This is a genomic window from Micromonospora sp. CP22, from assembly GCF_009712475.1.
Taxonomy (GTDB): Bacteria; Actinomycetota; Actinomycetes; order Mycobacteriales; family Micromonosporaceae; genus Micromonospora.
Genome location: NZ_VCJO01000009.1, coordinates 171832 through 218501, shown reverse-complemented (window position 1 = coordinate 218501; position 46670 = coordinate 171832). Strand labels below are relative to the sequence as shown.

General features: G+C 71.7%; 41 protein-coding genes (1 of these 41 running past the window's edge). 15 read left to right on the top strand and 26 right to left on the bottom strand.

What is annotated here, in order from left to right; translation table 11 throughout:
• Positions 1-47: 47 nt before the first annotated feature.
• The 6 genes from FF096_RS17290 to lpdA form a co-directional block, all read right to left on the bottom strand.
• Positions 48-1559, bottom strand: a complete 1512-nt coding sequence (locus FF096_RS17290; protein ID WP_309223465.1) for a class I SAM-dependent DNA methyltransferase — start codon at positions 1557-1559, stop codon at positions 48-50.
• 163 nt (positions 1560-1722) lie between these two features.
• The gene (locus tag FF096_RS17285; RefSeq protein ID WP_155219368.1) at positions 1723-2499 is read right to left on the bottom strand and encodes a M23 family metallopeptidase; all 777 of its coding nucleotides are present in this window, start codon (positions 2497-2499) and stop codon (positions 1723-1725) included.
• Positions 2500-2593: 94 nt separating this feature from the next.
• A complete protein-coding gene (locus FF096_RS27110) occupies positions 2594-2719 on the bottom strand; it encodes a hypothetical protein (RefSeq protein ID WP_255456660.1) in 126 nt (41 codons plus the stop codon).
• Between the two features lie 25 nt (positions 2720-2744).
• Positions 2745-4070 (bottom strand): low temperature requirement protein A, encoded by a 1326-nt coding sequence (locus tag FF096_RS17280; RefSeq protein WP_309223464.1) that lies wholly within the window; start codon positions 4068-4070, stop codon positions 2745-2747.
• Between the two features lie 109 nt (positions 4071-4179).
• Positions 4180-6000, bottom strand: a complete 1821-nt coding sequence (gene sucB / locus FF096_RS17275) for a 2-oxoglutarate dehydrogenase, E2 component, dihydrolipoamide succinyltransferase (RefSeq protein ID WP_155219365.1) — start codon at positions 5998-6000, stop codon at positions 4180-4182.
• Between the two features lie 72 nt (positions 6001-6072).
• Positions 6073-7464 (bottom strand): dihydrolipoyl dehydrogenase, encoded by a 1392-nt coding sequence (gene lpdA / locus FF096_RS17270; RefSeq protein ID WP_309223463.1) that lies wholly within the window; start codon positions 7462-7464, stop codon positions 6073-6075.
• Positions 7465-7643: 179 nt separating this feature from the next.
• Between lpdA and FF096_RS17265 the strand changes: the two genes are divergently transcribed.
• On the top strand, positions 7644-7973 hold the full coding sequence (locus FF096_RS17265) for a hypothetical protein (protein WP_309223462.1): 330 nt from the start codon (positions 7644-7646) through the stop codon (positions 7971-7973).
• 117 nt (positions 7974-8090) lie between these two features.
• On the opposite strand, the gene FF096_RS17260 is transcribed toward FF096_RS17265, so the two are convergent.
• Entirely contained in the window at positions 8091-9662 is a 1572-nt protein-coding gene (locus FF096_RS17260; RefSeq protein WP_309223461.1) for a leucyl aminopeptidase, read from the bottom strand.
• Between the two features lie 161 nt (positions 9663-9823).
• Here FF096_RS17260 and gcvT point away from each other — a divergent pair, with 161 nt between their 5' ends.
• Positions 9824-10951, top strand: a complete 1128-nt coding sequence (gcvT, locus tag FF096_RS17255) for a glycine cleavage system aminomethyltransferase GcvT (protein WP_155219358.1) — start codon at positions 9824-9826, stop codon at positions 10949-10951.
• A gap of 49 nt (positions 10952-11000) precedes the next feature.
• On the opposite strand, the gene FF096_RS17250 is transcribed toward gcvT, so the two are convergent.
• From FF096_RS17250 to FF096_RS17235, 4 genes are all read right to left on the bottom strand, one after another.
• Complete coding sequence (locus tag FF096_RS17250) at positions 11001-12290, bottom strand: DUF2314 domain-containing protein (protein ID WP_155219356.1); 1290 nt, start codon at positions 12288-12290, stop codon at positions 11001-11003.
• A gap of 67 nt (positions 12291-12357) precedes the next feature.
• On the bottom strand, positions 12358-13131 hold the full coding sequence (locus FF096_RS17245) for an adenosylcobinamide-GDP ribazoletransferase (protein ID WP_309223460.1): 774 nt from the start codon (positions 13129-13131) through the stop codon (positions 12358-12360).
• Positions 13121-14938, bottom strand: a complete 1818-nt coding sequence (gene cobU, locus FF096_RS17240) for a bifunctional adenosylcobinamide kinase/adenosylcobinamide-phosphate guanylyltransferase (RefSeq protein ID WP_155219350.1) — start codon at positions 14936-14938, stop codon at positions 13121-13123. The genes FF096_RS17245 and cobU overlap by 11 nt, the downstream gene beginning before the upstream one ends.
• Positions 14939-15014: 76 nt before the next feature.
• The gene (locus FF096_RS17235) at positions 15015-15221 is read right to left on the bottom strand and encodes a hypothetical protein (RefSeq protein ID WP_155219347.1); all 207 of its coding nucleotides are present in this window, start codon (positions 15219-15221) and stop codon (positions 15015-15017) included.
• Between the two features lie 184 nt (positions 15222-15405).
• On the opposite strand from FF096_RS17235, the gene FF096_RS17230 reads away from it, so the two are divergent.
• Both FF096_RS17230 and FF096_RS17225 read left to right on the top strand, forming a co-directional pair.
• Positions 15406-15606: a hypothetical protein gene (locus tag FF096_RS17230; protein WP_155219344.1), complete on the top strand. Its 201-nt coding sequence runs from the start codon at positions 15406-15408 to the stop codon at positions 15604-15606.
• The gene (locus FF096_RS17225) at positions 15606-16397 is read left to right on the top strand and encodes a site-2 protease family protein (RefSeq protein ID WP_155219341.1); all 792 of its coding nucleotides are present in this window, start codon (positions 15606-15608) and stop codon (positions 16395-16397) included. The genes FF096_RS17230 and FF096_RS17225 overlap by 1 nt, the downstream gene beginning before the upstream one ends.
• A gap of 48 nt (positions 16398-16445) precedes the next feature.
• On the opposite strand, the gene FF096_RS17220 is transcribed toward FF096_RS17225, so the two are convergent.
• The 5 genes from FF096_RS17220 to nadA all read right to left on the bottom strand — a co-directional run bounded on the left by FF096_RS17220 (position 16446) and on the right by nadA (position 25626).
• Positions 16446-17444 (bottom strand): aldo/keto reductase family protein, encoded by a 999-nt coding sequence (locus tag FF096_RS17220; RefSeq protein ID WP_155219339.1) that lies wholly within the window; start codon positions 17442-17444, stop codon positions 16446-16448.
• 39 nt (positions 17445-17483) lie between these two features.
• Positions 17484-21671, bottom strand: coding sequence for a WG repeat-containing protein (locus FF096_RS26710; protein WP_230462683.1), 4188 nt, complete (start codon positions 21669-21671; stop codon positions 17484-17486).
• Between the two features lie 509 nt (positions 21672-22180).
• On the bottom strand, positions 22181-22786 hold the full coding sequence (locus FF096_RS17210; protein ID WP_309223459.1) for a DUF3043 domain-containing protein: 606 nt from the start codon (positions 22784-22786) through the stop codon (positions 22181-22183).
• 78 nt (positions 22787-22864) lie between these two features.
• Positions 22865-24220, bottom strand: a complete 1356-nt coding sequence (murA, locus tag FF096_RS17205) for a UDP-N-acetylglucosamine 1-carboxyvinyltransferase (protein WP_155219525.1) — start codon at positions 24218-24220, stop codon at positions 22865-22867.
• Between the two features lie 224 nt (positions 24221-24444).
• The gene (gene nadA / locus FF096_RS17200; RefSeq protein WP_155219335.1) at positions 24445-25626 is read right to left on the bottom strand and encodes a quinolinate synthase NadA; all 1182 of its coding nucleotides are present in this window, start codon (positions 25624-25626) and stop codon (positions 24445-24447) included.
• 59 nt (positions 25627-25685) lie between these two features.
• Here nadA and FF096_RS17195 point away from each other — a divergent pair, with 59 nt between their 5' ends.
• From FF096_RS17195 to FF096_RS17185, 3 genes are all read left to right on the top strand, one after another.
• The gene (locus FF096_RS17195; protein ID WP_155219332.1) at positions 25686-26825 is read left to right on the top strand and encodes a glycerate kinase; all 1140 of its coding nucleotides are present in this window, start codon (positions 25686-25688) and stop codon (positions 26823-26825) included.
• A 150-nt stretch (positions 26826-26975) separates the two neighbouring features.
• Positions 26976-27344: an iron-sulfur cluster insertion protein ErpA gene (gene erpA, locus FF096_RS17190; protein ID WP_093401225.1), complete on the top strand. Its 369-nt coding sequence runs from the start codon at positions 26976-26978 to the stop codon at positions 27342-27344.
• Between the two features lie 164 nt (positions 27345-27508).
• Positions 27509-28486: a carbohydrate kinase family protein gene (locus FF096_RS17185; RefSeq protein WP_155219330.1), complete on the top strand. Its 978-nt coding sequence runs from the start codon at positions 27509-27511 to the stop codon at positions 28484-28486.
• Between the two features lie 31 nt (positions 28487-28517).
• Here FF096_RS17185 and FF096_RS17180 read toward each other — a convergent pair whose 3' ends face one another.
• Together FF096_RS17180 and FF096_RS17175 are read right to left on the bottom strand one after the other, a co-directional pair.
• Complete coding sequence (locus FF096_RS17180; RefSeq protein WP_309223475.1) at positions 28518-28769, bottom strand: sulfurtransferase TusA family protein; 252 nt, start codon at positions 28767-28769, stop codon at positions 28518-28520.
• 23 nt (positions 28770-28792) lie between these two features.
• A complete protein-coding gene (locus FF096_RS17175) occupies positions 28793-29944 on the bottom strand; it encodes an aminotransferase class V-fold PLP-dependent enzyme (protein WP_309223458.1) in 1152 nt (383 codons plus the stop codon).
• A gap of 191 nt (positions 29945-30135) precedes the next feature.
• On the opposite strand from FF096_RS17175, the gene coxB reads away from it, so the two are divergent.
• Positions 30136-31107 carry a cytochrome c oxidase subunit II gene (gene coxB / locus FF096_RS17170; RefSeq protein ID WP_309223457.1) on the top strand — a complete coding sequence of 324 codons (972 nt, stop codon included), beginning with the start codon at positions 30136-30138 and terminating at the stop codon, positions 31105-31107.
• Between the two features lie 10 nt (positions 31108-31117).
• Complete coding sequence (locus tag FF096_RS17165; protein WP_155219324.1) at positions 31118-31546, top strand: cytochrome c oxidase subunit 4; 429 nt, start codon at positions 31118-31120, stop codon at positions 31544-31546.
• Between the two features lie 87 nt (positions 31547-31633).
• On the opposite strand, the gene trpD is transcribed toward FF096_RS17165, so the two are convergent.
• The 3 genes from trpD to FF096_RS17150 all read right to left on the bottom strand — a co-directional run bounded on the left by trpD (position 31634) and on the right by FF096_RS17150 (position 34257).
• Positions 31634-32680, bottom strand: a complete 1047-nt coding sequence (trpD, locus tag FF096_RS17160; protein ID WP_155219321.1) for an anthranilate phosphoribosyltransferase — start codon at positions 32678-32680, stop codon at positions 31634-31636.
• An 84-nt stretch (positions 32681-32764) separates the two neighbouring features.
• Complete coding sequence (locus FF096_RS17155; protein WP_155219318.1) at positions 32765-33160, bottom strand: hypothetical protein; 396 nt, start codon at positions 33158-33160, stop codon at positions 32765-32767.
• Between the two features lie 95 nt (positions 33161-33255).
• Entirely contained in the window at positions 33256-34257 is a 1002-nt protein-coding gene (locus tag FF096_RS17150; protein WP_309223456.1) for a cytochrome c oxidase assembly protein, read from the bottom strand.
• 108 nt (positions 34258-34365) lie between these two features.
• Between FF096_RS17150 and FF096_RS17145 the strand changes: the two genes are divergently transcribed.
• The 5 genes from FF096_RS17145 (at position 34366) to FF096_RS17125 (ending at position 39455) form a co-directional block, all read left to right on the top strand.
• Entirely contained in the window at positions 34366-34965 is a 600-nt protein-coding gene (locus FF096_RS17145; RefSeq protein WP_309223455.1) for a heme-copper oxidase subunit III, read from the top strand.
• Positions 34966-35041: 76 nt separating this feature from the next.
• The gene (locus FF096_RS17140) at positions 35042-35881 is read left to right on the top strand and encodes a cytochrome c (RefSeq protein ID WP_155219315.1); all 840 of its coding nucleotides are present in this window, start codon (positions 35042-35044) and stop codon (positions 35879-35881) included.
• 11 nt (positions 35882-35892) lie between these two features.
• Positions 35893-36978 carry a ubiquinol-cytochrome c reductase iron-sulfur subunit gene (locus tag FF096_RS17135; RefSeq protein ID WP_155219313.1) on the top strand — a complete coding sequence of 362 codons (1086 nt, stop codon included), beginning with the start codon at positions 35893-35895 and terminating at the stop codon, positions 36976-36978.
• Positions 36975-38591, top strand: coding sequence for a cytochrome b N-terminal domain-containing protein (locus tag FF096_RS17130; protein WP_309223454.1), 1617 nt, complete (start codon positions 36975-36977; stop codon positions 38589-38591). The genes FF096_RS17135 and FF096_RS17130 overlap by 4 nt, the downstream gene beginning before the upstream one ends.
• Before the next feature lie 165 nt (positions 38592-38756).
• Positions 38757-39455 (top strand): DUF4142 domain-containing protein, encoded by a 699-nt coding sequence (locus FF096_RS17125; protein WP_155219310.1) that lies wholly within the window; start codon positions 38757-38759, stop codon positions 39453-39455.
• 53 nt (positions 39456-39508) lie between these two features.
• Here the strand turns inward: FF096_RS17125 and FF096_RS17120 are convergent, their stop codons facing one another.
• From FF096_RS17120 to FF096_RS17100, 5 genes are all read right to left on the bottom strand, one after another.
• Positions 39509-39796 (bottom strand): Lrp/AsnC ligand binding domain-containing protein, encoded by a 288-nt coding sequence (locus FF096_RS17120; RefSeq protein WP_309223453.1) that lies wholly within the window; start codon positions 39794-39796, stop codon positions 39509-39511.
• A gap of 580 nt (positions 39797-40376) precedes the next feature.
• Positions 40377-41225 carry a sugar phosphate nucleotidyltransferase gene (locus tag FF096_RS17115; RefSeq protein WP_309223474.1) on the bottom strand — a complete coding sequence of 283 codons (849 nt, stop codon included), beginning with the start codon at positions 41223-41225 and terminating at the stop codon, positions 40377-40379.
• Between the two features lie 59 nt (positions 41226-41284).
• The gene (locus FF096_RS17110; RefSeq protein WP_155219302.1) at positions 41285-41827 is read right to left on the bottom strand and encodes an NUDIX hydrolase; all 543 of its coding nucleotides are present in this window, start codon (positions 41825-41827) and stop codon (positions 41285-41287) included.
• Positions 41828-41900: 73 nt separating this feature from the next.
• A complete protein-coding gene (locus FF096_RS17105; protein ID WP_309223473.1) occupies positions 41901-43688 on the bottom strand; it encodes a RelA/SpoT family protein in 1788 nt (595 codons plus the stop codon).
• A 132-nt stretch (positions 43689-43820) separates the two neighbouring features.
• Positions 43821-45575 (bottom strand): DEDD exonuclease domain-containing protein, encoded by a 1755-nt coding sequence (locus tag FF096_RS17100; RefSeq protein WP_155219296.1) that lies wholly within the window; start codon positions 45573-45575, stop codon positions 43821-43823.
• A gap of 126 nt (positions 45576-45701) precedes the next feature.
• Between FF096_RS17100 and FF096_RS17095 the strand changes: the two genes are divergently transcribed.
• On the top strand, positions 45702-46670 hold the 5' portion of the coding sequence (locus tag FF096_RS17095; RefSeq protein ID WP_155219293.1) for an NYN domain-containing protein. Its footprint extends 462 nt past the window's final position; only the first 969 of its 1431 coding nucleotides appear in the window; it begins with the start codon at positions 45702-45704; its stop codon lies off the right edge, out of view.

Here is a 46670-nt window from a genome sequence, read left to right as displayed (position 1 = left end):
CCGCTGGTTCCACCAACGCGCACGGCTAAGCAGGGACTACACCCTGGTCAGCTAGCAATTGGCGGCTGCCGTACTAGGCGTTCGAGGTCGGCGAGGATTTCCAGGGGTGGGCGGTGTTCGACTTCTTCGTGGACGACTTCTTTGTAGCGGTTGAGGCTGAGGTCGTACCCCTGCTCGGCGATCTCGGCCTTGGGGACGCAGAAGCTCTGCTCGGTGCGTGCCCGTTGCACCTCGTCGCTGTCGCGGCGGAGCCAGCGGGCCAGGGCGTCCGGCAGGTTGTTCTTGGTGTGTTCGTCTTCGGTGAGGGTGACCTCGGGGGCCGGGCCGAGCTTGTCATCGGGCAGTAGGGGAGTGCGCTTGTCGTCCAGGCTCCAGCCGTCGGCCGTCACCTCGTAGAACCAGACGTTGTCGGTGCCGCCGCTGTCGGTCTTGGTGAACAGCAGGATCGCCGTCGACACCCCGGAGTACGGCTTGAAGGTGCCGCTGGGGAGCTTGACCACGCCGTCGAGCTTCTGCTCCTCGACCAGGATGCGGCGTAGCTCCTTGTGCGCCTTGGAGGAGCCGAAGAGCACCCCGTCCGGCACGATGACCGCCGCCCGGCCGCCCGGTTTGAGCAGCCGCAGGAACAGCGCGAGGAAGAGCAGTTCGGTTTTCTTGGTCTTGACGACCCGTTGCAGGTCCTTCGACGTGCTCTCGTAGTCGAGGCTGCCAGCGAACGGCGGGTTGGCGAGGATCAGGGAGTACTTCTCCGACTCGTCGCTGACGCTCTCGGCGAGGGAGTCGCGGTAGCGGATGTCGGGGTTCTCGACGCCGTGCAGCAGCATGTTCATGCTGCCGATGCGCAGCATGGTGCCGTCGAAGTCGAAGCCGTGGAACATCTCTTCGTGGAAGTGCTTGCGCAGTTTCGCGTCGTGCAGGGCGTCCGGGTGGTGCTTGCGGACGTACTCTCCGGCTTCGACCAGGAAGCCCGCGGTGCCGCAGGCCGGGTCGCAGATCTCGTCGGTCGGCGTCGGCCGGGTCATCTCCACCATGAGCTGGATGATGTGCCGTGAGGTGCGGAACTGTCCGTTGTGGCCAGCAGTAGCGATCTTTCCGAGCATGTACTCGTACAGGTCGCCCTTGGTGTCCCGGTCCTCCATCGGAATGGTGTCGAGCATGTCGACCACCCGGGACAGCAGCGCCGGGTTGGGGATGGTGAACCGGGCGTCGCGCATGTGCTGCGAGTACGTCGAGCCGTCGCCGCCGAGCGTACGCAGGAACGGGAACACCCGGTCGCGTACCGTCTCGAACATCTCGGTCGGCGCGGCGCTCTTGAAGCGCGACCAGCGTAGGTCGTCGTACTTACGCCACTGGTCGTCGCAGCCCTCCGGGAAGATCCGCCGCTCCCACCGGCCGGTGCGGTTGGCCTTGTTCTCCTCAAGGGTGTGCAGGTCGTCCAGGCGCTTGATGAAGAGCAGGTAGGTGATCTGCTCGATCACTTCCAGCGGGTTGGAGATGCCGCCCGACCAGAAGGCGTCCCAGATGCGATCGATCCTGCTCTTCAGCTCACCGGTTATCACGTAGCTCGGTCCCCATAGTTTCGGCCGTGTTCAGTTGACCATCGCAGGGTAGTCCGGTGGGCGGGACATCCGGTACAGGGCGATGGGTCGAGTCGCCCTGTACCGGATGCGGAACTGAGCGAGCAAGCGGTGACAGCCCGTCAGTGATCCGCGAACAGTCGGGTCAGCAGCGTGGGACGTTCGGGATGAAGCCGGAGTAGCCGGTGTAGGTGTAGGCGTCGGCGATGAAGCGGCCGGAGCCGATCCGGTTCCAGATCGAGCTGGTGCCGTACGTGCCGGTGACCGTGGTGCCGTTGGTCTGGCAGTGGATGGTGACGTTGGTGCCGGTGGCGAGCGTACCGACGGAGCTGTAGTTCGTGCCGGGGCCGGAGCGGACCGTCAGCGGGGTGCCGCTGGTGCGGACGGTGCCGGTCGCGGTGCTACTGCCGCAGCCGTTGCCGCTGGTGTAGGTCTTCGTGCCCCAGTACAACGCCTGCGTCCCGTTGAATTTGATCTTGATGGCGCTGCCGTTGAGCCGCTGTTCGTAGTGCAGGTGCGGGCCGGTCGAGCCGCCGGTGCTGCCGACCCAGCCGATCACCTTGCCGTAGCCCACCTGCTGGCCGACGGAGACGTTGAAGCCGTTGAGGTGGGCGTAGTAGGTGGTGTAGCCGCCGCCGTGGTTGATCCGGATGTACTTGCCGTAGCTGGTGTTGCCCAGATTGGTCACCACGTCGACGGTGCCCGGTGCGCTGGCCACCACCGGGTCGCCGAGGTCGTCTGTGCGGTTGAAGTCGATGGCGTTCTGCGGGCTGTGGTTGGTGCGGGTCTGCCCGGACCAGGACTGGCCACACGGGAACGGAACCCGGAATGTCGGCGCTGCCATCGCGGGGGTTGCCGGAGCCACCAACACCCCGGCCGCGAGCAGCGAGGCCGCCGCCAAACTCCACCATCGCCTACGCATTCCGGCCTCCCGATGAGGTGCACTACCCCTGAACTGGGTGGCCATATCGTTGCATGAGAATCGATCGATGGAAAGGTGGTGCTGATCCGGGCGATCAGGGCCGCTGGACGGGTTGGACCCGGACCAGATCCTCCAGGCCGGTGAAGTCGTTCGGGTCGGTCGTGTAGAGCGGCAGGCCGTTGGCGTGCGCGACCGAGGCGATCACCATCTCGTCGGGCAACTCGTCGGGGTCCGGCAGGCGGCGGTCAGGTGGTGCCGGGGGGTTGGCCGTGCCAGCGGGCGCGGTAGGCGGCCTCGTGGGCCTCGTGGGCGGTGCGCTCCTCGAAGACCGCCGTACGCAGCGCCTGCCGAGCTTCGGACATCAGGACGACCTCGGCGAAAACCAGGCCGACGCAGATCGCGGTGACCAGCCCGAGGGCGGCGAGCGCGGGCATCTGTCGGGCGACCGGGATGCCGACGGCGAGCGCGATCAGGGTGCCGACCCGCAGCCAGGTCAGGGTGCCGAGGGTACGGAGCTGGAAGAGCATGCTCCCGAGCAGGTACAGCAACACCCCGCCGAACATCATCGGCACGTCCGGGCCGTGGGCCGGCTCGCCGAGCGGTACGCCGGGCTCGGCGACGTCGTGGACGATGCCCTCGGCGCCGAGGGCGAAGGTGATGATCCCGGTGATCATCAGCAGGTAGAGGTAGGCGTAGGCGTCGCGGGCCATCAGCATCCGGGCGCGACCGAGGGTGGCGTGCAGCGCGATGCGGGCGGCCGGGCCGATCATGTCGTAGTGCACCCACCAGAGGGCGGCGGTCAAGACGATGCCGAGCACGCCGGCGGTCACCCCGGGCCAGGTTGCGGGCTGGTTGAGCAGGTCGCTGCCGAGGCCGACGGAGATCACCGACTCGCCGAGCGCGATGATCAGGATGAGGTCGTAGCGTTCGGTCCAGTGCTCCGCCGAGGTCACCCCCCAACCCCAGGTGCGGGCGAACAGCCCGGTGCCGTACTGGAGCAGCACCACGGTCATCCAGAGCGCGTCACGGACCAGATGGGCGGTGCCCATATCGTGCAGGTGGGCGGGGAGCAGCGCGGCGACCAGCAGCAGCACCGTGCTCAGGGTGAGTTCGGGAGCGTACCGGCGCAACTGCCGACGCTCGGTCGGGTTGTCCCGGACGATATGCAGGAACAACGCCAGGTGCACGGCCCGGATGACGACATAGCTCACCGCCACCACGATCGGGCCGGTCTCGTTCTCGCGTGAGTTGACGAACGCCTGCGGCATCGCGACGGCGAAGCTGAACAGCGCGGCCATTCCGGCGACCATCAGCACCGGCACGAAACCCTCACCGATGCGGATCCGGGTCGCCACCACGGTGTGTACCACCCAGCACCACCAGAGCACCGCCAGCACGAGCAGGGCGTGCAACATGCCCGCGCCGTTCAGGTTGGCGGCGGTGCTGCGGGCGATGTTGAAGAACGAGAAGACGAAGACCAGATCGAAGAAGATCTCGAACTTGTCGACCCGGGCACCTGGGGCGATGCCGATTGACGGACCCAGCCGTCCGCGCCAACCTCCGTCCCCCACGGCCTGAGTCTGGCAGCGCTGAGGCGGACAGATGCCTGTTTCGTCATCAGTTTGCCGGAAACGCCGAGGGCGCCCCGGTCAGGGTGACCGGGGCGCCCTTCGCGGAAGGCTAGAGGCCCAGTTCGGCTTCGAAGTTGCCGGCCTCCAGGCGCTGCTTGACCGCGGTCAGGAAGCGGGCCGCGTCGGCGCCGTCGATCAGCCGGTGGTCGTAGGACAGGGCCAGGTAGACCATCTGGCGTACCGCGATGACCTCGCCCAGCTCCGGGTCGTTCACCACGACCGGACGCTTGACCACGGCACCCGTACCCAGCATCGCCGACTGGGGCGACGGGACGATCGGGGTGTCGAAGAGCGCGCCCCGGCTGCCGGTGTTGGTCAGGGTGAAGGTCGCACCGGCGATCTCGTCCGGGCTGATCTTGTTGGTCCGGGTCCGCTCGGCCAGGTCGGCGACCCGCTTGGCGATGCCGCCCAGGTTGAGGTCACCGGCGTTGTGGATGACCGGAACCAGCAGGCCCCGCTCGGTGTCCACCGCGATGCCGAGGTTCTCGGCCTCCGGGTAGGTGATCGTCCCGGCGTCGAGGTCCATGCTGGCGTTGACGATCGGGTACGCCTGAAGCGCCTCGATGGCCGCCAGCGCGAAGAACGGCAGGAACGACAGCTTGACGCCGTGCCGCTGCTGGAACGACTCCTTGGCCTGCGCCCGCAGCTTGGCGACCTTGGTGACGTCCACCTCGACCACGGTGGTCAGCTGCGCCATCTCGTGCAGCGACGACAGCATCCGCTTGGCGATGGCCGCACGGATGCGCGGCAGCTTCTCGGTGGTGCCCCGCTTGGCGCTGGGCTGCGGCTTCTCGGCCGGGCGGGTCGCGGCGGCGGCGGTCGGCTGGGCCGTCGTCGCCGGGGCGGCCTTGGCGGCACGAGCCTTCTCCGCCGCGTCCAGCACGTCCTGCTTGCGGACCCGGCCGCCGACCCCGGTGCCGTTGATCGAGCCGAGATCCACGTTGTGCTCGCTGGCCAGCTTGCGGACCAGCGGGGTCACGTAACCGGCCTGCCCGCCACCGTTGGACGGCGCTGCCTGGCGCGGGGGAGTCGCGGTGGCCGGCTGTGCCGCCTGCTCGGCCTTGACCGGCTCCTGCGCCGTCTCGGCCTCGGCCGCCGGCTCGTTGTACGACGTGCCGGGCGTCGGCTCGGAGACCTTCGGCTCCGGCTTCGGTTCGGGCTTCGCCTCGGGCTCGGGCTCCGGCTCCGGCTTCGGTTCGGGCTCGGGCTTCGGCTTCGGCTCCGCCTCGGCCGGTGCGCCACCGGCGGCACCCACCACGGCCAGGGTCGCGCCGACCTCGGCGGTCTCGTCCTCGGGGACCTTGATCTCCAGGACGGTACCGGCGACGGGCGAGGGGATCTCCGTGTCGACCTTGTCGGTGGAGACCTCCAGCAGCGGCTCGTCGACCTCGACGGTCTCACCGACCTGCTTGAGCCAGCGGGTGACCGTACCCTCGGTGACGCTCTCGCCCAGGGCCGGCATCTTCACCGGGGTGCCCTCACCCGAGGCCGCCGGGGCCGCCTGCTCGGCCGGTTCCTCGACGGCCGACTGCTCCGCCTCGGCCTGCGGCTCCTGCGCCGCCTCGGCGGCCTGCTCGGCGGGGGTTTCCTGCTCCTGCCCGGCAGCGTCGCCGCCGGACCCGGCCGACTCGCCCTCGCCGGAGATGACCGCCAGCTCGCTGCCGACCTCGGCCGTCTCGTCCTCGCCCACCACGATCCGGGTCAGCACCCCGGCCGCCGGGGACGGGATCTCGGTGTCGACCTTGTCGGTGGACACCTCGAGCAGTGGCTCGTCGACCTCGACGGTGTCACCCTCCTGCTTGAGCCAGCGCGTGACGGTGCCCTCGGTGACGCTCTCGCCGAGCCGGGGCATGGTGACCGATACCGGCATGTTCTCCAGACTCCTTCATTTCCCTGGTGGGGGGAGCGTCGCCCGTCGCCGGACGCCGCGGGTACGTCGTGATCAGGCGTGCGCGTGCAGCGGCTTTCCGGCGAGCGCGAGGTGCGCCTCGCCCAGCGCCTCGTTCTGCGTCGGGTGGGCGTGCACGAGCTGCGCGACCTCGCCCGGGTACGCCTCCCAGTTGTAGATCAACTGCGCCTCGCCGACCAGTTCGCCGACCCGCGCGCCGACCATGTGCACGCCGACCACCGGACCGTCCTCGACCCGCACCAGCTTGACGAAGCCGGCCGTCTTGAGGATCTGGCTCTTGCCGTTGCCGCCGAGGTTGTAGTTGTAGGTCTTGATCTTGTCTGCGCCGTACTGTTCCTTGGCCTTCGCCTCGGTGAGACCGACCGAGGCCAGCTCCGGATCGCTGTAGGTGACCCGGGGGATGCCCGCCTCGTCGATCACGGCCGGGTTCTGACCGGCGATCTCCTCGGCGACGAAGATGCCCTGCTGGAAACCGCGGTGGGCGAGCTGGAGGCCGGGCACGATGTCGCCGACGGCGTAGACGTTCGGCACGTTGGTGCGCAGCCGCTCGTCGGTCAGCACGTAACCGCGGTCGAGCTTCACGCCCTGCTCCTCGTAGCCGAGGTCGGCGGTGTTCGGGCCACGCCCGACCGCGACCAGCAGCAGCTCGGCCTCGACGGTGTCGCCCCCGGCGATGGTCACCTTCACGCCGTTGTCGGTCTTCTCGACCTTCTCGAACGGCTTGCCGACCTTGAAGTTGATCTTCCGCTTGCGGAAGGCCCGCTCCAGCGCCTTCGACGACTCCTCGTCCTCCGCGGCGACCAGCCGGGGCAGCGCCTCGATGATCGTCACATCTACGCCGAAGGACTTCCAGACGCTGGCGAACTCGACGCCGATCACGCCGCCGCCGAGCACGATCGCCGAGGTGGGCACCCGGTCCAGGGTCAGGGCGTGGTCGCTGGTGATCACCCGCTCGCCGTCGATCTCCAGGCCGGGCAGGCTCTTGGCGTACGAACCGGAGGCCAGCACCACGTTGCGGCCGGTGTACCGCTTGCCGTCCACCTCGACCGCGTTCGGGGCGACCAACCGGCCGTGCCCCTCCACAATCGTGATCGACTTGTTGCCCTTGAGCATGCCCTGCAGGCCCTTGTAGAGCCGCGAGATCACGCCGTCCTTGTACGCGTTGACCCCCGCCATGTCGATGCCGACCAGCTCGGCCTTCACGCCGAACTGCTCCGACTCGCGGGTCTGGTCGGCGATCTCGGCGGCGTGCAGCAGCGCCTTGGTGGGGATGCAGCCGTTGTGCAGGCAGGTGCCACCGAGCTTGCCCTTCTCCACCAGCGCCACGGACAGGCCCAACTGGGTGGCGCGCAGCGCGGTCGCGTAACCGCCGCTACCACCTCCGAGGATGACGATGTCGAAGGTTGCGTCGTTCGGCTCGCTCACGTCCAACTCCCAGGTCGCTTCGCTGCATCGGGGGTCACGGCGGGGTAACCACGGGCACACCCCACCTCGGCCATCTTGTCACCACCGCGTCGCACCCGCGTACCGAGGTGCCCAACGACACGTTGCCGCCACGTACCCTTGGCTCTGCCTCGATACGCCACAACTGGGGAGACGGCACGGTGGGACTGTTCCGGCGAAGCAAGCGATCACGCGCGGCTGACCCTGACCGTACGGCCAATCGCGCCGATCTGGAGCACCTTGAGAACTTCGTCCGCACCCGCAAGGGTGTCGAGGCGTACATCGAGCCCCGTACCACTGTCACCGAGACGACAGTGATCTTGATCGCTGACGACGGCGAGTGGACCCGTCGACGGATCAACGGGCCCGAAGGCGCGCGGCGGTTCGCGCACCGGCTGAGCATTCCCATCTACGACGTGGCGCTGATGGGCTATCCGCAGCGCATGCGCGACTACAACGAGCGCCGCAAACGCCGCCCCGAACAGTTCTGACCCGCCCGACCCGCCCGACCCGCCCGACACCGTTCGGCCGCGTCGCTGCCGCCTGTTTCGGTTAGGAAGGGCCCCCTGCTATACGCCAGGCGTTAGCAGGGGGCCCTTCCTTGCACCTCAGCCGTTGGCGGCGACGTCGTCGATCAGGCGCAGCAGGGTGCGTACCGGCACGCCGGTGCCGCCCTTGGTCCAGTAGCCCGTCGGCTCGCCCGAGTGGTAGGAAGGGCCGGCGATGTCGATGTGGGCCCAGGCGACGTCGTCGGTGACGAACTCGCGCAGGAAGACCCCGCCCTGGAGCATGTGCCCGGCGCGGTCCATGCCCGCGTTGACCTGCGAGATGTCGGCGACGTCGGAGTCCATGCCCTTGCGCACGTCGTCCGGCAGCGGCATCGGCCAGACCGGCTCACCGACGGCGTCACCGGCATCGCGGACCCGCTCGCACAGCTCCGTCGAGCCCATCACGCCGGAGATCCGCTTGCCCAGCGAGACGACCTGACCGCCGGTGAGGGTGGAGGTCTCGAACAGGTAGTCGCAACCGTCCGCGCAGGCTCGGGCCATCGCGTCACCGAGGATCATCCGGCCCTCGGCGTCGGTGTTGAGCACCTCCACCTTCTTGCCGTTGAACATCGTGATCACGTCGCCCGGCCGGTACGAGGTCCCCGACGGCATGTTCTCGGCCATCGGCACGTACGCGGTCACCGGCACCGACGGCTTCAACTCGGCCACCGCCAACATGGTGGCCGCCACCGCCGCCGCGCCCGCCATGTCGGACTTCATCTCCCACATGCCCTGCGGCGGCTTGATCGAGATGCCGCCGGTGTCGAAGGTGATGCCCTTGCCGACCAGGGCGACCCGCTTGCCGGTGCCGCCACCCTGCGGGGTGTAGGTCAGCTTCACCAGGCGCGGCGGGGCCTCGGAACCCTGACCGACCGCGGTGATGCCGCCGTAGCCGCCCTCGCGCAGGGCGACCTCGTCGAGCACCTCGACGTCGAGGCCCGCCGCCCGACCGGCCTCGGCCACCGCGTCGGCGAAGGCCGGCGGACGCAGCTCGTTCGGCGCGGTGTTGACCCAGTCGCGGGTGAGCCGGACCGCACCGGCCACCGTCTGGGCCCGGGTCACCTCCGCCTGCGCGGCCGCGTCCGCCGCGTCCGGCACGGCCACCAGCACCTCGGCGACCGGCTCCCGGCGGGCCGGCTGCGGCCGGGTCTTGTACCCGGCGAAGCGGTAACCGCCCAGCAGCGCGCCCTCGGCGACCGCGCGCAGCGCGTCGGCGGCGTCGGCGTCGTCGGGCAGCGGCAGCGTCATCGCCACCCGGGACGCGCCGGCCAGGGCGCGCACCGCGGCTCCCGCCGCACGGCGCAGCGTCTCCGGAGCGGGTGCCGCACCACTGGGCTCCGGGCCGAGGCCGACGGCGGCGAGCACCGGCGCGGCGACCGTGCCGAGCGTCGCCAACTTGATCACCTCACCGGGGCCGCCGGTCGCGCCGAGCAGCGCCAGCGTCTCGGTCAGCTTGCCGTCGAAGGCGGCGGCGATACTCTCGGCGCCGCTGGCGAGCAACAGGGTGCCGGCGAGGCCGCTGGTGGCGTCCTGCTCGCCGGTCGTACTGTGCACGCCGATCACGATCGCGTCGACGGCGAGCTCGGCGGGGTCGGTGTCGACCAGGCTCAGGGTGGTGCTGGGCGATGTCACGGAGGCTGCTCCCGGGCGGGCCGGGCCGGTCGCGTGGTGGCGTACCGGCGGTGGAGTTCCCCAGCGGATGATTTACCCGCCGGACGTCATTGCTGCCGCCAGGTCATCCGGCGGTCCCGCCGATGCTAACCAGCCCGGTGCCTGCGGGTAAGTTGCCACCCATGACCGAGGTGACCACCGACGCAGCCGCGACCCGGCTGCGTCGTTCCCCGCTGAGCGACCGGCACACCGCGCTCGGCCCGAAACTCGCTCCGTTCGGTGGCTGGGAGATGCCCCTGGAGTACGCCGGTGGCGGAGTGCTGCGGGAGCACACCGCGGTGCGTACCGGGGTGGGCGTGTTCGACGTGTCACACCTGGGCAAGGTGCGGGTGACCGGGCCGGGGGCGGCGGAGTTCGTCAACGCCTGCCTCAGCAACGACCTGGGCCGCATCGAGCCGGGGCGGGCGCAGTACACCCTCTGCTGCGACGAGGCGACCGGGGGCGTGGTGGACGACATCATCGCCTACCTGCACGCCGACGACCACGTCTTCCTCGTGCCGAACGCGGCGAACAGCGCCGAGGTGGTGCGCCGGCTGCGCGCCGCCGCGCCGCCGCAGGTCACGGTCGCCGACGAACACGAGGCGTACGCCGTACTGGCGGTGCAGGGGCCCCGCTCGGCGGAGCTGCTGGACGGGCTCGGCCTGCCCACCGCGCACGGGTACATGAGCTTCACCTCGGCGCGACTCGGCGCGGTCGAGCTGACCGTGTGCCGTACCGGCTACACCGGCGAGCTGGGCTACGAACTCGTGGTGCCGGTCGACGACGCGGTCGCCGTCTGGGACGCGTTGTTCGCCGCCGAGCCGACCCCGCAGCCCTGCGGCCTGGCCGCCCGGGACACGCTGCGCACCGAGATGGGCTACCCGCTGCACGGGCAGGACCTGTCGCTGGAGATCACGCCGTTGCAGGGCCGTTCGGGTTGGGCGGTCGGCTGGGACAAGCCGACCTTCTGGGGCCGGGACGCGTTGCTCGCGGAGAAGGCCGCCGGTCCGACGCGTACGCTGCGCGGCCTGGTCGCCGCCGGTCGGGCCATTCCCCGCCCCGGCATGGCGGTGTTCCACGGTGACACCCGGGTCGGCACGGTCACCAGCGGCACCTTCAGCCCGACCCTGAAGCACGGCATCGCCCTAGCGTTGATCGACACCGCTCCCGCGCTGCCCGACGGGGCGGAACTGCACGTCGACATCCGCAATCGACGCACCCCCGTGCAGCTGACCCGTCCCCCCTTCCACCAGCCCTCCGTCGGGTCGTGACCGGCGTCGACCAGGAGATCCAGAGCGGACGACGCCGCGATCGGTGACGTCAGGGGGTCGGGGGTTGACCGGCGTCGAGAACGGCCTGGGTCCAGCCACCCTCGATGACGCCACCGGTGCCGAGGACGGCCCAGTCCACGACGTCGGCCACCGCCACCACGACGGGCGAGCCGATCCGCACCGTGGGGTCGGTGTTGGCGTCGCTCGCGCTGACACCGACGATCCGGTCCGGGGAGTCCCAGGTCGTCACCCCGGCCCAGACGTACTCCGGCCCGTCGTCGCCCGGCAGCCCGTACTTGACCACCAGTTGCGTCTCCGGCGGCAGCTGTTCGTCGCGGAACCGGGCCCGGATGTCGTCGAGCCCGGCGCGGGCGGTGGCGATCGCCCGGCTCATCGCGTCACCGGAGCGGGCGTAGCGCACGTCGGGCTGGATGCCGGAGAAGAGCGTCGCGCAGGCGTTGGCGAAGTACCGCCCGGCCGGGCCGGGATGCCCGGCCGGCGGACGCAGGCTCAGGAAGGAGTCGGCCTCTGGGTCGGTGGCCGGGTCCAGCTCCAGGCGCAGCAGCACCGGCGCGGTCGCCCCGTGCTGCTCCGGGTTGCCGTACGCCACCGCGATGTCGTGCCCGGTCACCGTGGCCAGCACCGGTAGCTGCACGAACGCCGGGACCTCCTCGCCGGCCAGCCCGTCGGTCCAGTCCCGCAGCAGCCGCCGGGCCGCGCCGGTCATCACCGCGCCCCAGGCCCGGGTGAGATGGTCGGGCACCCCCTGGGTCTGCAACTCCAGCAGACCGAACCGGCGCAGGCCCTTGGTGGTGAACCAGAGCCCTTCGGAGTCCGACGAGTAGGGCACCAGCACCCAGTCGACCAGCCGGACCCGGCCTTCGGCGTCGGGCAGCGAACGCAGCGCCGTGGCCGGGTCCAGGAACTGGAGGCCGAAGACGTCCACCACGTCGCCGTCGACCGCCTCGGCGACCGCCGCGGCCACCGCACGGGCCGCCCACTCGTGGGCGGGCGGCCAACCCGGGCGGTACTCGGCCTGCACCACCACCAGGTGGGTCGCCGCGGCCAGCCGGTCCAGCTGCGCCTCGCTGGCCCCGAACGCGGTGAGCAGATCCGGGGGCAGCTCGGGAAACTCGGCGACGGTCCGGACGTCGACGCTCATCAGCGGACTGTCCAGCATCTGCCGAGCCAACCCGTACACCGGTTCGGCGAGCCGACCGGCCAGCGCCTGCACGGCCGTGCGGGCCGTCACCGACGGCAGCCCCGCCGTCGGCACCAGATAGGTCGCGCTGAGCGACTCCGGGACCGGAACGGGCAGGAAGTCGTCGGTGATGAGCATGTCGTCCCCCGGGTGGCCGCGCCGGTGCTGTCGTCGCAGGTACGCTACCCGCCGCCGTCGGCCCGGCTCAGCCGGACAGCACCAGTCCCAGGTAGACCAGCGTGGTGACCAGCTCGACGCAGGCGCCGAGCACGTCCCCGGTGATCCCGCCGAACCGGCGTACCACGTGCCGCAGCAGCCCGGCCGCGACGGCGAGCGCCGCCAGGACGACCAGCGGGCCCTGCCATGCCCGGTCCGGCACCGCCGCGACCGCCAGGAGCGCGACGGCGACGGTGCCGGTGGTCAGCGCGACCGGCCCGACGCTGCCGGCGACCAGCGCACCGAGCCCCTCCGGCCGTGCCGCCGGCACACCGCGTCGGCAGGCCAGCGTCACCCCGAGCCGTCCCGCCGCGGTGGCGGTCAGCACGGCCGCGAACACCGCCGGTCGGGGGCGGCCGACCAGCTCCGCCAGCGCCGCCGCCTGCACCAGCAGGACGAGCACCAGAGCGGCCACCCCGAACGGCCCGACGTCCGGCTTCTTCATGATCTCCAGCGCCGCCGGTCCACGCCGGTAGGAACCCAGCGCGTCGACGGTGTCCGCCAGCCCGTCCAGGTGCAGTCCTCGGGTGAGCAGGGCGGCCACCGCGACGGTCACCCCGGCGGCGACCAGCGGCGCGGTGCCGGCGGCCACCAGCAGCAGTACGCCCGCCAGCGGCACCCCGAGCAGCGCACCGACCACCGGGGCGAGCGTCATCGCCGTACCGGCGGTGGCCCGGTCGACCCGGCCGACGCGCAGCGGCAGGATGGTGAGGGTGGTCAGGGCCAGCCGCGCCGCGTCGCCGAGCCGGTGCTCAGCCGGCACGTGCGGCGGAGGTCTCCGCCGGTTCGGTGCTGGTCGGGCCGGGGCCCTCGGGTTCCGGCTCGCGGAAGTCGGGCTCCGCCTCCTCGGCAGGCTCCGGTTCGCTGCCGTCGTCGTCGCGGTCGTCGCCTTCCGGGCGGGTCGGCAGCCCGGCGGCCAACGCCAGCGCCGAGCGCAGCAGCGGCAGGACGGTGAGGGCGTTCGCCCCCTCGCCGAGGTCGAGTCTCAGCTGGGTCAACGGCTCCAGGCCGAGCACGTCGGCGGCGAGTCGGACGCCCGGGTTGCCGCCGTCGTCGGCCAGCAGACACCAGTGTCGGGCCTGCCCGGCCAGGTCCCGGCTGACCAGCCCGGCGGCCACCCCGACCGGGCCGTCGAGCAGCACCGGCAGCCGGCCACCGGCCGCGCCCAGCAGGATGCCGGTGGCCACGGCGACGTCTCCGCCGCCCAGTTCGGCGAGCACCTCGACGGCGTCCCGGGAGAAGCGACGGGTGCGGTGCAGGGCGTCGCGGACCGCGGCGCAGCGGGCCATCCAGGCCACGTCGTCGACCTGGCCTGCCGCGGTGACCACCCGGGGGAGCACCGCGGGCGGTTCGGCACCGGCGGTAGCGGCCAGCACCGCCGCGGCGGTGGCCTCGGTGCCGACACCGCACGCCGCCAGCACCAGCAGCTGTACGCCCGCATCGGCCGCCTCCTCGGCGAGCCGCTGGCCGTGGCGCAGCGCCATCTCCACCTGCTCGGTGTCGAGCGCCGGACCGTGTTCGATGGGGGCGGCGGCGGGGGCCTCCACCACCTGGAGACTCGCTCCGCTCTCGGCGGCCAGCCGGGCGAGGACGCCCTGACCGGCGCGGGCCTGCTCGGCCCGCCGGGCCGACTCACCGGCCACCGTGCCGGCGGCGACCCCACCGGCGTGGTCGCCGTGCACCAGCAGCACCCGCACCGAGCGCCACGGCGTCGGGGTGGGGGTGCCCTGGGTGGCGGCGGCGAAGGAAACCACCTGCTTCAGCGCGCCGAACCCGGCGCCCGGCACGTCCAGGCTCGCCAACCGGTCGACGGCCTGCGGGCCGGTGGACTCGTCGGGCATGGGCAGCGTCATGCCGGGTTGGATGGCCGGGCTCGTCGTGGCCGTCGTGAGGGCTTCGCCGGGGGCGGTCGACACTCCACCGGTCGGGCCCGCCTGGGTGGGCACCGTGGCACCGGTACCGCCGTCGACGGCCGGCCGGTCGTCGGACGCCGCAACGACCTCGGCGGGCGACGCGGGAAGGCCGACGGGGGGCTTCAACCGGCACGGCTGACCGGCTACCACCAGGACCACCGTGTCGCAGGCGTCCGCGACGGCGCGGTTGACCGCGCCGAGGGCGTCGGTGAACGCCCGGCCCAGCGGGGTGGTGGGCACCAGGGAGAGCCCGACCTCGGGGCTGACCAGCACCAGTCGCGCGGGGCAGGACCGCACGGCGGCGGCCAGTTCGGCGACGGTGACGGTGTCGTCGGCCGGCTGGTGCGTCGGGTCGAGCAGCACGGTCACCCAGCCGCCGAGGTCGTCGACGAGCAGCGTCTCCTCCGGCCGAGCGGTGGCGATCACGTCGGCGAGGCGGCGCGGATCGTCCGTGACCTCCTCGGTGCTCCAATTCGCGGGCCGACGGGCGCGATGCGCGGCGATCCGCTCGGCCCACTGCGGGTCGTCGCCCGCGTCGGCGGCGGTGGCCAGGTAGCGGACCGTGGGCGCGTCGGCGACCAGGGACTCGGCGAACTCCGACTTACCGGACCGGATTCCACCGAGGACCAGAAGCGTGTTCCACCCGTCTAGGGACATGCTGGGTACCTTACGTCCAGCCAGCGGGCCGGGGCACCGCAGGTGCGCCGCACCGCGCGCCGACCCACGGTACGGTTCAGTGCTGTTCCGGGGCCTGGTATCGGAAGTCGTTGGGGTTGACGTCCGCCTGCTTCGGATCCTCCTGCCAGGCGCCCTCACCGGGGCGGGCCTGGAGGGCCGTGATCAGTTCCTCCCGGTCCATCTCCCGGGCTCCTTCGATGCCGCCCCGTACCGCGATGTCGCGCAGTTCCGCCGTGTCCATCTGCGGGATCGGTGTCGTCATTTGTCGCCTCCGGTGCGTCGGGCTTCGACGACACATACCCGGCGACGGCGGTGTCAGTCGCCGTGCCGCGCGCAACCCCCACCCGGCCGGTATCGACGGCCGTGGCCCGGTCGCCGGGCGGCGGTGCGACTACGCTGACGGAGGTCCGTCCCACGGGACATCAGCGGCGAGGGGAGACGCGCACATGGCGTGGAGCTGGCGGTACGAGGGCGCGAACGGCGAGTCGGTCGAGGGGCCGGCCGAGTCGTTCGGTAGCCAGGCCGATGCCGAATCCTGGATCGGTCAGACCTGGCGGGAACTCGCGGCGTCCGGCGTCACCTCGGTCACGCTCCTCGAAGACGATCGGGTGGAGTACCGGATGAGCCTGCTGCCTCCGGCGGAGTGATGACGCCCAGGGACTCCGAGCCGCTGGTGCTCGGGGTGCCCCGGGCGGCCTTCCGGCCCAGCCCGGTCTTCCTGGCGCTGGTCGCCCTCTTGGTGACCAGCGCCGTGTTGACCTGGCACGGGATCGGCAACGTCCGGCTCACCGTGTTCTGCTTCGTGGTCTCCGGCTGGCTGGTCTCGCTGTGCCTGCACGAGTACGCCCACGCCGTGGTGGCGTACCGCAGCGGTGACCGGGGGGTGGCCCACCGGGGTTACCTCACGCTGAACCCGTTGAAGTACAGCCACCCGCTGCTGTCCATCGCGCTGCCGGTGGTGGTGGTCCTGCTCGGCGGCATCGGCCTGCCCGGCGGCGCGGTCTGGGTGGACCGGCACGTCATTCCCGGGCGGCTGCGGCACACCCTGGTCAGCCTCGCCGGGCCGGCCACCAACGTGCTGTTCGCCCTGGTGTTGGTGGTGGTGCTGCGCCTCGGCGTGGACGGCGGCGGGCCGGTGCAGTTCTGGGCGGCGGTGGCCCTGCTGGCCTTCCTCCAGATCACCGCCAGCCTGCTCAACCTGCTGCCGGTGCCGGGGCTGGACGGCGGGAACATGCTCCAGCCGTGGCTGACGCCGCCGTACCGGCGGATGTACGACCTGTTCGCGCCGTACGGGTTCATCCTGCTCTTCGCGTTGCTGTGGAACCCGACGATCGGCGGCTGGTTCTTCACCGCCGTCTTCGCCATCGGCGACCTGCTCGGCCTGCCACCGTGGTTGTACGCGACCGGTCTGGAGCTGATCCGGTTCTGGCGGAGTTGACCGCGCCGCCCGGCCGGCGGGATGGCCCACCGGCCGGGCGGGGCCGGATCAGGGCCGCTCGGCCGGCGACTCGGTACGCGCGGGATCCCGCTCGGTCACCGGCTCGACGATCTCGTCGATCGCCTTGAGCAGACCGGCGTCGAGCTTCACCCCGGCCGCCTTGACGTTGTCGTGCACCTGCTCGGGGCGCGACGCCCCGACGATGGCCGACGACACGTTGGGGTTCTGCAGCACCCAGGCGATGGCCAGCTGGGCCATGGTCAGCCCGGCCTGGTCGGCCAGCGGCTTGAGCTGCTGCACCCGGGTCAGCACGTCGTCGGTGAGCCACTTGGCGATGAAACCAGCGCCGGACTTCTCGTCGGTGGCCCGGGAACCGGACGGCGGCGGCTGGCCGGGCAGGTACTTGCCGGAGAGCACCCCCTGCGCCATCGGCGACCAGACGATCTGACCGATGCCCAGCTCCTCGCTGGTCGGGATGACCTCGCTCTCGATGACCCGCCACAGCATGGAGTACTGCGGCTGGCTGGAGACCAGCGGGATGCGCAGCTCCCGGGCGAGAGCGTGGGCCTCGCGGATCTGCGACGCCTTCCACTCGGACACGCCGATGTAGTGCGCCTTGCCGGAGTGCACGACGTCGGCGAACGCCTCCATCGTCTCCTCCAGCGGGGTGCTGTAGTCGTACCGGTGGGCCTGGTAGAGGTCCACATAGTCGGTACGCAGCCGGCGCAGTGATCCGTTGATCGACTCCATGATGTGCTTGCGGGACAGGCCCCGGTCGTTGCGGCCCGGCCCGGTCGGCCAGTACACCTTGGTGAAGATCTCCAGACCCTCGCGCCGCTCCTGCTGGAGCGCCCGCCCGAGGACGTCCTCGGCACGGGTGCCGGCGTACACGTCGGCGGTGTCGAAGGTGGTGATGCCGGCGTCGAGGGCGGCCCGCACACAGGCGAACGCCGCTTCCTCCTCGACCTGCGAACCGTGGGTGATCCAGTTGCCGTACGAGATCTCACTGACCATGAGGCCGGAGCGGCCCAGGTGTCGGAATTCCATGCCTCGACCCTAGCCCGGACCTCGGTGGAACCGCTGGTCTCAGAGCACCGGGTTGGCGTCGGCGAGCAATCCGTCGATCTCGGCGACCACCGCGCTCGGGTGGTGGAACATCGGGTCGATCAACGGCTCGCCGCGTCGGTCCAGGGCACCCCAGTTCCCGGCGCTGTTGGTGGCCAAAAAGGCGACCGGGTGGATCAGCAACGCCGGGTGCGCGGGCGCGACGATCACCTGCCCGTTGCGGTCCACCACACCCTTGCGACCGGCCAGGTCCACCACGGCCAGCCCTTCCTCGGTGAAGCCGTCGACGTAGTGGCCGTCGGCCAGGGTGGTGTGGAAACCGTGGTAGCGGGTGGGTACCACGGTGCGGCCGGTGCGGTCGACGGCACCCCAGCCCTCCCGGCGTACCACCGCCACGCCCTTGTGGAAGGGCCGCACGTCGGCGAAACCCGGCGGTACCGCCACCTCGCCGCTGGTGTCGACGGCGTGCCAGCCGCTCTCGTCCCGCACCACCCAGGCCAGCCCGTCGGAGAACGGGCGAGCCGCCAGGTAGGTCGGCTCGACCACCGTCGCACCGGCCAGGTCGATCAACGACCACCGGTCGGTCTGCGGTTCGCGTACCCAGGCCAGGCCCTCCCGGAACGGCTGTGCCTCGGCGTACCGGGCGGGCACCACCATGTCACCCTCGGCGTCCGCGTAACCCCACAGGCCCTGGCCGCCGTCGCGGGCCGGCACCGGAGGCCGGTCCCGCTCCAGCACCTCCTCCCACCCGCGCGGGTACGGCCCGAAGCCGCTCTCCTTGGCGCGGGCGGCGACCGCGTCGAGGCCGGTCCGGACCCGGGCCAGCAGCTCGGTGTCCTGCTCACCGCGCAGGTCGAGGGCCCGCTCGAAGTGATGGCAGGCCTCCATCAGCCGGCCCTGGTCGTAGCAGCAGCGGGCGGAGTGCTCGTGCAGCGCGGCGCGGAGCCGGTCGGGTAGCTCGATGGAGTTGGCCTCCGCGAACCGCCGGTCCGCCTCGGTGAACTCGCCGCGCCAGCGCAACACGTGGGCCAACCGGGCCTGGGCGAGCGCGGCGCGGCGCAGTTCGCCCGTCGCCTCGGCGTAGGTCAGCGCCATCCGACCGTCGTCCAGTGCGTCGTCCAGGTCGCCGAGGACCCGTGAGGCCACCGCGCGCAGGCTCAGCAGCCGGGCCCGGGACCTGTTGTCCAGGGCCGTGGCGAGCTTCTCGGTGAGCCGTTCCCGGACCTCCCGCAACTCCTCCGGGTCGTCCACCACCTCCCGCAGGGTCACCGGGTCGAGACGCCAGCGGAAGTTCGCCAACACCTGTTCGGGATCGGCCGGTGATTCGGCCACCGGCTCGCTGTCGTCCGGGTCGTCGCTCGCCGGCTTCTCGTCGTCCGCCGGGTCGGCCGGTGCGGCGGTGTCGGCTGAGCCGGGCGGCGCGTCGACGTCACCGGGTCCGGTGTCCGGACGCTCGGTGCCGCCGTCGGGCTCGGTGTTGCGAGCCGGGCCGTCCGGTGACGTGGTGTCGTCCGGCGGCGTGGTGTGGTCCGGCGGCGTGGTGTGGTCGGGCGGCGCGGAGACCGGCGCGTCGAGGTCGGGCTCCCCGGGCGGTACGGGCATCGGCGGCCCGGATACCGGCGTCGACAGGGGCAGGCCGGAGACGGGTGCCAACGGTGGCCCGGACACGGGTGCCACGGGAGGGCCGGAGACCGGTGCCACGGGCGGGCCGGACACGGGTGCCGTGGGTGGGCCGGACACCGGTGCCAACGGCGGGCCGGACACGGGTGCCGTGGGGGGCCCGGAGACGGGCGACGGCGGTGCGGAGACCGGCGTCGGGTCGGGCGGCGCGGAGACGGGAGCCGCCGAGGTCGGCGGTGCCGGTGGTGTCCCGACCGGCCGTTCGGGCGGCAGCGGTGCGGGCGGTGCCGACACCGGAGACGCCGAGACCGGGGAAGCGGGCACATCGGCCGCCGCCTGCGGCGTGGGCTCCGGCGGCGGGGCGACGGTCCGTTTCGGCCCGGCTGGTCCGGGCCGCTCCGGTGGTGGCATGGAGGCGGGCGCGTCCTGTTCCGGGGCCGGTGGCTTGGTGACCGGACCGAACCAACCCAGCGCACCGTCGGACGCCGGCCGGGCGGGCGCGGGCGGCGGGGACGGTGCGGGTGGTGGCGGGACGTACCGGGTGGGCTGACGGGCGGCCGGTGCCGCCGGAGCATCCTGGTCGGGCCGTGCCACCGGCGGCGGGCCGAGCGGTGTCCGGTCGGCCACGGGCGGCTCGGGCATCCGCCCCGACGCGGCGGCCACCGACGGCTGGTCCGGCGGTGCGGAGACCGGTCGGGTGGGCTGGCGGGCGAACGGTGGCTGGTCCGGCGGTGCGGAGACCGGTCGGGTGGGCGGTGGCTGGTCCGGTGGCGCGGAGACCGGTCGGGTGGGCGGTGGCTGGTCCGGTGGCGCGGAGACCGGTCGGGCCGGTGGCGGGGTGACGGGGGGTGCGGCGGCCACCGAGGGCACCGGTGTGGGAGGCGGCGAGGCGACGACCGGCTGGTCGTGCAGGGGAGCCGGACGGACCTGGTGTTCGTGCAGCGGTGCGGGCCGTACCTCGTGCTGGTGCAGTGGCGCAGGGCGGACCGTGTCCCCGGTCGGTGCCGGATCGGCCCCGGCGGCGACGGAGGGTCGGTCCTGGCCGGGACGGTCGGTACGCGGCCGGTCGGGACCGGTCGGGCCACGGTCCTGAACCGGTTGGCGGGGGTCGCTCCGGTCCCCGGCGGTGGCCGAGGGACGAAGCCGTGGCGGGTGGCCGACCTCGGGTTGGTGCTGCGGGGCGGGGGAGACGGGTCGGGCCCGTCCGGCGGCGGGGGAGACCGGCCGGTCCGACTCCGGAGCGGGAGACACGGGACGATCCGGTACCACCGACAGGTGACGGCGACGCGGATCCTGGTCGGGTGCTGCGGAAACGGGCCGGTCGCGGTCGGGCAGCGCGGCGGCTGGCCGGTCGTCGAAACGCTGCGGGCCGGGACCGTCCGGCATCCCGCCCGGACGCCGGTCGAACTCCGGCTCCCGAGGAGCCGGTCGCTGGTACTCGCGGTGGTCGCGTCCACTGCTCGGCCGTAGCGGTCCGGGCGCGGGCCACGGCAGGTCGCCGCGCGACGGTGCGTCGTAACCCTGCTGGTCCGGTGGCGGTTCCGGACGGCCCCGCCGGGGCGCCCGGTCCGGGCGAGCCCACTCGTCGGGCGGGCGGACCGGCTCGTCGTCGATGAAACCGTCCGGGTACGGCGCGGCGTCCGGGTCTCCGCCGCCGACGAAGTCATTGCGGTAGCCGTCGACCACGGGACCGTCGGTGCGGGGCGGCTGCCCGGGGTGGTGACTCCACTGGTAGCGCGGGCGCGCGGCGGCCTCTCCGGGCGGGCGGCGGTCGACACCGTCGACCGGGCGTCGGGTGGCGGCGGGACGACGAATCTCCTCGTCGGCCTCCGCCGCCCAGCCGGGTTCCCGGCGAGGGGCCGGAGACACCGGTGCTCCGCGCCGGTACTCGTCGCGCCCACCCGACTCGACGTGACGGGGCCGGTCCGCGTACGGGTCGGGTTCGCGCTGACCCCGGCGTCCGGGCTCGGCTGGCGGATAACGGCGGTCCGGGTCACGCCGTTCGGGTTCCCGCCGGGCGTACCGCTCCGGGTCGCGGCGCGCGTACCGGTCGGGTTCGCGCTGGTCACGGGGGCGGTGCGGGTCGCGGCGTTCGGGGTAACGGTCGCCGTCGCGCGGGCGCTCGACGTACGCCTCGCGCTGGTCGCGGCGTGGCGGCGCACCCGGTCCGGCGGCGGCCGGTGGCCCGAAGTCCGACCAGACGACCGCGTCGCGGCCCCGTGCGGGTTCACCGTACGACGAGCGTCGCCCCTGCTCCGGCCGCGAGCCGGGCGGCATCGACCGGTCGTACGGCCGGGCGCCGTTCGGGCCGCTGACGGGCCGATTCTCGAATGCCTCGTGTCGGCCCGGAAGGCCGTCCGGTTCCTCGTTCCAGGATCGTCCGGTGTACGTGCCGTCGGGCCGGGTCGGCGCGAGTGGCGGCACCTCGGCCCGGCCGACGGCGCTCGCGCGACCCCGTGGCTGGTGCTCGGCCCCGTTGTCACCCGGATAACGCTGGCCCGGGAATTGCGGCTGCCACTCGCTCGTCGGCTCGGCGACCCAGGATGGCTCGGTGGGATCGTGCCACCGGTCGGCGTAGCCGCGACTCATCCGCCGGACCTGTCGCTGCGGCCGGGACGTCGCCGGGAGGCGGGGCGGACCGCGACACGGGGAGGGTGAACATGCCCGGCGAACGGGCCACGACCGGTCCGACCCGTGCCGAGACCCGGGACCGACGCCCGCTCGCTCACGGTCGCGCCCCGGTGGTCGGCTCGCGTCCGCTCGCTCACGGCGATGTCACCTCGTCGGAAATGGTCGCGCTGGGCACCCCGGAGACCGGCGAATTCGCTCGTCCGGGCACCGAATGGCTGCGCATGGAGGGTAGCGGCGCGGGCTCGGTCACCGCCACTACGGCACCCTCGTCAACCCAAACGTTATCCTATTGATCCGGACATTTATCCCTATGCCGGTATCGGACTTCCGGCGCTGCCGTACTCACCGTCAACCGCTCGTCGCCGTCGCCGGGGGCCTGTCCGTTCACCTGTCGGCGCAGCCGAGACCGGCGCGTACGAGGTGCCGATCCGGGCAGGCACGCCGCATGGCGCGTGCCCGGCGGGCGGTCAGACCGGGTCGCCGAGGGCGACCCGGGGCTCCGGCGTACGCAGCTTGCGGAACGTGATCGACCGCATGATCGCGTAGACGTACAGCGACCCCATCCGCTGGGTGGACTTCGGGAAGCGCTCGCGGACCAGCTTCTTGATCCGGCGTGAGATGAGCACCGAGTCGACCACCACGCCCAGGGCCAGTGCACCCCAGAGCAGGTTGGAGGCCAACCGGATCACCGGCGGCATCGCCTGGTTCGAACCGATCAGCACCACCAGGGCGCCGCCGAAGAACCAGGTGCCGACGGTACGCCGGGAGTCGACCACGTTGCGGGCCAACAGCCGCTCCGGGCCCCGGTCGCGGGGCCCGCCCTCACGGCGGAACTCCGCGGCGGCCTCGGCGCGGCGTTGTCGGCGCTGCGCCTTCGCCTCTTCCTTGCTCAGCGGCTTCCTGGCCATGGCAGGGCGACGACCGTGAGAGGGGCGCTTCGGCGTCTCCCGTCCCTTGGCCGGGGTGTAGGCACGGGACCGGGCCGCCTCGGCCGCCTCCTCCTCAGCCGGGGTCAGCGGCTCGGTGGCGGGTTCGGCGAGGTCGGCGGACTTGCGGCGAAACAGCGACGGCACGCGGCAAGGGTAGCCAACGCCGCGCGCCCGATGCACATCGCGGTGCGGCGAACGCGCGGCGCCGGCGTCGCGGGTCGATCAGGGTCGTTCGACGTGCGCGCCCAGGTCGGCGAGCTTGGCCTCGAAGTCCTCGTAGCCACGGTTGATCAGATCCACGCCGTAGACCCGGGAGGTGCCCTCGGCCGCCAACGCGGCGATCAGGTGGCTGAAGCCCGCCCGCAGGTCGGGAATGACCAGGTCGGCGGCGTGTAGCTTGCTCGGACCGGCGATCACCGCGGAGTGCTTGAAGTTGCGCCGGCCGAACCGGCACGGGGTGCCGCCCAGGCAGTCCCGGTAGACCTGGATGTTCGCGCCCATCGAGTTCAGCGCCTCGGTGTAGCCGAGCCGCTGCTCGTAGACCGTCTCGTGGACGATGGACAGGCCGCGAGCCTGGGTCAGGGCCACCACCAGCGGCTGCTGCCAGTCGGTCATGAAGCCCGGGTGCACGTCGGTCTCCAACGCGGTGGCCTGGAGTTCACCGCCCGGGTGCCAGAAGCGGATGCCGCCCTCCTGCCCCGGTTGTCCGGGGCGCGGCGGCCGGGTGTCGGTCACCTTGTACTCGCCGCCGACCGAGCGGAAGACGTTCAGGAAGGTCATCATGTCGGCCTGCTCCGCGCCGAGCACCTCGACGTGGCCCCGCGTGGCCAGTGCCGCCGCGGCCCAGCTCGCCGCCTCGATCCGGTCCGGGATGGGCCGGTGGGTGTAACCGTGCAGCTTCGGTACGCCCTGGATCTCGATCACCCGGTCGGTGTGCACCTTGATGATCGCGCCCATCTTCTGCAGGACACAGATCAGGTCGATGATCTCCGGCTCCACGGCCGCGTTGCGCAGCTCGGTGACGCCCTCGGCCATCACCGCGGCCAGCAGCACCTGCTCGGTCGCGCCCACGCTGGGGTAGGGCAGCGCGAACTTCGTGCCGTGCAGCCCGTTCGGCGCGGACAGGTGCAGACCCTCGGGGGTCTTCTCGACGGTCGCGCCGAACTCCCGGAGTGCCTGGAGGTGGAAGTCGATCGGCCGGGGCCCGATGTGGCAGCCGCCGAGGTCCGGAATGAAGGCGTGCCCGAGACGGTGCAGCAGCGGCCCGCAGAACAGGATCGGGATCCGGCTGGAACCGGCGTGCACGTTGATCTGGTCGGTGCTGGCGCTCTCCACGTTCGCCGGGTCGAAGACCAGCTCGCCGTCCTCGTCGCCGTCGGTGACCTTGACGCCGTGCAGCCCGAGCAGGCCCCGGACCACCTCGACATCCCGGATCTTCGGCACGTCGAACAGTCGGCTGGGGCTGTCGCCCAGCAGTGCGGCGACCATCGCCTTGGACACCAGGTTCTTCGCGCCGCGTACCCGGATCCGCCCTTGCAGCGGCGTGCCTCCGTGTACGACCAGGACGTCGTCGGTCAACGCAACCTCCAGCGCGTGCGTGCTGCCGTTTCGATGAATGGACACCACCGGTCGCTACCCGGGGTGCGGTCGCGCCCAAACGCCCGCGCCCGCGTGTGTCGTCGCCCGGCAGCATAGCCCTCCGTGATGAGAATGGATCCGGTCACACCGCTTCGGAGGGTATTTATCGGTGATCCGGCACTTTCGCGTACACCCGACGTCACAGACGGTGACGTCGGGTGTGGTCAGGCGCCCGGCAGCGCGAGCATCTGATCCAGCGCGACCCGGGCGTGGTGCGCGGTGTCGGCGTCGACCGTGATCTGGTTGACCACCCGCCCGGCGACCAGCTCCTCCAGCGCCCAGACCAGGTGCGGCAGATCGATCCGGTTCATCGTCGAGCAGTAGCACACGGCCCGGTCCAGGAACATGATCTGCTTGTCCGGATGGGCCAGCGCGAGCCGGCGGACCAGGTTCAGCTCGGTGCCCACCGCCCACGCGGAACCGGCCGGGGCGGCCTCGATGGTCCTGATGATGTACTCCGTGGACCCGACCAGGTCGGCGGCCCGCACCACCTCGTGCCGGCACTCCGGGTGGACCAGCACGTTCACGCCCGGCACCCGGTCCCGAACGTCGTTGACGCTGTCCAGCGTGAACCGGCCGTGCACCGAGCAGTGCCCGCGCCAGAGGATCATCTTCGCGTCGCGCAGCTGCGCGGCGGTGAGCCCGCCGTTCGGCTTGTGCGGGTCGTAGAGGACGCAGTCGTCCAGGGAGAAGCCCATCTCCAGCACGGCGGTGTTGCGGCCGAGGTGCTGGTCGGGCAGGAAGAGCACCTTCTCGCCCTGCTGGTACGCCCACTCCAGGGCCCGCTTCGCGTTCGACGAGGTGCAGACCACTCCGCCGTTGCGCCCCACGAAGCCCTTGATGTCGGCCGAGGAGTTCATGTAGGTGACCGGGACGGTCCGCTCCGCCAGGCCCAGCTCGGTGAGCACGTCCCAGGCGTTCTCGACCTGCGGCAGCGCGGCCATGTCCGCCATCGAGCAACCGGCGGCCAGGTCGGGCAGCACGACCTGCTGGTCGGCGGAGGTGAGGATGTCCGCGCTCTCGGCCATGAAGTGCACACCGCAGAAGACGATGTACTCGGCCTGCGGTCGGGCGGCGGCCTCGCGGGCCAGCTTGAACGAGTCGCCGGTCACGTCGGCGAACTGGATCACCTCGTCGCGCTGGTAGTGGTGACCCAGCACGAAGACCCGGTCGCCGAGGGCGGCCTTGGCCGCCGTCGCGCGGGCCACCAGGTCGGGGTCGCTCGGCGCGGGCAGGTCACCCGGACACTCCACGCCACGTTCGGTGGCGGGGTCGCTGCCACGGCCGAGAAGCAGCAGCGCGGTCGCGGTGTTGGAGGGCTCAACCCAGGTCGTCACGCCTCCCATGGTCCCACAGCGCGACCGTCCTGCCGGCCGTGCGGGTGTGGGCTGCCACACTGCCAGGCATGCGCGTACTGCTCTGCCCGGACAAGTTCGCCGGTACGTTGCCGGCCCCGCAGGTCGCCGCCGCCGTGGCCGACGGCTGGCGGGAGGTGGCACCCGGCGACGAACTGCTGGTCAAGCCGTTGGCCGACGGTGGACCGGGCTTCCTCGACGTGCTCGCCGAGGCGCTGCCCGGCCGGCGGGTGCCGGTGCGTACCACCGATCCGCTGGGTCGCCCGGCCGACGGTGAGATGCTGCTCACCGATGGTGGCGAGGTCGCCTGGCTGGAGAGCGCCCAGGCCTGCGGCCTGCACCTGCTCGACACCACCGAGCGGAACCCGCTGACCACCACCTCGTACGGCCTGGGTCTGCTGATCGCCGCCGCGGTCGAGGTCGGTGCGCGCACGGTGGTGGTCGGGCTCGGTGGCTCGGCGACCAACGACGGTGGCGCGGGCATGCTCGCCGCCCTCGGCGCGGTGGCGCTGGACGACAGCGGCACCGCCCTGCCGTACGGCGGCGCGGCGCTGAGCGCGGCGGCGACGCTCGACGGGCTGCCCCGGCTGCGGGACACCCGGCTGATCGCGGCCACCGACGTCGACAACCCGCTGCTCGGGCTGCACGGCGCGAGCAACGTCTTCGGCCCGCAGAAGGGCGCCGACCGGGCCGACGTGCTGCTGCTCGACGCCGCGCTCGGTCGCTGGGCCGAGGTGCTGGAACGGGATCTACCCGGCTGTCCCAGCGGGCTCGGGGCGTTGCCGGGTGGCGGCGCGGCCGGCGGTGTCGGTGCCGCGTTGCTCGCGCTCGGCGGGCGGTGCGAGTCCGGCATCGGGCTGGTCAACCGGGCCGTCGGGCTGGACGCCGTGCTCGACGAGGTCGATCTGGTGATCACCGGGGAGGGCCGCTTCGACCACCAGTCGCTGCGCGGCAAGGTGGTGGCCGGAGTGGCCGGTGCGGCACGTGACCGGGGCGTACCCTGCGTGGTGCTCGCCGGTCAGGTCAGCACCGGGCGGCGGGAGGCGGCGTCGGTCGGGGTGACCGACGCGTACAGCCTGGTGGAGCATTTCGGCGGCGAGGAGCGGGGCGGGCTGGCCGCCGCCCTGGAACGGCCGGCGCAGGGGCTGCGGGAACTGGGCACCCGGCTGGCGCGGCAGTGGAGCCGCTGAGTCGTCCCCGTCGAGTGCCTGGTCACGCCGCCGGGTCGCGCGGCCACCGGCGGCCTACAATCAAGAACTGGACCACTGTGGGAATCGCTGACCGGCGGCTGACGTTGGCCAGGGGAGGACCACACCGACGCGCCGCAGGGAGAATTCCACGTGACCACGCCAGCGCAGACCGAGTCGACCGAGGCCAAGGCCCCCACGTCCGTCGTCCTCACCGACGTCGCGGCGCAGAAGGTCAAGGCCCTGATCGAGCAGGAGGGCCGCGACGACCTGCGGCTTCGGGTCGCCGTGCAGCCGGGCGGCTGCTCCGGCCTGCGGTACCAGCTGTTCTTCGACGAGCGTTCGCTCGACGGTGACATCGTCACCGACTACGACGGTGTCGAGGTCGTCGTCGACCGGATGAGCGCCCCCTACCTGGCCGGCGCCACCATCGACTTCGCCGACCGGATCGACGCCCAGGGCTTCACGATCGACAACCCCAACGCAGGCAACTCCTGCGCCTGCGGCGACTCCTTCAGCTAACCCGCCCCACCCCCCACCGCTTCGTCCGGTGATCAAGAGGTTTTGGTCGCGCCACGCCCTGGTCGGCGACCAAAACCTCTTGATCAACGCGATGGTGGGGGGTGGGTCGGTGGTTTCGGGGCCGGTAGGCTGATCAGGCTCTGCCGCCGATCCCGAGGGTTGCCATGAAGATCGCCGTGACCGGCTCGATCGCCACCGACCACCTGATGAGCTTCCCGGGTCGGTTCGCCGACCAGCTCATCGCCGACCAGCTGCACAAGGTGTCGCTCTCCTTCCTGGTGGACGATCTGGTACTGCGCCGAGGCGGGGTGGCGGCCAACATCGCGTTCGGCATGGGGCAGCTCGGGCTCCAGCCGGTGCTGCTCGGCGCCGTCGGCGCCGACTTCGCCGACTACCGCTCCTGGCTGGAGCGGCACGGGGTGGACTGCGACTCGGTGCACGTCAGCGAGATCGCCCACACCGCCCGCTTCGTCTGCACCACCGACACCGACATGTGCCAGATCGCCTCCTTCTACGCGGGGGCGATGAGCGAGGCCCGCAACATCGAGCTGCACCCGGTGGCCCAGCGCCTCGGCGGGCTCGACCTGGTCCTGGTCAGCGCCAACGACCCGGAGGCGATGCTGCGCCACTCGGCCGAGTGCCGCGAGCGCGGTTACCCCTTCGCCGCGGACCCGTCCCAGCAACTCGCCCGGATGCCCGGCGAGGACGTGGTGGCGCTGATCGACGGTGCCGACTACCTGATGACCAACGACTACGAGAAGTCGCTGCTACAGAGCAAGGCCGGCCTCTCCGACGAGCAGTTGCTGGACCGGGTGAAGATCCGGGTCACCACGCTGGGCAAGCACGGGGTGGAGATCGCGGGCCGGGGAATCGAGACGATCCACGTGCCGATCGCCCGGGAGACCCGGGCGGTCGACCCGACCGGCGTCGGCGACGGCTTCCGCGCCGGGTTCTTCACCGCCCTGTCCTGGGGGCTCGGGCTGGAACGGGCCGCCCAGGTCGGCTCCCTGCTCGCCACCCTGGTGCTGGAGACCATCGGCACCCAGGAGTACCAGGTGCGCCACGACGTGTTCGTCAAGCGCCTCGCCGAGTCCTACGGCGACGAGGCCGCCGACGACATCCGTCCCCACCTGCTGCCCTGACCGACGCCGTCGGCAGGGGGCCGAGCCCGGCTCAGTGGGCCCGGCGGACGTGGTAGGCCGGGCCCGGGTGGGCGCCGAGGAACTCCTGGCCGCGCATCCGACACCAGGCCGGGATGTCGACCGCGGCGGCCGGGTCGTCGGCCAGCACCCGGACCACCGCGCCGACCGGCAGCTCCGGTAGCCGGCGGGCCAGGGCGATCACCGGCAGTGGGCAGCGCTGGCCGAGGCAGTCGAGTACCTCGTCGGGCCGCTGACCGCTCGGGCCGGCGGGGGTCTCCGGCACGTCGCCGTCGGGCTCGCGGACGGTCACAGCCCCACCACCCCCGCCTGCTGCCGTAGCTCGGCGACGATCTCCGGCAGCTCGGCGAGGAAACGTTCCACGTCGGCCTCGGTGCTGCCGGAGTGCAGGGAGACCCGGACGTTGCCGTGCGAGAGCACCCCCATCGCCTCCAACACGTGCGACGGGCGCAGGGTGGCGGAGGTGCACGACGAACCCGACGAGACCGCGAAACCCCGCCGGTCCAGGGCGTGCAGCAGCGCCTCGCCGTCGACGTACAGGCAGGAGAAGGTGACCAGGTGCGGCAGCCGGTGCTCGGGATCACCGACCACCTCGACGTCCGGCACCTGCGCCGCCACCCGGGCCCGGATCCGGTCCACCAACGGTGACAGCCGCGCCGCCTGGGCCGCCGCGTCGGCCGCCACCGCGCGCAGGCTCGCCGCCGCCGCCACCACCGCCGGCAGGTTCAGCGTGCCGGGGGTACGCCCCGACTCGCGCTCGTCGGTCGGCCACGGCGACTCCCAGCGGGTGCCCTTGCGGACCACGAGCAGCCCGACGCCGGGCGGGCCGCCCCACTTGCGGGCGCTGGCGGTCAACACCGACCACCCGTCGGGCACCGGCACCCGGCCGACCATCTGGGCGGCGTCGACGTAGAGCGGCACGCCCGCGTCGGCGCAGGCCGCCGCAGCCTCCTCGACCGGTTGGACGGTGCCCACCTCGTGACTGGCGGCGATCAACGCCGCCGAGGCCACCTGATCCCCGGCGACCGCCGTCGACCAGGCGTCCAGATCCAGCCGGCCGAGGCGGTCGACCGGCACCTCGACGGCCGTGCCGCCCCCGGCGACGTGCTGTTCGGCGGCGTACAGCACGGCCGAGTGCTCGATCGTCGAGTGCACCAGGACCCGGCCGACCCGTCGGCGTCCGCGCAGGCCACCGAGGACGGCGGTGTGCGCGGCGCTGGTGCCGCTCGGGGTGAAGGACAGCTCGTCGGGGCGTACGCCGAGGGTTTCGGCCGTGGCCTCGCGGGCGGCGTCGAGCAACTGGCGGGCGCGCCTGGCCTGGGAGTAGAGCCGGTCGGGGTCGGCCCAACCGTCGTCGAGCGCGGCGAGGAGCGCCTGCCGGGCGACCGGATGCAGCGGCGCGGCGGTGGCCGCGTCCAGGTAGACGGGGGAAGACGTCACGTCTGTCCACGCTATCGCCTCGGTCGGCACAAGATCCCCCGTCGGTGGGGACAACGACCCCAACCGGGTCCAGCCTGGCATGGTCGAGTAATCTGCGACCGTCGGTGACGCCTTTGCCGCCGGTGTGGCGGCTCCGCTCGGCGGAGCCGGCCGAAACGAGGCACCGCGGCGCGCTAGGGAGGCAGGACCAGGTGGTCGCAAGGAGTTCGGAGGTACGGCCGACGGCCGTACGGCGCAGCGCATCCTCGCGAGCCGGTGGGCGGCGGGGGCGTCGTGCCGGGCGTCTCGCCGGGCTCGGATTCGGTGGGGCGGCTCTGCTGGTCCTGCTCACGGGCTGTGACGTCGGTGCGGCGTTCGGCGGCTTCGGTTGGCCGCAGGGCGGCATCACCCCGGAGTCGCGGCGGATGTACGACCTGTGGATCGCCTCGTGTGTCGCGGCGCTCGCGGTCGGCGTATTCGTCTGGGGCCTGATCTTCTGGTGCGTGGTGCGTTACCGCAAGCGCGGCAACGAGCTGCCGGTGCAGACCCGTTACAACCTGCCGATGGAGTTCCTCTACACCATCGCCCCGGTGCTGGTCGTCTCGGTGCTCTTCTACTACACCGCGGTGGTGCAGACCGACGTGGTGAAGACCACCAACAACCCCGACGTCACCGTCGAGGTCGTCGCCTTCAAGTGGAACTGGCAGTTCAACTACCGCGACGGCCAGGGCGTCGAGGCCGACACCGTCGCATCGGTGCTCGGCACCAGCGAGGTCATCCCGATCCTGGTGCTGCCGACCGGCCGGTCCATCCGGTTCGAGGAGACCAGCCGCGACGTCATCCACTCGTTCTGGGTGCCGGAGATGCTGTTCAAGCGCGACGTCATGCCCGGCAGCATCCGCAACGTCTTCGAGGTCTCCTCGCTGGAGAGCGAGGGAGCGTACGTGGGCCGCTGCGCCGAGCTGTGCGGCAGCTACCACGCCTTCATGAACTTCGAGCTGCGGGTCGTCTCGCCGGAGAACTTCGACCGCTTCCTCGCGGCCAAGCAGGGCGGCGCCTCCACGCAGGACGCGTTGACCTCCATCGGTGAGGAGCCGTACGCGATCACCACGAAGCCGTTCGAGACGCGGCGTACCGAGAGCAACTTCAACCCGGACACCGCTCCGGCCGGCACGGGAAGCTGAGGCAACCGGCATGAAGACCGAGTGGCGTATCTTCCTGATCATCGCTGGGTTCCTGCTCTTCGCGACCTTCCTGTACGGCGGCTGGACGTGGGCCGAGTCGGACGGTCGGATCGAGTGGATCGGCACCGTGGCCCTGCTGCTGTCGTTCCTGCTCTGCGCGATGTGCGGCGGCTTCTTCTGGTTCGTCTCCCGCCGGATCGACCTGCGCCCCGAGGACCGGCCGGACGCCGAGATCTCCGACGGCGCGGGCGAGATCGGCTTCTTCAGCCCGGGCAGCTACTGGCCGTTCGGGCTGGCGCTGGCCGCCGCGCTCGCCGGTCTGGGCCTGGCGTTCTGGCAGTTCTGGCTGCTCGGCCTGGGTGCGGTGGCAGTCATCATGGCCGCCTGCGGCCTGCTGTTCGAGTACTACAGCGGCACCCGGCGTACCGCCGAACACTGAGCATCACGACGACAGGGCCCGCCCCGGATGGGGCGGGCCCTGTCGTGTCGTCGTCGGTCAGCCACCACGCGGTGGTAGTGGGGTCGCTCAGACGGCCCCGGCGACCTTGATCCAGCTGTCGAGGGCGCGGGCGGCGGCCCCGGAGTCGATCGACTCGGCGGCCCGGTCCAGACCGGCGCGGAGCGCCTCGGTCAGGTCGCCGTCCAGCGGCCCCTGGGTGGCCAGCGCCGCCGCGGCGTTGACCAGGACGGCGTCACGCACCGGCCCCGGCTCACCGGCGAGCAGGCGTCGGGCCACGTCGGCGTTGTGGGCGGCGTCGCCGCCGCGCAGGTCGGCGAGGGTGGCCCGGGGTACGCCGAGGTCGATCGCGTCCACCACGGTCTCCCTGACGGTGCCGCTCTGGGCGATCCAGAATCGGGTCGGTGCGGCGGTGGTGAACTCGTCCAGCCCGTCCTCGCCGCGCATCACCAGCACCGAGTCGCCCCGTGCCGCGAAGACGGCCGCCATCACCGGCGCCATCGTCCGGTCGAAGCAGCCGACGGCACCCGCGCGGGGGCGGGCCGGGTTGGTCAACGGGCCGAGGAAGTTGAACGTGGTCGGCACCCCCAGCGCCCGCCGGACCGGCCCGGCGTGGCGCATCCCGGGGTGGAACCGAGCGGCGAAGCAGAAGCCGATGCCGGCCTCGGCCACGCACCGGGCCACCTGATCGGGCCCGAGGTCCAGCGGTACGCCGAGGAACTCCAGCAGGTCGGCGGTGCCGCAGGAGGACGAGGCGGCCCGGTTGCCGTGCTTGACCACGCGTACGCCGGCTCCGGCCACCACCAGCGCGGTCATCGTGGAGATGTTGACCGTGTGAGCGAGGTCGCCACCGGTGCCCACCACGTCGAGCGCTTCGGCGCGTACCTCCTCGGGCAGCTCGACCGGCACGGCCTGGCGGAGCATCGCCTCCACCATCCCGCCCACCTCGGCCGGTGTCTCGCCCTTGGCTCTCAGCGCCACGGCGAAGCCGGCGATCTGGGTCGGCTCGGCCGACCCGCTGATGATCTCGCCCATCGCCCAGGCGGTGTCGGAGGCGGAGAGTTCCTCGCCCCGCAGCAGCGCGGTGAGCAGGTGCGGCCAGGTCCGTTCGCCCATCGTGGGCCTCCCGAGCAGACGGTTACGGGTGGGACGGGACCGGCGCCGGCTCGCCCGGCGCCGTGGCGGTGCCGGTGTGGAACGTCAGGCGGGTGCGTCAGCGCGCAGCAGGTCGGTCACGGTGGCGGCCGTGGTCACCGGGTCGAGCGGGTGTACCAGAGTGGCGTCGACCTCGGCGAAGGACGCCAGCCAGCGGTCGGCGGCGCGGGCGATCACCACACAGGTCGGGGGAGCGTCGTGGCGATCGTCCTTGATCTGCCGCGCGATGCCGATGCCGCCACCGGGGCTAGCCTCCCCGTCGAGCAGCATCAGGTCGATCTCGTAGTCGTCGACCAGCCGGATGCACTCGTCGTAGGTGGACGCCTCGACGAACTCGATTCGCAGGTCGGGCGCGGGTCGGGTGCCGACGGCGAGCCGCATCCGGTCCCGCACCTGCGGGTCGTCGCTGTAGAGCAGGACGGTGCACTGACGATCGCTCATGGCTTCCAACGGCTCCCACTTCGTAGCTGCGTGGCTGATCGTACCGGTCGGTGTGGCGAGCGTGACACGCCGCCCCGACCGATCTCCGAGGTATCTCAGGCGGTGGATTCCGCCGCTCGTTGCCGGGCTTCCTGGCGGTCCAGTTCGCGGTCGATCCGGCGGGCCTCGCGCTCGGCCTGGCGCATCCACTGCACCACCAGAACTGCGAGCATCGTCACGCTGACGAACTCGCCGCCGGCCCACAGGATGCCCCCGGCGAGCACCTGGTCGTCCCAGGGGTCGGCCCAGGTCAGGCCGAGCGACGGGTACCAGTCGCCGCCGAAGAGGGTCGTGCTCTGCATGATGGTCAGCCCGAGCACGGTGTGGAACGGCACCGACAGCAGCATCAGCAGCGCCCGCCCCGGGTACGGCCAGCGCCCCGGCAGCGGATCCAGCCCGAGCAGCGGCCAGAAGAAGACGCAGCCGGTCATGATGAAGTGCGCGTGCACCACCTCGTGCGCCCAGGCGTGTTCCAGCGTGTAGCGGTACAGGTCGGTGAAGTACAGCGCGAACGGGTTCACCACGAAGATGGCGAACGCCACCAACGGGAAGGTGTAGACCCGGGCGATCCGACTGTGCACCACCGCCAGCAGCCGCTTGCGCGGACCGATCGGCAGCGTACGCAGGGCGAGTGTCACCGGCGCGCCCAACGCCAGGAAGATCGGCGAAACCATGGACAGCACCATGTGCTGCACCATGTGCACCGACAGCAGCGTGGTGTCGTACGCGTGCAGCCCGCTGACCGTCACCGCGGCGATGCCGCCGAGTCCGGGGCCGAGGAAGAAGACCGTCCGGGCGACGGGCCAGCGGTCGCCGCGCAGCCGCAGCCGGTACACCCCGTAGAGGTAGAGGCCGGCGGCGAGGACCAGACCGAGGGCGAGCCAGCTGTCCAGCCGGGCCTCGGTGACCACGGCGGTGACGGAGAACGGCGGTGGAGTGACCTCGGCCGCCAACGTCGCGACGTTGGCCGTCACCTCGGTCGCCGCCGAGCCGGTCGCAGCCGCGTTGAGCAGCGACGCGCCCGGTGCGGTCATGGAGATCGGATCGACGTGCAGCACGCCAATCAGCCTAGGTCAGGCGAACCGGACGGTACCGATCGGGCCATGCTGGGCACGGGTTTCACCCCCCGCTGATCGGCGGCCATGGTGAGCGGCCATAATGACCGCGTGACTGCGGCCCCAGCCATTGACAAGAGCCGGATCCACTCTCTGACGCGGCCCAACATGGTCAGCGTCGGGACGATCGTCTGGCTCTCCAGCGAGCTCATGTTCTTCGCGGCGCTGTTCGCGATGTACTTCTCCATCCGCGCGGCGGCGCCGGAGCAGTGGGCGGAGCACACTCCGGTGCTCAACATCCCGTACGCGACGGCGTTCACGACGATCCTGGTGCTGTCCTCGGTGACCTGCCAGATCGGCGTGTTCGCTGCCGAGCGTGGTGACGTCCACGCGCTGCGGCGCTGGTTCACGATCACCTTCGTGATGGGCCTGATCTTCGTGCTCGGCCAGCTCAACGAGTACCGCGAGCTGGTCTCCCACGGCATCAAGATCAACGGTGACGGCTACGGGTCGATGTTCTACCTGACCACCGGCTTCCACGGCCTGCACGTCACCGGCGGTCTGATCGCCTTCGTGATCTTCATGATCCGCACCACCATGGGTCGGTTCACGCCGGCTCAGGCCACCGCGGCGATCGTGGTGTCGTACTACTGGCACTTCGTCGACGTCGTGTGGATCGCGCTGTACGCCATGATCTACTGGCTTCAGTGATCTTGGCGCGGCGCCCGACGCCTTGCCGCTGCTCCACCCCCGCAAGACAAGGTCCAACCGGTTAAGGACACAGGTCATGACTTCTGACAACGACCGCCGACGCGGTCTGCTCGCGCGGCTGCGCGGGCGGCCCGGGGCACCCAGCAGGGGCCGCCGCCGGCTGGGTGCTGCGGTCCGGCTGGTCGCCGCGCTGATGCTGGCCGGCGGCGCCTACACCGTCCTCGCCCCTGGCGCCGCCGCGCAGGAGAATCCGCCGCTGAGCAGCGCTGCCGCCGACGGCAAGGCGCTGTTCGACGTGAGCTGTGTGACCTGTCACGGTCGCAACGCGCAGGGGGTCGAGGGGCGCGGGCCGAGCCTCATCGGCGTCGGTGCCGCCTCCGTGGAGTTCCAGGTGAGCACCGGCCGGATGCCGATGGCCCGGCAGGAGGCGCAGGCGGCCCGCAAGCCGGCGGTGTTCACCCGTGACGAGATCGACCAGCTGGCCGCGTACATCCAGGAACTCGGCGGCGGCCCGGTCGTGCCGGCCGGCGACAACCTGCACGCCGACGGCAACATCGCCATCGGTGGCGAGCTGTACCGGATCAACTGCTCGCAGTGCCACGCGTTCAGCGGTGGCGGCGGCGCCCTCTCCTCCGGCAAGTACGCGCCGAGCCTGCGGCCGGCCACCGACCGGCAGATCTACGCGGCGATGCTCAGCGGCCCGCAGAACATGCCGGTCTTCGGCGACAACCAGATCACGCCGGAGCAGAAGGCCGACATCATCGCCTACATCCAGCAGACGCTGAAGGACGACGCCGACCCGGGCGGCTTCTTCAACCTCGGCCGGTACGGACCCTCCACCGAGGGGATTGCGATCTTCCTCGTCGGCATCGTCGCGCTGGTCTTCGCCAGCCTGTGGATCGCGGGTAAGTCGTGAGCGGGGGGACCATGAGCAGCCAGACCGGGCAGCCGACCCTGTCGGGCGGGGAGCCGCTCGATGTGAACGACCCCCGGCTGAGTCGGTTCGACATCGTCCGGGAGGGTGCCCGGCGGGACGACATCGAGATCGTCCACTACGAGCCGCAGGTGGTCTCGGGTAGTAAGGCCGAGCGCCGGCTGGTCCGCACCGTGGCGGCGTTCTTCCTGCTGACCGGCCTGGCGGCGACCGCCTTCCTGGTGATCTACATCTGGTGGCCCTGGGAGTACGAGCCGGGTCGCGGCGGAGACAAGCTCTACACCCCGCTGCTCGGCACGACCCTCGGCATCGCTCTGCTCGCCGTCGGTTTCGGCATCCTCACCTGGGGCAAGAAGCTGCTGCCCAAGGAGGTGTCGATCCAGGATCGGCACGAGGGCGCCGTGCCCGCGGAGGACCAGCGGATCACCGGCGAGACCATGGCGTACATGGCCGACGAGTTGGGGGTCAAGCGCCGGCCGCTGCTCGGCGTCTCGCTGCTGGCCGGTCTGCTGCCGGTCGGCGCTGTCGCCGCGGCGCCGCTGGTCGGCGGGCTGATCTCCAACCCGCACAAGGACAACCAGATGATGACCACCGGGTTCGCCCCCCGCGACGGCCGGAAGATCCGGCTGGTACGCGAGGACGGGCGGCCCATCCGGCCGGCTGACATCAGCGCCGGTGGTCAGATCACCGTCTTCCCGGGCGTGGAGCACGGGGTGAGCAACCGGTACGCCGACTCGCCCACCCTGCTGATCCACCTGCGGGACGCCGACGCCGAGGCGTCGCGACGCAACAACGAGCGCGAGGGTCACGGCGGCTTCATGTGGGGCAACTACGCCGCGTACTCGAAGATCTGCACCCACGCCGGCTGCCCGGCGAGCCTGTACGAGCAGCAGACCAACCGGTTGCTCTGCCCGTGCCACCAGTCGCAGTTCCTCATCACCGACAATGCCAAGCCCGTCTTCGGTCCGGCCAGCCGGCGGCTGCCGCAGCTGCCGATCGAGGTGGACGCCGAGGGCTACTTCGTGGCTTCGTCCGACTACACCGAACCCGTCGGGCCCGACTTCTGGGAGCGGCCGTGAAGCGGCGAAAGTTTGACGTAGCAGCCGTGCCCGGCAACACCGCCCGGGCGGTCGACGACCGTTTCCAGGTGGCGACTCCGCTGCGCCGACTGCTCAACAAGGTCTTCCCGGACCACTGGTCCTTCCTGCTCGGCGAGATCGCGCTCTTCTCGTTCATCGTCCTGCTGCTGACCGGTGTCTTCCTGACCTTCTTCTTCGAGCCGACGATGACCGAGGTCATCTACAACGGCAGTTACGCCCCGCTGCGGGGCACGCCGATGTCGGCCGCGTACGCCTCGACGCTGGACATCTCCTTCGACGTCCGCGGCGGCCTGATCATGCGCCAGATGCACCACTGGTCGGCGCTGCTGTTCATGGCCGCGATCGTGGTGCACATGCTGCGGATCTTCTTCACCGGCGCGTTCCGCAAGCCGCGTGAGGCCAACTGGATCATCGGTTCGCTGCTGTTCTGGGTCGGCTTCCTCGCCGGCTTCACCGGCTACTCGCTGCCGGACGACGGCCTCTCCGGCACCGGTCTGCGGATCGCCTCGGCGATCATGCTGTCCATCCCGGTGATCGGGTCCTGGGTGACCGCGGCGGTCTTCAACGGCGAGTTCCCCGGCACGATCATCATCAGCCGGTTCTTCATCGCCCACGTGCTGCTCATCCCGGCACTGCTGGTCGCGTTGATCACCGTGCACCTGGGGCTGGTGTTCAAGCAGAAGCACACCCAGTGGCCCGGGCCCGGCCGGACGAACGGCAACGTGGTCGGCGAGCGGATGTTCCCCCGTTACGCGATCAAGCAGGGCGGCTTCTTCATGGTCGTCTTCGGCGTGATCGCGCTGATGGGCGGTCTGTTCCAGATCAACCCGGTCTGGTTGTTCGGCCCGTACGAGGCGTGGGTGGTGTCGGCTGCCAGCCAGCCTGACTGGTACGTGATGTTCCTCGACGGCTCGACGCGGTTGATGCCGGACTGGGAGATCACGATTCCCATCGGTGACGGGTACGTGATTCCACCGCTGTTCTGGCCGACGGTGGTGCTACCCGGCATCCTGGTGGGGATCTCCCTGCTCTATCCGTTCATGGAAGCGCGCCACCTGAAGGACTACCGCAGCCACAACCTGCTCCAGCGTCCCCGCGACGTTCCGTTCCGCACCGGCCTGGGCGTCATGGCCATCACGTTCTACGTGATCCTGACCCTCTCCGGCGCGAACGACGTCATCGCCGACAAGTTCCACATCAGCCTGAACGCGATGACCTGGGCCGGTCGGATCGGTCTGCTGCTCCTTCCGCCGTTGGCGTACTACGTCACGTACCGGATCTGCCTCGGCTTGCAGCAGCACGACCGGGAGGTCCTCGCCCACGGCGTGGAGACCGGCATCATCCGGCGTCTGCCGGACGGCCGGTTCGTCGAGGTGCACCAGCCGCTCAGCGCGGGCGAGCACGGTGAGCTGGACTACGTCGGTTGGGTGGTGCCGAAGAAGATGAACCGGCTCGGTGCCCTCGGCCCGGCCATCCGGGGCTTCTTCTACCCGATCGAGCGACCGGTTGAAGCGCCGGTCTCACCGGGGCACCCCCCGGTCGAGTCGCGCGAGGACCGGGAGGAGATCACCAGCGGGGAGACCCGCAGCTGAGATCCGCCGCAACGTGACGTGGCGCCCGCCGGGGTCTTCCGGCGGGCGCCACGCTCGTTTCGCCTCTTCCGGACGTCGTCGCCGCGATCCGTCGACGCCGGATCGCAGGAATAACCCCGGTCAGCCGGGTATCCGTGCGGTCCAACGTCTCAACGGGGAGGAAGCATGTTGGGTATCAAACGCCTCGGCCTGCTGGCCGCGCTGGTGCTGGTGGGTGTCGCACCCGCCGCAGCGGCACAGGCGGCGGCGCAGCCGTCGGAACAGGACACCCAGTACCTGCAGGCGATCCATCAGACCAACCTGTACGAGATCGCCGCCGGTGAGCTGGCCCAGGAGAAGGGCCAGAACCAGCAGGTCAAGGAGCTGGGGCAGCAGTTCGTCACGGATCACACCGAGCTGGACCAGTCGGTGCAGGACCTGGCCGGACAACTCGACGTGGAATTGCCCGGCGAGCCCACCACCGACCAGCAGACGGCGCTCGACCAGCTGAACAACGCCAGTGGTGAAGAGTTCGACCGGCTCTGGGTGACCCAGGGGCTGGCCGGCCACATCCAGGCCATCCAGGCGACCCAGACCGAGATCTCGCAGGGCACCGAACAGCAGGTGGTTCAGCTGGCCCAGACCGCGCTGCCGGTCCTGCAGGCGCACTACGACGCCCTGGTCGCGCTGGCCGAGGAACTCGGCATCCCGGTCCCGGAGACCAGCCCGAGCGGCACGCCCAGCCCGGGTGGCACCGCCCCGGCTCCGGGGGTGACCACGCCGACTCCGGGTACCACCACCGAGCCGGCCCCGGGCGGCACCGTCACCGAGGAGGCCCCGGTTCCGGGTGGCACCGAGGAGGTCCCGGTGCCGCAGGAGAGCTGATCCGGCGGTACGTGACGAGCCGGCCCACCCAGCCTGGGTGGGCCGGCTCGCGGTCAGTCGGCGTTGCCCAGCCCGATGGCGAAGGCTTCCTCCAGGTCATGCCGGGAGTACGCGCGGAAGGCGATGTGCGACTCGGTGTTGAGCACCCCCGGCACCTTCGAGATGCTGCCCGCGATGATCTGCGCGATCTCGTCGAACTCGCGGACCCGGACCATGGCGATCAGGTCCACGTGCCCGGCCACCGAGTACACCTCGCTCACTCCGGGCAGGTTCGCAAGCGCCTCGGCCACCTCGGGAATCGAGTCGGTGGCGCAGTCGATCAGCACGATCGCGGTGATCACTGAAGGGTTCTCCGTTCGTTCGGCGTCGCAGCCCATGCTAGTGCCGCACCAGGAGCACCGCCGGTCGTCAGCCGGGCCCGGCCCGGCCCGGCTGACGACCGGTTCCCTGAATGCCGCACCTCGTCTCGCCCCGCCCCGGGCGACGCCCGACCGAACATGCCGACCGCACCGCCGCTGCGGTGCGCTGTGAGAACCGCCGCCCCCTAGCAGAGAAGGAAACTCTCCGTATCCGATACGGAGGGTGACGGTTGAGCCGCGTCCCTCGCCCACGACCAGTTGCCCACTGACACGCTTTGCTCTGCTTCAACCCACGCAACTGGCGGATGAGCTGCGGAGATGTCATGACGGTCTCTGTTGCGGTCGCTGTCGTTGGTGATGCGGAGAGTAACTGTTGCGTATGGTGAAGCAGAGCAAAGGGGGTGTGTGGTCAAGGTGGTGGTGGATCCGGCGGCACGAAGAGTGACGGCGGGTCCTCAATGGGGAGACGGGGTGATGGCCGCGGCGGCGGCGATGCTCCGGCCTCCGACGGTGACGACGCGGTGCCAGCGGCGGGTCCGGACGGCGAGGTCGCAGCGGTGGGTCAGGCGGCTGGGACGGTCAGGTCGGCGTCGACCCGGATCACGTCCCGCAGATTCTCTCCGGTGTCGACGGTGGCGTTCGGCCAGATCACGCTGCGGCTGACCGTGCCCCGGACGGTGGCACCCGCGCCGACGACGGACCGGTGACAGCGGCCGGTGACCCTGGCGGTCGGGTCGATCAGGCTGTCACCACCGGCGGCGTGCAGGTTCGCGGCGAGGTAGTCGGCGGGGGTGCCGGTGTCGATGAAGGTTCCCCGGAACGGCACCACGTCGAGCCTGCCGGCGGCCTCGGCCGGACGCCACACCGCGCGGACCAGGTCGCCGAAGGTGGCGGGCAGCTCCCGGACCAGCCGCCACGGCAACAGGGAGAAGCCGGTGAAGACGTGCCCGTCGAAGGTGCCCGGTGCCGTCGGGTCGCTGGCCGGCTGGCCGAGCAGGCGTACCGAGTCGCCGTCCCAGCCGTCCAGCAGCGCGGCGATGTCCGGGCCGGGCGGTGCCGCCGGGTCGGACAGGTAGGCGTCGGCGTTGCCCACCAGGACGCCCCGGCCGTCGATCCAGTCCCGCAGCCGTCCCACACCACCCGCGGTGCCGAGCGGGCTGCCCGGCTCCACCGAGAGGTGCGCGCGGGAACCCACCCGCTCCACCACCTGGTCGCCCAGATAGCAGGCGTTGACCGCGACCCTCGTCGGGCCGCTCAGGCCGAGGCCGTCGAGCCGGGCCAGCGCCCGGTCCAGCAGCGGCACGTTGCCCACCGGGCAGAGCGCCTTGGGCACCCGCTCGGTCAGCGGGCGCAGCCGGGTGCCCTCACCGGCGGCGAGCACCACCGCGCAGATGCCGTCGACGGGTGCCACGGCTGCCTCGGGCGCGTCAGCAGGCCGGTCGCCGGTCGGCCGGACGCTCTCGGGTCGGGTCATGGCGTCGTGTCGGGCAGCGGCGGGGGGAACTGCCCGGCCAGCGGACCGATGTCGTAGTAGCCGAGCAGGCGGGCGGTCGGCCAGGTCAGCTTCGGCAGGTCGTCCAGCGGGTGCCAGGCCGCCTCGAAGACCTCGGCGCCGTCGACGGTCAGCTCGGTGCTCGACGCCGGTACCTCGGCGGTGAACACCACGTCCACCCACCCCTTGGCGTGGACGACGGCGTTGGGCACCGCCGGGGTGAGCCGGGTGGGGGAGAGCCGGACACCGGTCTCCTCGAACAGTTCCCGGGCGGCACCGACCGCCGGGTGTTCGTGGCGTTGCAGCAGCCCCGCAGGCAGGGTCCATCCTCGCCCCGGTGGCTGCCGCAGCAGCAGCAACCGTCCCGCCCCGGTCGCCTCGCTGTCCCGCAGCAGGGTGACGGCGCCGACGATGTACTTGGGCACCGCCAACCGCACCAGCCGACGTCGTACCGGCAGGGGGAGCCGATAGAAGACCTGGTACGCGACGGCGCGCCCGGTGCGGCGGCTACGGGGGATCATGGCTACAGGCTAGTGGCCGCGAGGCACGTTCGCGCCATGAGGACCACGCCGGGTAGGGCGCGGGTCACCGCTGTCACTGGCGGTGGTCGACCAGGTCGATGAGTTGGCGCACCACGGCGTCCGGCTCGATGACCCGGTCGAAGACCGCGACCAGCAGCGTCTCCAGATCCGGGTAGCCGAGTTCCTCCGACAGGCGCAGCAGCGGCAGGTCGCTGGCCAGCCCTCGGTTGTGCTGACGCAGGGCCAGCCCGATGGTGGCCCGGCCCAGGCGTACCTTGTCGCTGATCGTGATGCCCGGCTCGCTGTGCTCGGCGAACCACCGGTTGATCTGCATCTGCGCGTGCGGCGACTTGACGAAGCCCAGCCACTCCCGCCGCGGCCCGCGTGGGGCCACCTCGGCGTCGAGGCTGCACTCCTCGTCGGTCTCGGTGAAGATCTCCACCACGTCACCCTCCTCGAGCTCGGAGGAGAGCGGGACCAGTCGTCCGTTGACCCGTGCCGCCAGACATCGTTCACCCCGGTCGGTGCCCAACTCGTACGCCAGGTCGACCGGGGTGGCACCGGCCGGCAGCACGATCTGCCGCCCCTCGGCGACCACCTGGATCTGCGCCTCGGCCAGGTCGCAGCGCAGCGAGTGGAGGAACTGGGCCGGGTCGGCCGCGTCCTGCTCCCAGTCCAGCACCCGGCGCAGCCAGTCGAGTTGCCCGGAGTTGGTCTTGCCGCCGCCCGAGCGGGGGAAGCGGAAGTCGGCGGCCACCCCGTACTCGGCCGCACGGTGCATCTCCTCCGTGCGGATCAGCACCTCGACGGTGCGGTCCCTCGGCCCGCAGACGGTGGTGTGCAGGGAGCGGTAGAGGTTGTTCTTCGGCGAGGCGATGAAGTCCTTGAACCGGCCCGGCACCGGCCGCCACAGCCCGTGCACCGCGCCGAGTGCCGCATAGCAGTCGGTCGCCGGGCCGTCGACCACGATGGTGATGCGGGGCAAGTCGAACGGGACGGTGTGGCCGCCGGCCACGGTGTCCTTCCAGATCGAGTACAGGTGCCGGGGGCGCGGCGCGACCTCCGCGTCGACCCGGCTGCGCCGCAGCGCCACCTTGGCGCGCGCGACGACCTCGGCGAGGTAGCTGTCCCAGCCGGGCCGGTCGTGTACGTGCCGCGCGATGCGGGCGTGCTCCTCCGGTTCGAGGTGCAGCAGCACCACGTCGTCCAACTCCCGCTTGAGCGTCTGGATGCCCAGCCGGTCGCAGAGCGGAACGAGCACCTCAAGGGTCTTGCGGGCGATGCGTTCGCGGGAGGCGGCCGATCGTACGCCCAGGGTGCGCATGTTGTGCAGTCGGTCGGCGAGCTTGATGATGAGCACCCGGACGTCCTTGCCGGCCGCGATGATCATCTTGCGGATGGTCTCCGCCTCGGCGGCCTGCCCGTAGAACGCCTTGTCGAATTTGGTCACCCCGTCGACCAGGTGGGCGACCTCGTGGTCGAAGTCCTCGGCGAGGGCCTGGAGGGTGTAGCGGGTGTCCTCCACCGTGTCGTGCAGCAGCGCTGCGACCAGGGTGGTGGTGTCCATGCCGAGTTCCGCGCAGATCTGGGCCACCGCGAGCGGGTGGGTGATGTACGGCTCCCCGCTCTTGCGGAACTGACCACGGTGCATGTTGTCCGCGATGGTGTAGGCGCGGCGCAGCACGCTGGGGTCGGCGCCGGCGTGGATGCTGCGGTGGGTGCGGACCAGTTGACCGACCGGTTCGGTCTCGGCGCTCGGCCAACTGAGCAGCGATCGGAGTCGCTTGGTCAGGGGTAACTCGCCGGGCTGTGTCGGGAGTGCACCGCCCAGGGCACCGCCGTGTCCGGCGTTGACGTCCACCTGGGACACCCCCTCACGCCTGCTGAGCCACCACCACCGGAATCCGGCAAGCGGGAGCAGACCCTCGAAACGGGCAGGACTGCACTTCCTTAACAGAGTAAGTGAGTCGACGTCGTCCGATCGGACAGTTGCTCATGAGCGTTCGGACCAGAGTTGTGGGGACGCCGCGCTCTCCGCCTTCGTCAACAGGTCGCGGAACCGTGCCGCGCCGGCCACCGGGGAGGCCCAGCCGGCCGACATCTCGACCAACCTGGTCTCCGGTCGCTCCAACCAGGACAGGATTCGCTCCGACTCCTCGGCACTGGCGGCCGGGACCGGGCCATGGCCCGGCGACACCGTCTCGGCGGTGGCCCGGATGGCGGCCAGCGTCGGTCGAGGATGGACCCCGGGTGGGGACACCCCGGCCCCGGCGAGTCGGCCGTGCCGTACCAGCGCCAGCTCCCACCCGCCGCCGGTCGCCGGGTGGGCGGCGGCCACCTCGGCGAGCCCGGTCAACGCGGCGAGCCGCTGCATGCGTACGGCGGCCCGCAGCACCGCCGCCAGCCGGGAGCGCAACGTCGCCGCCTCCTCGTAACGCTGGCCCGCCGAGAGCGCCTCGATCCGGGCCAGCAGGGCGTCGACCACCGGCTGTGGATCACCGGTGGTGGCGGTGGCGAACGGCGTGACCGCGCGGGCGTCGTACTCCTCGGGGGAGATCCGGTGCTCGCAGGGAGCCGGGCAGCGACCCAGCTCGGCCAGCGCGCAGGCCGGCGTGACCGTGCGCAGCGACAACCGGTGGGTGCACTGGCGCAGGGGCACCGCGTCGTGGAAACCGGCGGCGGCCAACTCGGCGGCCCGCCGCGAGGTGAACGGGCCGAGGTAGGCGCGGTCACCCGGGGAGATCTCCCGGACCACCGACAACCGGGGGTACGGGCCGTCGGTCAACTTCAGCCACACCACCCGCTCCGGGTACTTCGACCGTCGGTTGTACGGCGGCGCGTGCGCCGCGATCAACCGCAGCTCACGCACCTCGGCCTCCAGCGAGTGCGCGCACTCCACCGCCTCCACCCGTTCGGCGGCGGCCAGCATCTCCGAAATTCGGGCGCGTTTCTCGGCGGCGGTGAAGTAGCTGCGTACCCGGGTGGCGATGTCCCGGGAGGTGCCGACGTAGAGCGGCCGGTCGTCGGCGGCCCGGAAGATGTAGACGCCGGGGGAACGGGGCAACCCGTCGGCCAGGTGCCGCTTGCGGCGCTGGGTCGGGGAGATCGCGCGGGCGAACTCGATGGCGTCGCCGATGGTGTCGACCCGGTGCCCGCCGAGGCGGCCGATGAGCCCGTGCAGGACGTCGACGGTCGCCCGGGCGTCGTCCAGGGCCCGGTGGGTCGGCTGCGTGGCGGCCCGGAAGTACGCGGCGAGGGTGCCGAGCTTGCGGTTGGGTACCTCGTCCCGCAGCAGCACCCGCCGGGCCAGGGCCGCCGTGTCCAGCACCCGTGGGTTCGGCCAACGGTAGCCGTGCTTCGCACAGGCCGCCTTGAGGAAACCGACGTCGTAGGGCGCGTTGTGGGCGACCAGCACGGCGTCGGAGACGAACTCCAGGAAACTCGGCAGCACCTGTTCGATCGGCGGTGCGGGCAGCAGCATCGCCTGGGTGATGCCGGTCAGCACGGTGATGAAGGGTGGGACCGGCACCCCCGGATTGACCAGGGTGGCCAGCACGCCCAGCTCCTCGCCGCCGCGCACCTTGACCGCGCCGATCTCGGTGATGCCGCCGCCGTCGGGGGCCCCGCCGGTCGTCTCCAGGTCGACCACCACGAAGGTCGTCGCGTAGAGCGGCAGCGTCGGGTCGACTCCGTCGACGGTCGGGTCGAGCCCGGCCAGCGCCGGTTGGAGGAACTCCTGTGCTGCCATCCGCGGCACCGTAACGTTCCGGTCCGACACTCGCGCCCCACCGGCCCCACGGGTCACCACCGGTCTAGGATGAGAGATCGGCTCACCACCGGGCGGTGGGCCCGGTCGCGGTGGGAGACTTGCCACATGCCCCTCACCGAGCCGCACGACGACAACCTCCCGCAGGAGGAGCAGGTCGTCGCGGTGCCAGCGGCTGGTGACGTCCCGGCCGACGACTCGGTGGCCGACGCGGAGACGACCGAGACGGGGCAGCCGGAGCCGGAGCCGAGCCTGCCCGAGCCGGTACGGCAGCGGATCGTCTCGCTCACCGCCGCCGTGCTGCCCAGCCTGCCGGCCGACGAGGTGCCCGTCCCACTGCGCCGGGTCGCCAAGTTCGCCCCGAACCGGCGGGCCCGACTCGGTGCGCCGGTGATCGCCGCGCAACTCGCCGCCGACCCGCTGTTCCGGCAGCGCGTCTCCGCCCGGGTCCTGGCCGACGTCGGTGACCTGGGTGCCGCCGTGGTGGAGGGCACCGCCCCCGCCGCCGCCGACCCGGTCGAGGTGGCCGCCCTGGCCTACCTGGCCCGCCCGCGCGGCTGGCGGGAGTTGATCGACGCCAGTGGGGCGGCGGTCCGCGCCGAGGCGGACACCGCGGTCGTGGCCGAGCTGGTCCGACAGGCGGAGCAGCGGGCCACCCGGGCCGAGCACGATCGGGCGGTGGCCCGGGTCGAGGCCGACAAGCTCCGCGACGAACTGGCCCGGGTACGCGAGGAACTGGGCCAGTTGCGCGAGGAGACCCGGCAGTTGGCCCGTTCGCTGCGGGAGAGCCAGGCCCGGGAGCGCAAGGCGAACGAGATGCTGGCCACCGAGCGGGGCCGGGCCGCACGCGCCGCCGCCGACGCGGACGCCGAACTGCGGCGGACCCGGGCCCGGCTGGCCGAAGCCGAGGCGGCGGCAGGGGTGGCCCGCAGCAGCGCCAAGGAAGCCCGCTCGGTCGACGACGCACGCCTGTGGCTGCTGTTGGAGACGATCAGTCAGGCCGCCGTCGGGCTGCGCCGGGAACTGGCGCTGGACCCGGTCGAGAAACTGCCCGCCGACTTCGTGGCCGACTCGTTC

Excerpts from the sequence above, each read along its gene's own strand:
- FF096_RS26710 (WP_230462683.1), bottom strand. The coding sequence starts at position 21,671 with ATGAGTCGCGGCTACGCCGACCGGTGGCACGATCCCACCGAGCCATCC.
- FF096_RS17285 (WP_155219368.1), bottom strand. The coding sequence starts at position 2,499 with ATGCGTAGGCGATGGTGGAGTTTGGCGGCGGCCTCGCTGCTCGCGGCC.
- gcvT (WP_155219358.1), top strand. The coding sequence starts at position 9,824 with ATGACCGAGGTGACCACCGACGCAGCCGCGACCCGGCTGCGTCGTTCC.
- FF096_RS17155 (WP_155219318.1), bottom strand. The coding sequence starts at position 33,160 with ATGAGCGATCGTCAGTGCACCGTCCTGCTCTACAGCGACGACCCGCAG.
- FF096_RS17185 (WP_155219330.1), top strand. The coding sequence starts at position 27,509 with ATGAAGATCGCCGTGACCGGCTCGATCGCCACCGACCACCTGATGAGC.
- FF096_RS17250 (WP_155219356.1), bottom strand. The coding sequence starts at position 12,290 with ATGCTCATCACCGACGACTTCCTGCCCGTTCCGGTCCCGGAGTCGCTC.
- FF096_RS17235 (WP_155219347.1), bottom strand. The coding sequence starts at position 15,221 with ATGACGACACCGATCCCGCAGATGGACACGGCGGAACTGCGCGACATC.
- FF096_RS17125 (WP_155219310.1), top strand. The coding sequence starts at position 38,757 with ATGTTGGGTATCAAACGCCTCGGCCTGCTGGCCGCGCTGGTGCTGGTG.
- FF096_RS17195 (WP_155219332.1), top strand. The coding sequence starts at position 25,686 with ATGCGCGTACTGCTCTGCCCGGACAAGTTCGCCGGTACGTTGCCGGCC.
- FF096_RS17100 (WP_155219296.1), bottom strand. The coding sequence starts at position 45,575 with ATGGCAGCACAGGAGTTCCTCCAACCGGCGCTGGCCGGGCTCGACCCG.
- FF096_RS17225 (WP_155219341.1), top strand. The coding sequence starts at position 15,606 with ATGACGCCCAGGGACTCCGAGCCGCTGGTGCTCGGGGTGCCCCGGGCG.
- FF096_RS17135 (WP_155219313.1), top strand. The coding sequence starts at position 35,893 with ATGAGCAGCCAGACCGGGCAGCCGACCCTGTCGGGCGGGGAGCCGCTC.
- trpD (WP_155219321.1), bottom strand. The coding sequence starts at position 32,680 with ATGGGCGAACGGACCTGGCCGCACCTGCTCACCGCGCTGCTGCGGGGC.
- FF096_RS17230 (WP_155219344.1), top strand. The coding sequence starts at position 15,406 with ATGGCGTGGAGCTGGCGGTACGAGGGCGCGAACGGCGAGTCGGTCGAG.
- FF096_RS17110 (WP_155219302.1), bottom strand. The coding sequence starts at position 41,827 with ATGATCCCCCGTAGCCGCCGCACCGGGCGCGCCGTCGCGTACCAGGTC.
- FF096_RS17140 (WP_155219315.1), top strand. The coding sequence starts at position 35,042 with ATGACTTCTGACAACGACCGCCGACGCGGTCTGCTCGCGCGGCTGCGC.
- nadA (WP_155219335.1), bottom strand. The coding sequence starts at position 25,626 with ATGGGAGGCGTGACGACCTGGGTTGAGCCCTCCAACACCGCGACCGCG.
- FF096_RS17165 (WP_155219324.1), top strand. The coding sequence starts at position 31,118 with ATGAAGACCGAGTGGCGTATCTTCCTGATCATCGCTGGGTTCCTGCTC.
- sucB (WP_155219365.1), bottom strand. The coding sequence starts at position 6,000 with ATGCCGGTATCGGTCACCATGCCCCGGCTCGGCGAGAGCGTCACCGAG.
- cobU (WP_155219350.1), bottom strand. The coding sequence starts at position 14,938 with ATGTCCCTAGACGGGTGGAACACGCTTCTGGTCCTCGGTGGAATCCGG.
- FF096_RS17220 (WP_155219339.1), bottom strand. The coding sequence starts at position 17,444 with ATGGAATTCCGACACCTGGGCCGCTCCGGCCTCATGGTCAGTGAGATC.